Below are 56,722 nucleotides of genomic sequence, written 5' to 3' on the forward strand. Positions count from 1 at the left end.
GGCCAGTCATTGGACGCTCCGACGCGAGACATCGGCCGCCTGCAACGATTGGCGACCACGGCCGCGTGCCGACCTATCCGTTTGCACACACCCAAGACCCAATTCGGACATCGTGGCCCACTCACTCGATCACTTCGGGGTACCGAGGCTTGGCTTGCCGGTCGGGGGGCCGAGTTCTGAACCCAGCGCCCGTGGCGACGGATTGACCAAAAGATCACTCGGCTGCGCTTGTTGCGCGTTTCAGAGTCACCACAGCAGTACCCCCACCGGATGCCGGTGTAGGATTCTTATACGTGAGCTCATCGCCGTTGATCGCGATGAAGCGCTTCTGATTCGTATTGTCCCAGGCGGGAAAGCTGCCGCCGATAATATGTAAGGACAGTGAATGTTCAGATTCATTGACTTTGTAGTCACCAAACATCACGATTATCCCCTCCAGAGCAGCTTTGCTTTGCCCGGCAGTCGGAAAGTCGCGGCGGGCAAATTTTCCTCGTCTCGGACGCATGAGATTGATTGAGAAGTGATCTGCTGCATCAAACATGAAATATCCTTTCGGATCGGAACCAAATACTTCGGTTGTTTTCCCGGTCCTTTCATTCACGTTTACAAATGAAATGACGCTCCAAGTGCCTACAAGCTGCTGTTTGAGCGGCTCTGCGGCTTCCGCGGATAACGTGGTGCATGCAAGAGCTGCGGCTATCGGAATTGACAATAGTGTTTTCATGGTGCTCCTCCGGTTTTCAGGAACGTTCCATCTATGACGGGTTCTGGGCTGGCCGCCCAGCTTAGTCAGAGCCTCGAAATCATTGCATGGGGCACTCGTAGGTCAGTGGGGCAATTCATCCCACAATACCGCACCAACGGCCAGTACGGGATTGAGCAATCGGCCAAAACGCTACGGCCGACGATCATGTCGGCGATCCCCGCGGAAGCCGTCGAGCGAGTCGAAAACGCACCCGCGATGGTTATACGCGCAGATCCAAGGCACCCATCTGCGTGCAGCCGCCATCTCAATGCTGATTTTGTTTGAAGGCGGCCGAACAGTTGCAGCCAAGATCGTACGTGCCTCTTCGCCGCTGAATCCCTTATCTCGCTCATGCAGAGAGTCTTTGACACGGACTCGGATACCCGCTGCGGGGTTCTCCAAAAGCATCTCTTGGTCGACCGCGAACTGCAGTGTCGCCTTTGCTGCTGCAAGATAGACGTCTCGGACAGTGATGTTGGACATCCCCATTTCCAAGAGCTTCTTTTTCCAAGCCACAATATTTGAACGTGAAATGCGGTCGGCTTGATCGTGGCCAAGATGGTCGATCAGGCGCTCTATGACAGGCTCCCAGCGTTTCAACGTCGATGGCGCGAGTTGAGCTTCGTTGGCATACGACTTGAAAACCGATCGGAGCGTCAGTTGTGGTCGAGATGCGGCAAGCTCGGAGACGTCAGCCTGCTCAGGTTGGATTTCGACCGCCGGCTTCGCTGCGATTCCCAACGACCCGATCGGAGGTGTTTGGGTTGACCATGCACCGACAATCGGCGTGGCGTCCCGCTCCCAACTGAGCTCAATCTTCAGCGCAGCCTCCAGATACCGAATCCGAGCAATCCCAGGGTCTCGAGTTCTCAATGAGATCTTGATCTCGCGCTTTCCGACCAGCTTCTGAAGCCGATCTGGAACGCGTTTCCAGAGCCAGAAAATGCCGCTTTCGGGATGTCGTCGTGGTGTGCCTAGTGCGCCCATGTGTGTACCAGCGTTGTGTACCAACGGCGGACCGGAAAACCTATTGGAATCAAAAGGTCGGCTGATTTCTAGGCTGTTTTCGATGTGGTGGCGGAGAGGGAGGGATTCGCCCCCCGAAAGAAACGTTAGTGTTGGTAGCGTCGTTGGTAGTCGCGCCGAACAACCATAAAGAAATCACGTATTATCAATTAGTTGCCTTTTAAATTCGACGCCGGCCAGGGCACCAGCCTTCGCTGCTTCGCAGCTACGGCTGGGCGAGCCGGGCGGAGGTCTATCCATGCGAAGCAGGGAAGGCTGTCCCGCCGAAGCCTTGGCGAAGGCGGACTAGATCAACGAGTCCGGTATTTCCCTCCCCTTCCAATCGTCACATCCTACCTGTATAAACCGGTAGCTTCTTCTGTAACTCGAAGGAGCTCACATGAACGACCTGCATACGTGGCTTTCGCAGCAGCACCACGGCCTGCGCACCTTCCGGACATTTCAGCAAAAGCTCGAGACGCTCGGCCGGGACGATCCCGCCCAGCGCGGTCTTTGCCGCCTGTTGAGCGGCCTCGTCGGCAGCTATGTCGAGGCCTTTGACGAGGAGCCGCTGCCGGTCGAAATCGCCGATGGCGCATATCAGCGTCTGCTAACGCTGGTCGAGAGCATCGATATTCACGGCGACGCCGACCGCCGGCTCGCCGACATCAACCGCGTGGCGGAGAGTGAGCTCTGGCGGTGAGAGGCGGCACGGCCGTCGCCATCGCCCCGGCTTGATCACGCGAGACGCGTGTAGGTCGTGTTCATCGTGTAGTCCTTGCGTGGACCCGATACGACATGACGGACGACGAACGTTCCATCCGGCCGAAACATGTAGGCCGACTGATAGTCGTCGTGCTTGCAAAGATGGCGCGCACGTCCGCTCAGCTCTCCCCCGGAAGATGCGGACAATGAAATCTCGTGAAACAGCCGCGGCGGATCTTCCCTGAAGAAGACCTTGAATCCGCCCTCGCTGTTGCTGAAGACGTATTCGCGTTCGGCCTGCACAATGGCGCCGTTCGCGAGCTTCAGATGTCCCTGCTCGCGATAGGCCAACCGCCCCCCGTCCAGTGGCGTGAAGATCGCGATACCCTGCATCGTAGCCTGGCCTTCGATGACACGGTTGAAGGACCACGAGCCGATCAGCCTTTTCGTGACGTCCGAGGCGTCACCCCAGCCGTCGATCATCACTTCATTCATATCTTCAGACCTGCGCAATTAACCAGCCGGCCCAGCCTCTCAGGACCCGCAGCCGGGAGTTCGACTTCAGCGAGCCGATACCTATATCCTATCGCAACGAAATGGTGATGCAGTGAGCAGCTTCGATGGCCAGGAGACGCACGACGGAAGCGGACGCCGACGACCTCCCCCGCTATTTCGTCTGGGTCCGGGGCCTCGAAGGCCCCGAGCCGCAGAAATGGATGGCGATGGATTTCGGCATCGGTGACTGGAAGCGGCCGCAAGTGCTGGCCTTTCTCGAGCTGCCGGAAGGCGAACGGCACCTGCCGCTGTCAGCGCTGGCGCGCCGCTATCCGCCACCGAGGGTGGAGACCTAGCGCTCTCTCACTTCCCCCTCGCCGCGGTCGGCGTCAACCCAAACCGCCTGCGGAAGCAGCGGTTGAAATAAGAGAGATCGTTGAAGCCGCAGGCAAAGGCGATGTCGCTGATGCGGCCCTCGCGATGTGCCAGGAGGTCGGCGGCCTTGCGCAGACGCAGCTCAGTGAGGCGGGTGGTGAAGCTGGCGCCGGCCTCGAACAGCAGCTCGTTGACGTAGCGCTCGGAAAGGCCGCCGGCGGCGGCAAGCTTCTGGGCGGAAAAACCCGGCTCGTGGAAGCGCGCCTCAAGAATCGACAGCACGGCCTTGAGCCGCACGGCGCGCAGGCCCCCGCGTCGCGCGGCAGTGGCGATATCGCTGCGGGCACCGAGACCGATCGCGGCAAGGTCGAGCAGATGGCCGGCGATCGCCATGCCGGCCTCGTCGGCGGCCGTGGGATTGCGGAGGAGGAGATCGCTGTAATCCATCGCCAGCAACAGCGCGCCGCCGGGCTCGAGCTCGCAGCCGACGAGATCGTCGATGTCGGCGACCATCGCGCGCAGCGTATCGACCGGCAGATGCACGTTGGTGAAACGCTTTTGGCTCGCGCCGTCGGCCGCGAAGAACGGCTCGTCCAGCTTGAGCAGCACCATCGCTCCCGGCCGCATGGTGAATTCGCGGCCACGATGGATCACCTGAGACGGAAGATCTCCGGTGTTGCGCGCGAGGCAAAAGCGGTCGTCGCCGGTCTCGATCACCTGGCGCTTCTCGCGCCGGACCGTGACGAAGCTGCCGTCGCAACGGCCGAGCATGGTGGTGCCGATATGGATCGAGTTCATCGTGGCGCGAAACGGCACGTCGGACGCCGGATCGAGCTCGCCGGTGTTGGAGAAATGCTCGAACAGCTCCGCGAAGCGGATGAAGCGCTGCCGGTCGGACAAGTCCTGTGGCAGCATCTCGGTCGAGAGCGACTTCCTGATGACGGACATCGAGAACGACTTTTCGAGAATGGCTTTTCTAAGTTCTTAAAAAAAGGCTTGGCGCTCGCCGAACCTCGCACGCCAAACAGACGCCCGCAGAAGACCAGCATACCGCAAGCTATCAGCACGCCAACGTGAATCAAGCCGCGCCGGTCAGTCCAAGCTGCGACGGCGCTGGCGCCGGACAGTCCAAGACGCCCCACACAAGCGGGCCCTATTCAGGCAGCGGATGCGGCACGCCACACAAGGACTGCATCCGGGCAAACGGGCGGCCCCAGCCTGACGCCCGCTGGAGGAGACAACGACATGCGAACCTCTCTACCCCGCAGCCTCGTGCTCGGCGGCGCCATCGCGACCAGCCTCTGCATCGGTTACGCGCTTGGCGCGCAGCCGCACATGGACGAAGCCATCGCGATCCTGCAATCGGCCCGCGCCGAGCTCGGCAAGGCAGAGCCGAACAAGGGCGGTCATCGCGAGAAGGCGATCGGGATGATCGACCAGGCGATCGCCGAAGTACGCGCCGGCATCGCGTTCGCCGCCGGCCATTGAAGCAAGGGCATTCGGGAGGAAGACATGATACGCACCCTGTTTGCCACGGCTCTCACGCTCGGCGTGATCACGGGCGTTGCCCAGGCCATGCCGCTCACCCTGCTCAACGCAGGCGCGAACGGCGACGTCATCGCGGTCGCCGGCGGCTGCGGCCCCGGCTGGCACCGCGGCCCCTATGGCGGCTGCCTCAGGAACTACGCCAACCCCGCCGCGCATGCCTGCCCGCGCGGCTACCATATCGGCCCCGGCGGCGCTTGCCGCGGCAATGGCAGGTAGGAGCTGAACACTCCGCCTCTCCCCGCTCGCAGGGGAGAGGCGTCCGCCGACATCACGCCTCTCGCCACCGGCACCAGCAAGACCAAACGTTTTCGTAACCGTCATGCCGCGGCGTCCGACCGCGGCAGGGCGGCGGCGCGATCCCGCTTGCTACCTCAACGGGACTATGCACAGAATGCACCTGTTTTTCATAACACAACCATTGATTGAAATCGTGGAGTGCTGAACGGCTCCAGCCCGAAGTGCTTCACCGTCGATTGCCAGAGGGGCCCCATGACCCAGCATGATGGCGCGCAGAATGGTGATTCTGCCAGACCCAAGCACACGCATGACGATGCAAGCGCCGGCGGGACGACCGCCACCACCCTGTCGAAGCGCAAGCTGGTGCTGTTCGCCGACGGCACGGGCAACGCGTTCACCGCCCAGGAATCCAGCGTCTGGCGGCTCTATGAAGCGCTCGACCACACCCAGCCGGACCAGATCGCCCACTACATCAAGGGTGTCGGCACCGCCGGCTGGGCGCCGCTCGCAGCCATCGACGGCGCCACCGGCATCGGCGTTCCCTCCAACGTCCGCAAGCTCTACCGCTTCCTGTGCTGGAACTGGCGCGAGGGCGACGAGATCTACATCTTCGGCTTCAGCCGCGGCGCCTTCACTGCGCGCACGCTGGCGGCGCTGATCGCGAGTCAGGGGTTAGTGCCGGCGGAAATCAAGGGCGAGCCGGTCTCGCATGCCGAGATGGAGCGCAACGCCATGTCCGCATGGCGGGAATACCGCAAGGAATCGGTGGGCTATCGCAGCCTGCCGACGATCTGGATTACGCGCTGGATTCGCGACCTGCTGCTCATCATCTACCATTTCGTCTGCGGGCACCGCTCCTATTGCACGGTCCGCAAGGCCATGGCCGGCCGCAAGAACGTCAAGATCGAATTCCTCGGGCTGTTCGACACCGTCGAGGCTTTCGGCGTACCGATCGAGGAGCTGCGCGTCGCGATCGACTGGGCAATTTGGCCGATTTCGTTCCGCAATCACCGGCCCTCGCGCAAGGCGAAGCACATCTGTCACGCGCTCGCGCTCGACGACGAGCGCACCACCTTTCATCCGCTGCGGATCGACCAGAGCCGTCTAGCGAATGACCAGACTGTCAAGGAGGTGTGGTTCGCGGGCGTCCATTCCGACATTGGCGGCGGTTACCCGGAATCCACCCTCTCCTTCGTTCCGCTGGTCTGGATGACCGAGCAGCTCGGTGGCCAATTGCGCTTCCAGAACGGCACGATCGAGCGCTTCCGCGAGTATCAATCGGCGATCGGGCCAAAGCACGATTCACGCAGCGGCGCCGCCGTGCTTTACCGCTACGGTCCGCGGCCGATCCTCGAAGGCGATGTGAACGGCGGCAAACCGGTCGTTCACTTCGCCGTGGTCGAACGAATGCTGTTCGGATGCGACGATTATGCGCCGATCATGCTGCCGGCGAACGCGCGGGTGCTGATGCCCGACGGAAGCATCAGGGAGCTCACCAATGACGGCGCGCACCAAGCCATGCATGACGCCTACGCGAAGAAAGCGAGGCGCCCGATAAGCAAGGAGGAATCCGACGCCTTCACTGGAATGAAAGCGCCAGACGCGGACATGGCGAATCTGGCGCGCGGCGCCGTGTGGTGGCGACGCGTGGCCTATTTCTCGCTCCTGATCATGACGGGCATCATCGCCGCCTGGCCGTGGATCGCCCGCAAGATCATAGATACATCCGGCAAGAGCCTGCGCGATTTTGTCAGCAACATCGACTGGGGTTTCAGCGCCATACTCGGCTCCGTCGCGAACCTGCTCAAGAACGTGTTGCCCTCCTATGCGGGGCCATGGCTCAATATCGCACTCTATTATCCTGTCGCGACCGCACTCGTCGTGCTGGTCACGTGGTGGGTCTGGAGCATCAACGCCTCGCTGCGTGATGGCATCCAGGAGCGGGCGCGACTCGCCTGGTACCGGCCGGAACGGAAGGCGAGCGCAAAAAACCTCAGCCGGATGAGTTTGTTGTTCAGGTTTGGCGGTTTGATGCAGCGAAATGCGCGGTGGATGAGCTTTCCGTTCACCAAGATCATCTTTCCCATCGTCTCCATCGTCGTCATCTACGCCGCGGCCTTGCTGATCGCCTCGAGCAGCTTCTTCACCTGGCGCGTCGCGACCGGACAGGTTTGTGAAACCCCGGAAACAAAAGCCGCAGAGGCGAAGAGAAAGGGAGCGAACGTCGCGGTAGACATTCCGCCTGCCAAGCCGGTGGGCGACAACGCGCTTCCTGCGGTCGAGCTTTTCAACGTCAACCAGTTCTGTTGGGCAAGCAGGCTCGCCGTGGAGAAGGGCCGCAAATACCGGGTCTGGATCGATATCGACCAACGCTGGTTCGACCGCACGATCATGACCGGCGTCACCGGATTCCAGACCTACGAAAACCACCATTACCTCGCTCTCCCGACCCGGCGACTGTTCGGCGCGGACTGGTTCCAGCCGGTCGTACGCGTCGGCGAGAAGGGCCTGAACGATCAGCCGCTGCAGGCCATGAACGTGATGTCGGCAGATGAACTGCCGCGCCGCATTGACCCGACCCTTCCCGAGGAAAATGCTCAGGATGAGCCAAAAAACAGATATCCCGTCCGCATCGAAAACGCTGAGGAATCGAGCACGGACGATGCGGCGAAGCTGACGACACTCAAGGCTGACATCGCGAAGATGGGCACATTCGATGCGCTTCCGCCAGACGAGTCGGCACGCAAGGTCTGGGACACGCAGAAACTTGCAGACCGGATGGTGGCCGAATTCACCGCACCTGATTCCGGCGAGCTGTTCTTCTACGTCAACGACGCCGTGCAGATCGTCCCGGGCTTCCTGCGATGGCTGGCCCCGGCAAAATACGTCGACTATTTCGGGCCGGACGAACAATACTACAAGAACAACAGCGGCACGGCGCGGATCACGGTACAGCGTCTGCCCGCGCCGCCGACGCCATCGGCTGCGGCAAAGCAGTAGGCGCCGGCCACACCGGAGCGGAAGAGTGACAACGCCCCCATGATTATGGGTGTCGCGGCGTCCGCGCCGCGGCTAAACTTGGCCTCGCGCCGCGGGGGACACGCGGTGCGGGACGATGAACATGAGCGAACAGGGCGAGACGGGTGAGGCCATCACCATCCTCCTCGTCGAGGACGACGCGCCGACCTGCTGGCGGCTCCAGGATGCGCTGGTCAAGGCCGGCTACAAGGTGCGCAGCGCAGGAACGCTCGGCGAGGCGCGCCAGGCCCTGAACGGCGGCGCACCGCGCGTGCTGCTGACCGATCTGCGGCTGCCCGACGGCCATGGCATCGAGCTGATCCGCGAGACCCGGCAGCGCTTTCCCGACACCGAGATCATGGTGATCTCGGCGCTCGGCGACGAGGAGAGCGTGATCTCGGCGATCACCGTCGGCGCCACCGGCTATCTCCTGAAGGACGCCTTCCCGACCGACATCGCCACCACCGTGCGCGATCTGGTCGCCGGCCATTCGCCGATCTCGGCCTCGATCGCCCGTTTCATCGTGCGCAGAACGCAAGGCGCCGCGCCGAGTTCGGCCGAGCCGCCGCGCGGGCCCGTGCTCAACACCGCACGACTCACCCCGCGCGAGATCGATATCCTCTGGGGCATCGCAAAGGGTTTCAGCTACGCCGAGATCGCTAGCCATCTCGGCCTGTCCAGGCAGACCGTGCCCGGCCACATCAAGAACATCTATCGCAAGCTCGAAGTGCACACGCGCAGCGAAGCGGTGTTCGAGGCGGTGCAGCAGGGCCTGATCAAGCTGTGAGCGAGATTGCAGCGAAAGCACCTGCGCGACCGCGGCGCCGGCTGATCGCGGCGCGCCTCGTGCCCTATCTGCTGCTCCAGGCGCTGATCGTGATCGTCACCATCCAGGGGCTGCGGCTGCTCCAGCCCAGCGACCCCGACGATTTTGCCGTGAGCGAATTTTCGCTGCGGGAGGACGGCACGACCCGGGCGGTGACGTTGCCGCATTTCACGTCGTCGCGCTACGCGCTCCAGGACCCGCCGCTCTATTCGGGCACGTTCGTCTTCAAGCCCGATGCGGCAAACACGGCCTGGTCGGTCTTTCTGCCGCGCTTCAGCAATGGCGTGGAGGTCGCGGTCAACGGCGTCGCGATCCTGGACTCCCGGCGCGATCCCACCGCCAACCGGCCCGACCGCAACACGCCGGAGATCACAGTGATCCCGTCGTCGCTGCTGCGCGACGGCAGCAACGCCATCACCGTGCGGCTATTGGTGTGGGGTCCGCTGCGAGGCTTCCTCGACACCGTCTATGTCGGGCCGGACGAAAGCCTGCGGGGAGCCTACGAGACGCGCACGCTGCTGTTCGTGACGCTGCCCGTGGTGTTCTCGGCCTGGCAATCGTTGCTGGCGGTGATCCTCGCCATCATGTGGCTGATGCGACGCCGCGAGCCGGTCTATGGCGTGCTGGCGGCAGGAATGCTCGTCGGCGCGATGCAGGCCTTCGCGCCGGCGCCGCTGCCGCCCGCGCCTTATCCGCGGCTGGCCGCCATCCTGCTGGCGTCCGCGCCGATCGAGAGCGCGCTGGTCGTGACGTTCGCGGTGCTGTTCTTCGGCTGGCGCTGGCCGCGCTACGGGCTGCTGTTGTTCGCGCCGGGGCTCGTCATCCTGCTGGTCGGGCTCTTTGCGGGCCAGCCGATCCCGCGCATCACCTTCCTGTTCCTCGGCGTGCCGACCGTGGGCCTGTGCCTGATGCTGCTGGTCGTCATCCTGACGTGGGCGGTGATCAGGCGGCAGGACGCGGCGAGCTTTACCTTCGGCTGCGCCGTGACCATCGTGCTGACCTGCTGGTTTCACGACATGCTCTCGGCGTTCGAGTTCGTGCCGGACGATCGCACCTTCGTCACGCGGCTGTCCTATTCCGCGATGCTGGTGGCGATAGGCGCCGGACTGACCTGGCGCTTCGCCCGCGCGCTCAACGAGGTCGACAGCTTCGCCGGCCAGCTCATCGCACGCGTGCGCGAGGCGGAGGAGCGGCTGAAGGCAAGCTTCGCCCGCGAAGAAGAGCGCGCCCGTGCCGCCGCACTCGCCAACGAGCGCACGCGCTTGATGCGCGACCTGCATGACGGCCTCGGCGGTCAGCTCGTCAGCATCGTCGCGCTCTCCGAGCGTGGACACGAGGGCGCGACCATCACGGACGCTGCGCGCGCCGCGCTGAAGGATCTGCGCCTGGTCATCGATTCCATGGACGACATCGGCGGCGACCTGATGCTTGCGCTCGGCTCCTGGCGCGAGCGTGCGGCGGCACAATTGCGGCCACACGACGTCGCACTCGAATGGCACGTGGCGACGCCGCAGGGCCTGCCGCTCCATCCCGAACTGCGGCCATGGCACGTCATCCAGATCGTGCGCATCCTCGACGAGGCCGTGACCAACGCGGTCAAGCACGCGCAGGCGCGCCATATCGTTGTTACCATCGAGACGCTCGACGATGGCCAAGGAGATGGTGACCGGCCGTGTGGCATGATCAGCGTCGCGGACGACGGCAAGGGCTTTGCCCTGTCCGGCAACGGCGAAGCCGGCAGTGCGGGCCAGACCGCGCGGGGTCTGCGCAACATGCGAAGCCGCGCCGCGCGCTGCGGCGCGGTGCTGGATCTGGCCTCGGATTCCTCGGGGACGCGCGTGCGGCTGCAACTGCCGAAAATCTTTCCCGATAGCGACGCCGCCGCCGCGGGCTGAAAAGCCCCCTCCCCGAACGTGTGGGACGCACGGAGAGAGGGGACGGGCCGGATTATCGTCATGCGGAGGACGGGGGGGTCGTCCGCAGATCATCCTTTCGCCCGAAGCAATGCAATCAACTCAATCAAACGAGATCGTCAGCGCACGCCGACGCGATTGACCGGGCCTCCGCGATTCATCGGCGTTCCCGCACGAACGCCGACGCCGGGCGCGCCGACTCCGGGCGTCGCCACCGCGACCGCGGCGGCCGGCGCGACCACCACCGCCCCGGCCGGCCGCACCACGCAGCCCTTGGGCACGCCGACCGTCTTGCAATAGACCACCGCCTGCGCCGGGCTCGTGCCCAGCGACACCATCGCCGCGCCCGCGAGCATCATGACCGTCAGCCCGGCGCTCAGCGCTCCCACGTTTTTCGACATCTTGCTCTCCTGCTTCCCGTTCGGCGCCCCGATGCAATCACCGGGTTTCGCAGCCGACGTGCAGCCTGAATGGCAAAAGACGGCGCGCGGATACATGCCATGAAGATGGGGGTGCGCCGAGCGAGCCGATGCCATGAACATGGCATGGACCGGCAACGGCCCTCCGCGAGATGGTCCGGCTCACCCGATCCCAGCGGGACCCTTCACAATCCCAAAGAGGTGTTTCATGAAGACTTCAGTTCTTGCCGCGCTGCTGCTCGCTGCGGCCATCCTGCCCGCCGCTGCCCAATCCGGTCCGACGCCGCAGGAGCAGATGGCCTGCCGCGGCGACGCCGGCAAATTCTGCGCCGAACATATCGGCAAGCCGCCGCAGATGAATGCCTGCCTGCGCGAGAACAAGACAAAGCTCTCGGACGCCTGCCGCAAGGTGGTGGAGTCGCACGGCGGGTGATCTTCTTCCTTCCCTCCTGTGGGAGGTGCCTTGCCGATGGCAAGGCGGATGAGAGCTGCCTCGACGCACCAAGAGCAGAGACTCTCTGCCGCGAGCCACCCTCTCCCGCGAAGAAGGGAGAGGGACAGCAGCTAATTCGTCAGGCCATAGACGTCGATGCGGCCGTCATAAGTCGGGCGATAGATGCGGCCTTTCCAGACGATCGGACGGTTGAACTTGGGATGCATGAAGGCGTGCTCCGGGCCCCAGTCCTCGCTGTCCCAGATCACCTGGAGCCGTTTGGAACCATCCGGATTGGTGGCGAAATTCTGCGCATCGTAGACCAGGAAGCGGCCCGGACTGAGAATCATGTTGCTGTCCTGATAGGGCACCATCGCCACGATGATGCCATCAGTGCCGTTGTTGGCGGCAAGCGTGATGCTCCAGCCGGGCATGCCGCCCGGCGGACGCGGCGATTGCGGCGAGGCGATCTCGTTGCCCCCGGCGAGATAGGTCGTTCTCCCGTCGGCCGCAATCGACCATGCCCGCAAGGCGCTGTTCTCGCCGCCGACGAAATGCATGGTGCCGTGGGTGGCGGACTGGAACAGCAGCGGCGTGCCATGCAGATGCCGCGTCGCGCCGCCGGGAAACACGTTCAGCTCCATCGGTGACGCCGGCGCAGGCGGCACGGCGGGATCGAAATACGTGTACAGGATCGGTGGCATGAGAAGCCTGTTGTAGTTCGCCGCGAAATGGCCGGCCGCAAGTTCGCCCGGCTGCGTCTTGCCGAGCGCATTGGCATTGCCGGTGTAGAGGATGCCGTCCTTGCCCGCGGCCAGAATGGCATGGGCGGAGGCGACATAGACCGGACCGCCGGAACCGAAATCCTGGTCGCCCCACATCGACTCGTTCATCGCCTCCATGTGATGCGCCACGACCGGCGCGATCTGCGCATCGGTTGCACTGCGACCCGAGGTGACCGCGACATGCGGCATCTCGCGCGCATACCGAGGCTTCAGCGTCATTCCCATACGCCTTGCATGCGCGATCACGGAGGGCAGGGAAACGTTCGACGGCAGCGGCAGTTCGTCATTGTCGTCATCGTCGGCGGTTGCTGCGTCCGCAGCCGCGCCGACCCGGTTGGCGTCGGTCCATGGCGCCCACCACGACATGACTTCGAAATGCGCATGGCTTCCGGTGTGCAAGGCGAGCCGCACGATGCTCTCGCCGAAATCGCCATGCTGCGGCGAGAACGCTCCGTTGCCGGTGATGACGTAGATTGAACCGTCGGGAGCGAGGGCCGGGCCGGCCCCGCTCTGCCACAGCCCGCCGCCGGAGCCGGTGACGGTGGAGCACCACGACGCAGCGAGCCGCCAGGCATGGACGTCGACCGCGAGCAGCCAGCCGCGCGCCGTCTTCGAGGTCTCGGCGATCGTGCCGAAGGGGATCAGCACGTGGTTCCGCGTCAGCGTCAGGGCGCTGCGCTGCTTGCGCTGGGCCGAGACGAATTTCTGCACCGGCAGGCCGCTCGGCGGCGTGTAGACCGCGCCCTCCAGGTTCAGCAGCCCGTGCACCTTCGAGCCGTCGCGGATCCGCAGCGCCGCGAGGAAATGCTGCCCCTTGGCGACGCTGCCGTCGTCGCTGATCCAGGCGCAGGCATAGAGAATGCCCGCCCCCTCGTCGATCACCGGGGTCGAGAGAATGCCCCAATGGACGTTGGTCATGTGGCCGTCGATCGCCCTCGTTCCGACGATGGGACGCCCCAAGTTGGTCGCCCAGATCTTCTCGCCGGTCACAGCGTCGAATGCATAGACCCAATTGCCCATGCTGGCCTGGAAGATCAGGTCGCGGATCTTGCCGTCGGCTGTGTGCAGGCCGCCGACCGCCAGCGGCTGCGCCTCGAGCCTGGGATCGTCGGGAATCGGAAGGCTGAAGAGTTTGACGATGCCCCTGCTGCGGACGGCGGTCGCCGTCAGCACCGTCTCGGAATTGTTCGTACCGGTACGGGCACGGTCGTAGCTGCGGGTCGTGACGGAGGCGACCATGCTCAGGCTCCGTAGGCGAGGAGGCTTCCGGCCGCAATCAGGCAAGCCGCTGCAAGCGGTCGTACGTCGCGCAAGCCTGCGCGCCACCCGCGCGACACGACGGCTCCGCAGGCAAAGCCGAGCCCGGCCATCATCGCGCTCGACAGTGCGGCAACGGCCGGCGCATCAGGCGTGCGCGACACGAGATTGTCGATCGCCAGCAGCGGTGGCAGCACATAGAACCACCCCGGCGCATTCAAAAGACGTTGCGCGATGGGGTGGCGCACCACCAGCGATGCGCCGCACGCGATCAACAGGATCGCTGCGAGCCCGCCCGCGACCGGCATCGTGACGCCGAGCGCGGAACCCAGCGCATCGCAAGCGCCGAACATCAGAATGAGCGGCAGCACATGCGGTTGCGGAACGATGAGTGCGAGCGCAAAGGCCACGATGAGACTGTCCGCGGACGTCCACAACAGATGTATCGACATGGAAACCTCTAAAAGGTTTGCAATGCGAGATAAGTGAGGTCAGTCGAGAAGGCCGCCCCGTCGTCCGCCTTCGAGGGCAATTGCAGCGCGGTGAAACCGCGATTCCGCGCGTGTCGCGCGAGAAAGTGGAGCAGCCAGGCAATGCCGGCTCTATCAACCGGCGTCGGCACGGTGACGCCTTCGCGGTACGGCGCGAAGAAGCGACCCCGAGCTAACAGCGCTACGCCCATGACGAGGCCTTTGGCTAGCCACGCCAATCATGCATTGAACGGAGATCGTCTGGAAGTTGAAATTCGAGGCAAGCGCGTCCGCAGAACGAACCGTCGCTCACGATCGCGTGCACGACGGCGAGGATGGGCGCTAGTCGTCGTCGGGCCCGAACAGCCTGATCTGCGGCAAGCCGCTGCGCGGCCGGCTCGCGACATCGCGCGCATCGGAATCTTCGCGGATGTTGCGCGCGACGTCATCCCAATCGGTGCGGTCGCGCATGCCGCGCGGCTCGCGGGGATCGTAGTGCCGGCGCTCGGCCCAGCGCTCGCGGCGCTCCATGCGGCGCCGTTCGGACGCGGCGCGCTTCATGTCGGAATCTCTGGCCTTGGCATAGGCGTTGTCGGGTGAGGATGGCGGCTCTGTCGATGCCTGCTGCTCGGCAGGCTTTGCGACTTGCGGAGGCAATGCCGGTGCCGGCTTGGGCGGCTCGGCCGCGGCCGCCTGGGAAGGCTGCGGCGCTGGCGGCTCGGCGTTCGCTTGCCTTGCCTGCGTGTCGGGCTTTGCGGGTTCGGATTTGGCTTCGGCCTGCGCCGGCGCGGCGATCATGGCGCCGAAGGCTTGCGAGCCGGTGAGATATTGCAAGCGCTCGGAAGGCGCGTCCGTCATCGCGGGTTTGGCAGCTTCAGCGCGCTGCGCCATCTTGCTCGTGTCCGGCCCCTGCTTGGGCGCGACCGGATTCATGATATTGCCGGCGACGATGCCGCCACCGAGACCAATGGCGATGGCCGCGACGATCGTTCCGGCACCGACGAAATAAGCTGTCGAGGCGCGCATTGGTCCACTCCCTCTTTGGAGCGGGCAACGTTTGTCGATTGCCGGATGTTCCCGATGCGGGACGCAGTTCCCGGAGGAACTTGCGCGTCAGATCTGCTGCGCGACTTTTTCAAGCCCGATGATTCGGGCGAGCTTGCGAACTTCTTCCTTCTGATCCTCGCGCAGCTGGAACAGCAGCGGCATTGCGGCCGACTTCAACTGCTGGACCTCGTCGCAGTTCGGATCGATCGGCACGCCCGGCGCGTTCGGATTGGAGAGCTTGTTCGCGGAGATCTTGCGGACGACATTGCGCAGCGCGGTCTCGACCGAGGGCCAGTAATATTCCTGCGACGACGACAGTTTCAGGCGATCTCTGATGCCCGCGATCTGCACGTCGGACAGCAACGAATAGTTTTTCTGCGGCTGCGGCTTGGCGGCGGCTTTCGGCTTGGCCGGAGCTTCGACGGGAGCCTCTGCGGCAGCGGGCGCTTCATGCACACTCGCCTTGGGCATCGGGAAATCGGCGGGCGTTGCGGCGGCAAACGCCTGGCGCAGCGGCTCGGTCAGCACCGGCGCCTGCGAAAGCTTGTCGGCGGAGACCTGGACCGGATCGATCGCGGCCGAGGCCAGTGCCAGCGTCGGGACCAGGCGGTCGGCCTTGGCGGCGCGATTTGTCGAAAGCTGCTTGGGCGGCGGGGCCTGCGTGATCATCTCCGCGCTGACGCTGGGCACGCTGTCACGGCCGAGGATGGCGGTGGTGGCGGCGCCGAGGACGAGGAAACAGGTCAGCACGACGATGGTGATGGCTTTGGACAAACGTCTCTCCAGGCCCAGCTTCAAGTCCACGTGACGAGTGCCCGGAAACTGGGCGGTAAATAAGGCTTAACCGAGCCATCGCGACGGCAATCGCGCGGACTGTGGCGACATGCCCCGAAATCTCAAGGAAATCAGGCAGCTAGCGCCAGGTCGTAGGCATCCTGGATGTCGGCGACGATCTCGGAGGCCTCCCAGACCGCGCGCGGCTCGACCGATTGCAGCGTCACCGTCCAATTGCCGCCCCGGCGGGTGCGGGGGACGCTGAGGATGTCGAAGCGCACGTTGCGGCACAGCGGATGACGGGCCAGAGCATGGGCCACGCGGACCCGGATTTCGTCCAGCGTCGCGGCTGTCTTGCTATTGAGAAAATCGAAGTCCATCGCCTGTCCCTCTCGGTCCTGATTGGCGGCCGTGAGGGGGATTCTTGGCGGGCGTTGGTTAATCTGCCGTTAAGTACGGGGCCGCGGAGGAGCGCTCGATTAACTGTGATCGGGAGCGACGGCCCCTCCTCTCCCTCCCCCGCAAGCTGGGCGAGGGGAAGGACGCCGCCTACCGCCCGCCCGCATCGCGATATTCGGCGAGGGTCCGCGCCACGAGATCGTCGACCGCCATCACGTCGGTCACGCCCGATGTCGCGTGTCCCCCGCTCCAGATATCGCGCCAGCGTTTCGGGCGGTTTTCGCGCGCGTCGACGTCAATGTCCTTGCCTATATCGATCGCGCCACGTGCCGGCAGATCGTCGGGATCGAGGCCCGCAGCCAAGATCGACGGCTTCAGCATGCTGGTCTGCAACCCCGTGAACGCGGTGGTCAGCAGGATGTCGTCGGCGCTGCTGTCGACCAGCATCTCCTTGTGGCGCTCGTCCGCCATGCTCTCGCGCGTCGCGATGAATTTCGTGCCCATGTAGCCGAGATCGCAGCCGAGGACTTCAGCCGCACGCAGCGCGCGGCCGTCGCTGATGCCTCCGGCGAGCACGATGATGCCGTCAAAGAATGCGCGCACCGCGCGGACGAAAGCGAACGGATTGAGCCAGCCGGTCTGCCCGCCTGCGCCCGCGGTGAGCAGCACCAGCCCGTCGGCGCCGGCTTCCGCCGCACGCTGGGCGTGGCGGATCGAGGCCACGTCCGCCAGCACCAGCGCGCCGGCATCGTGCAGCGGCTTCAACACCGGCGCGGGCGATCCAACAGAGGTGATGACGATCTCCGGCTTGTGTCGCAGCAGCACCGCGAGATCCTGCTCCAGCCGCGCGTTGGAGCGATGCACGATCAGGTTCGGGCAAAGCGGCGCGGCCTTACGACCTGTGTGATCTTCGTGTTGCCGCAGTCGCGTTTCGATCTCGGTGAGCCACGCCTCGAGCTGTTCCGTGCCGCGGCAATTCACGGTGGGGAAGCTGCCGATCACGCCATTGCGACAGGCCGCGACCATGAGCTCGACGCCCGACACCAGAAACATCGGCGCCGCGATCAAGGGCAGAGCGAGACGATCACGGAAGTGTTGCAGTCGATCGGATGTCACTCACGCCTCCTTGCACGGGCTTTGTCGTTCCATCCCGCATTCTCTGTGCTAGCGTTGCGCACAAACATTGGCACGTCAAAAGCCGATGACAAAACAACGGGGAAACATATGTCCGATCCGCTCCACGCATCGTCCCCGACTTGCGCGCAGACGCTGCGGGCACTGTCGCGCTATCCCGGCCGCACCGCTTTCGCCTGGCCCGGTGGATCGCTGAGCTATCAGGGCACCATCGACCTGATCGGACGCATCCAGGCCGTGTTCATGCGGCTGGGCTTGCAGCCCGGCGCGCGCGTCGCGTTCCTCACCGCGAACCGTGCCGACACCTGGTGCGCCGGTGTCGCCGCGCAATTATCCAGGCTCTGCGTCACCTGGCTGCATCCGCTGGGATCGAGGGCAGACCAGCTCTTCCAGCTCGAGGATTCCGAGGCCGAGATGCTGGTGGTCGATGCCGCCACCTTCCGCGATCGCGGCGGCGAGCTTGCCGCGAGTGCGAGCCGGCTCAAGGCGGTCTTCACCACGGGACCGGCCGACTATGGCGTCGACCTGTTGCAGGCGATCGAGATCGAAGGCTACGCCGGCGCGCATTGCTTCGCCGGCCCCGACGATCTCTCAACGCTGAATTACACCGGTGGCACGACCGGAAAATCCAAGGGCGCACTGCGCTATCACCGCGAGAACGCCGGTGGTGCTGCCGCGATCCTCGCCGACTTCGAGATCCCTGACACCCCGCACTACCTCGCGGTTGCCCCGATCAGCCATGTCGCCGGCACGAAAGTAGTGCCGACCCTGATGCGCGGGGGCACCGTGCACATGCTGAAAGGCTTCGATCCCGAGGCGGTGCTGGCGACGATCGCGCGCGAGCGCATCAATTTCACGCTGTTCGTGCCGACCATGATCTATGTGCTGCTCGATCATCCCGCGCTGAGCAGGACCGATCTGTCCTCACTCGAGCTCGTGCTCTACGGCGCCTCCGCGATGTCGCCGAGCCGGCTGGTCGAGGGCATCGAACGCATTGGGCCGGTGTTCTCGCAGCTTTACGGGCAGACCGAATGCTATCCGATTTCGGTGCTGCGAAAGGCTGATCACGATCCCAGGACGCCGGAGCTGTTCCTGTCCTGCGGCTTCCCGATCTCGACCTGCGAGGTCAGGATTCTCGACGACAACGACCAGGAAGTAAAGACGGGCGAAGCCGGCGAGATCTGCGTGCGCGCGCCGCATGTCATGGCCGAATACTGGAAGCGGCCCGACATCACGGCCGAGACGCTGAAGCATGGTTGGGTCCACACCGGCGACGTCGCGCGCAAGGACGAGCGCGGCTACATGTTCATCCTCGACCGCAAGAAGGACATGATCGTCTCCGGCGGCTTCAACATTTTTCCGCGCGAGGTCGAGGACGTGCTGTCGCAGCATGCGGATGTCGCGATGGTCGCGGTCGTCGGCATTCCCGACGAGAAATGGGGCGAAGCCGTTACCGCCATCGTCGTGCCGCGTGAGGGGGCACAGCCCGATCCGGACGAGCTGATCAATCTGGTGAGGACGCGAAAAGGCTCGGCACATGCACCGAAGCAGATCCAGTTCGTCAAGCAGCTGCCGATGACCGGCGTCGGCAAGGTCGACAAGAAGGTGCTGCGCGCGGGCTTCTGGAGTGGACGGGACCGGATGGTGGGGTAGTCATCCCCGATCTGCAACTTGTGGCAGGTAGCACCGCACGTATTCCCGCGGCCGCACTCCGGGGTTCTACGGGTCGCTGTGACCCGCGAACAACAGCTCGGAAGGGACTTTTCAGGCACGCCGTCCGCGCAATTGCAGGCGAATCAACGAATCAATTAGACCGCTGACGGGGCTGGGAAGCGGAGTATCAAATGAGAGTCGCTTCCTTGGAAAGTGCGTTGGCCGCGATCACGTTGATCACGGCTATCATCGTCCTGCTGTGGGAGATCAAGATCGTCTACGGCAGCTGAACTGGCAGGACGCTGGCGTCGAACAGAGACCTCCGGACAAGAAGAGGTTCGCGACCAGGGCATCCCTTCCGCGGCGGCGGAAGTCTGCCGTTCCATCGGCGCAAGGAGCGATCACGGCGCTTGCCGACACGCTTACCGCTTTTCGATCACCAGACTCTGCACCGCCCGGCCGAAATAGCCGCGACGATCCGCGAGCCGCGACATCGCGAGGCCGGCGCCGTCGGGACCGATCCAGGATTCGCCGTCGAGCAAGATCCACTCGCCGCCCGGCTGGCGCGATAGGTTCACAGTAAGGTCGGCATTGATGTAGGTCCAGGCGCGGAAGTCGAGCGTCGAGGCGGTGCCGTTGGAGAAATCGGCAGCGACCACGGCGCGCATCGCCTGCGAGACCGCTTCGCCTTCGACCAGCGGATGGTCGAGGCGAAACCAGATCGCGCCGGCCCCGGCCTGGCCGAACCGGCCGCGCGCGGCGCGCATCGAGACCATGCCTGCGAACGGACTGGTCGCGCCATGGCCGTCCTCGACCAGCGAGTCCTCGGGCGACGGCAGCGTGACCGGCAACTCCTTGACGTCGTCCGGCAAAGGCTGTGATTGCCGCTTGATCTTGAGCACGGTGGCATCGACGACCTGAATACCGTCGGCGAACAACTTGATCTCGCAGAGCTGGATCTTGCGCCCCTCGCGCAAAACCTCGCTCTCGATCGTGAGCGGCGCCACCGGCACCGGGCGCATCAAGTCGATGGTGACGCGCGCAACATTCATCGGCACCGGCGTCGGAATGCGTTCCGCCGCCCACGTCACCAGCGCGGACGGCGCTGAGCCGTGCTGCATGCGCCGGTCCCACGGACCGGCAGCATTAGGGCTGGTGACGACGTTGTTGCCGTCGACGCGGTAGATGGCGGTCATGTTTGCACGGTATCTCGGCTGGCGTCCCCCGGACGCAGCGCAGCGCCGGGGTCATGTGCTGCAGCGATGGGTCCCGGCTCTGCGCAGCAGCGTTGCGCGCTGCAGCGCGTCCGGGACACGAGAGCGGTTAGAGCGGCGGATCGATCGCCTCGTCATATTCCTTCTTGAAGCGCGCGATCAGATCGGCGGCGGGGATGATGCCGTCGACGCTGCCGATGCCCTGGCCCGAACCCCAGATCTCCTTCCAGGCTTTCGGCTTGGCGCGCTCGCCGGAGGCATCCGTGCCGAAGTTCATCTTGGACGGATCGGACGTCGGCAGGTTTTCCGGATCCATGCCGGCCGCGAGGATCGACGGCTTCAGATAGTTGCCGTGCACGCCGGTGAAGAGGTTGGAGTAGACGATGTCGTCGGCCGTCGAGCCCGCGATCATCTCCTTGTATTTCTCGACCGCGTTGGCTTCCTTGGTCGCAATGAAGGCCGAGCCGATATAGGCGAAGTCGGCGCCGAGGATGCGCGCGGCGCGGATCGCCTTGCCGTTGCCGATCGCACCCGACAGCGCGATCGGGCCATCGAACCATTTTCGCGTTTCTGCAACGAAGGCCAGCGGCGAGATGGTGCCGGCATGGCCGCCGGCGCCGGCCGCAACCAGGATCAGGCCATCGGCGCCCTTCTCGATCGCCTTGTGGGCGAACTTCTGGTTGATCACGTCGTGGAAGACGATGCCGCCCCAGCCGTGCACCGCTTGATTGAGCTCCTCGCGCGCGCCGAGCGACGAGATGATCATCGGCACCTTGTACTTGGCGCAGAGCTGCATGTCGTGATCGAGCCGGTTGTTCGACTTGTGCACGATCTGGTTCACCGCGAACGGCGCCGACGGCTTGTCGGGATGGGCACGGTCATGGGCCGCGAGCTCTTCGGTGATCCGCGCCAGCCATTCGTCGAGCAGCTCCGGCGGCCGTGCGTTCAGCGACGGAAACGAGCCGACCACGCCGGCCTTGCACTGCGCGATCACGAGATCGGGCACCGAGATGATGAAGAGCGGCGAACCGATCACGGGGATCGACAAGCGCCCCTTGAACAAGGCAGGCATGGACATAGGCGAAACGATCCTTTGGTGGCGAGCAAATCGAAAGCTGGAGGCCATACCAACAAGGCAATCTTTCCACTGTCAAGTATTGCGTTTTGACGCCGTGGCGGATGCCGTTACCGCAATTCCAACATGCGGAATTCGCTACGCAAACGCGGGCGGCATCACCCGATCAAATCCGGATTGATCAGCCGCTCGAACGAGAACATCTCGTCCCATTTCTCCTGCGTCAGCAGCTTGCGTTCGACCACCACGATCTGGTGCAGCGACTTGCCGCTCTTGTAGCCCTCGCGCGCGATCTCGGCGCATTGCTTGTAGCCGAGCAGCGGCTTCAGCACCGTAACGATGCCGAGCGAGTTCAGCACCATGTTGCGGGTGTGCTCCTCGTTGGCGGTGATGCCGACAACACAGTTCTCGCGCAGGCTGTTGACCGCGCGCTCCATGGTGCGGATCGAGAAGAACAGCGCGAACGAGATCACCGGCTCCATCACGTTGAGCTGAAGCTGGCCGGCACTTGCGGCCAGCGTCACCGTGGTGTCGAGGCCGATGACGAGGAAGCTGGTCTGGTTGACGACCTCGGGGATGACAGGGTTGACCTTGCCCGGCATGATCGACGAGCCCGGCTGGAGCTGCGGCAGGTTGATCTCGTTGAAGCCGGCGCGCGGGCCCGAGGCCAGCAGGCGGATGTCGTTGCAGATCTTCGTCAGCTTGCTCGCCGTGCGCTTGAGCACGCCGGAGAGCTGCACATAGGCGCCGGTGTCCGAGGTCGCCTCGACGAGATCGCCGGCGAGGATGAAGTCGACGCCGGTCAGCGCGCTCAAATGCCGGACCGCGAGTTTTGGATAGCCGACAGCCGCAGTGACGGAGGTGCCGATCGCGGTGGCGCCGAGATTGATCTCGCGCAGCAGCGCGCGCGCCTCGGAGATGCGGTCGACCTCCTCGCCGATCGTGGTGCCCCAACCGCGGAATTCGGCGCCGAGCGACATCGGCACGGCGTCCTGAAGATGCGTGCGCCCCATCTTCAGCACGCGCTCGAACTCGCGGCCCTTGGTGAAGAAGGCCTCCTGGAGCTGGCGCAGCGCCGTCATGTAGCTCTCGAGCCGCAGGATCAGCGCCAGCCGGAACGCGGTCGGATAGGTGTCGTTGGTCGACTGGCCGTAATTGACATGGTCGTTCGGGCTGACATGCTGGTAGTCGCCCTTGCTGAAGCCGAGCGATTCCAGCGCGAGATTGGCGATCACCTCGTTGGCGTTCATGTTGGTGGAGGTGCCGGCGCCGCCCTGGATGAAGTCGGTGACGAACTGATCCATCATGTCGCCGGCGATGACGCGGTCGCAGCCCTGGATGATCGCGTCCGCAACTTTCGCATCGACCGCGCCGAGGTCGCGGTTGGCGCGGCAGCCTTCTTGACGTAACCGAGCGCCTTCACGAAGTAAGGCTCCTGGTTCATCGGAATGCCGGTGATGTGGAAGTTCTCCTTCCCGCGGATGGTCTGGACGCCGTAGTAGATGTCGTCGGCGATCTCGCGCTGTCCGAGGAAGTCCTGCTCCGTGCGGCTCATGGGCGCTCCTTTGCTGGCGCTACGTCCTCAGTTCTGGCACAGCGCGCTGGTGACGAAGGTATCGGTGCGGCAGTCATCCGGTTTGCGTTGCCGGCCCGGGATCAGAACCTTGGCCGAGCATTTTTCCGCGGAATCGGCGTTCAGGCTCTTGCCTTCCTTGTAGCCCTTGCTCTGGCAGAGCTGGTCGGCGGCCTGCTTGCAGTCGGGCGCGCCATTCGACGAGGCGGGGCAGGCCATGCGCCCCGACACCATGGCCGACGGCGTCGCCAGCCGCGACAGGTCGTTCATGGTCTCGCTCGGGCTTTTGATCGGTGGCAGGATCGAGGGCAGCTTGTCGAACAGCTTGCCCATTTCGTTGATCAGTCCGGGATTTTCCTCGCGCGCCGGCGGCGACGAAGGAGCTGATGTCGAGGGCGGCGGCGCGGTCTGCGGTCCCTGCTCCTGCAAGCCGAGCGCCGGCGGCGCGGATTGCGGCCAGCTGGTGCTGCCGGCACCGAGCAGGAGCGAAAGCACTGCGAATATCAGCGTCCCCGGTCGGAGGACCGGATTGCCGGATCGAACCATCATGACGGCAACCGTAGCCGAACCCGGCGCAGCGGCAAAGCGCGGGGTTATTGAGCGAACATGATCTTTGCGGAGAACGGCTTCACACGTTGCGCTGAGGCGGCCCTTCGGGTCCGGATCATTCCCTAGATCAGCTTGACCGCTACGACGAAGCCGAGCACCAGCACGGCGGCGCCGAGCGCCACCCAGAGACCGAGATGCTTCTCGATCCTGACGCGGATCCAGTCGCCATAGCGGTTGAGCAGGATCGCGACGATGAAGAAACGGCCGCCGCGCGCGACGATCGAGCACAGGATGAACAGGCCGATATTGTAACCGGCAAAGCCCGAGGTGATGGTGACGAGCTTGTAGGGGATCGGTGTCAGGCCCTTGAGCAGGATGATCACCGCGCCCCATTCCGCATAGGAGGCGCGGAAGGCATCGACCTTGTCGCCGAGACCATAGACCTGGATCAGCCAATGGCCGACCGAGTCAAACAGCAGCGCACCGATGGCGTAGCCCAGCAGACCGCCCACCACCGAGGTCGCGGTGCAGACCGCGGCGTAGAGCCAGGCGCGCTGCGGGCGCGCCAGCGACATCGGGATCAGCATCACATCCGGCGGGACCGGAAAGAAGGAGCTTTCTGCGAAAGCCACGGCTCCCATGATCCAGAGCGCGTAGGGCTTGTGGGCGGCGTCGATGCACCAGTCGTAGATACGTTTCAGCATGGCGCCGCGATGAAGCACCATGGGACGGATTTGTCCATCGCGAGTTTTGTGACGATTTGGCGTGATCCGGAACAGTGTGTCGCGGTTTTCCGAAAGATCGCGCGCAAACAACAACCTAAAGCGCGATGACGCTTTGCTCCGGTTTCACCGCGCTTTAGTGGCGCTTGCGCGAGACGCGCCCTTCCAGCGCGACAATTGGCCGCCTGGCGGCAACGCGCGGTGACGCGACTTTGGGCAGCTTCATCGGCGACTTCGGCAGCTTCTCGGCAATGCCGAGCATGTCTTCCCGCCGCGCCATCTCGCGCCAGACATCCTCCGGGCGCACGCCGGCCGAGGCCCAGAGCACCGTGAGATTGTAGAGCAGGTCGGCGCTTTCCCGGATCACGGCCTCGCTATCGCCATTGACCGCGTCGATGACGACCTCAATGGCTTCTTCGGCCAGTTTCTTCGCCATTTTGGATGGCCCACGCTGAAACAGCCGGGCGGTACGCGATGTTGCCGGATCAAGATCCTTGGCCGCGAGCACAGCCAGATATAGCCGCTCAAGCGAATCACTCATGGTACTCAAAACTACCCTAAACCAATGGCGAGCGCGTTAACGCGCAGGGTTAAAAGCGAAAAACAGGCCGCCGCGGCAAGCGCGACGGCCCGTTGTGGTCAAGACTTGGTAGCCAAGGACTTGGTAGCCAAGGACTTGGTAGCCAAGGCTAGTAGCAGTTCTGCATGTAGCCCTGGCCACAGAGCTCCGACGGAGCCGTGCCGCCATAGCGCTGATATTGGTAGTTCGGGCCCGGGCCGTAGTAAGGACCGTAGGCGGGGCCACTGTAATAGGCAGGGCCGCCGTAATAGCCATAACCCGGACCCGGACCGTAATCATAAGCGTAGGCGTCACGGGTCGCAGCGATCGCAAGGCCGGTGCCGATGATGCCGGCAAAGGCCGCGGCAGCCGCAGCACCGCCGCCACCGCCATGCCAGTGGCGGCCGCCTGCGTATGAGGCGGTCGGGGCGACCGCGGTCAGCGCCAGCACCGCGGCGGTGGCAAAGACGGCCTTGCGGCCGGCAAATCTCGAAAATCGGTCAAACATGTCCTGGACCCTCCTTGGGACCTCGAATGGTGCCTGACGACAGGCTCATGTCTTTCAAACACCCGCAGCCCATGTTGGGTTCCGGAACCCCAACAGAAGCTGAACGGGGTTGCGTCATGATCACGCAACCCCCGCTCATCCGCCGTTCATGTTGGCGCGCGCAGGCTCGTCGCTGGCCGGCGCTGCGAGCGTCACGAAACCACAACAATGCGGGACCGGCGCCACTGATGTTTGCATTCAAGACGATCGCCCTTCGCGGCCTGCTGGCCATTGCAATCTCGCTCGCCGCGCTGGCTGCGCGCGACGTCAGCGCGGCCGAGACTGCTGCGCCGTCCACCGCGATCCACTTCACATTCGATCGTCCTGTCGATGCGAGCATGGCGCCGTTCTTCCTTGCCGCGAAGGACGGCAATTTCGGCGCCGAGCGTCTCAACGTGTCCTTCAAGAGCGCCACCGGATCGCCGGAGGCGCTCGCGCGCGTCGCCAAGGGCGACAGCGAGCTCGCGCTCGTCGACATCAACGAGCTGATCCGCTTTCGCGACAAGGACGATGCGGCGCCGGTCAAAGCCGTGTTCGTGTTGTTCAATCGCGCGCCTTACGCGATCGTCGCGCGCAGGAGCCGCGGCATTCACTTGCTGCCCGACCTCGACGGCAAGACCGTCGGCGTCGCCGACGGCGATCTGTCGATGCGGCTGTGGCCGGCGCTGGCGCAGCAGAACGGCATCAACGCGTCGCAAGTGAAATTCCACAAGATCAGCGCCGCGGTCCGCGAGCCGCTCCTCTCCGCGGGCCAGGTCGATGCCGTCGCCGGCTTCAGCTATCTCTCGGCGGTGAACCTGCGCGACCGCGGCGTGCCCGGTGGCGATCTCGTGGTACTCCGCTATGCCGACTATGGCTGCGAGGCCTACGGCTTCGCCGTTGTGGCCAACCCCGCTTTCGCCGCCGCGAAGCCCGACGCCGTGAAGGGCTTCGTCCGCGCATTGATCGCCGGCGTCAACGCGACCATCAAAGAGCCGGCCCGTGCGGCGGACGAAGCCACGAGCCGGATCGACGACGGCGACCGCGACCTCGAGCGGGAACGCCTGCGCAGCGTGCTCATCGACAACATCCTGACGGACGAGGTCAAGCGCAACGGCCTCGGCGGCATCGACCCGGCGCGCCTGGACCGCTCGATCGACCAGATCGCGCAGGATTTCAAATTTCGCAAACGGCCGGCGGCCGGCGATATCTTCGACGACCGGTTCCTGCCGCCGGTCGCGGGACGACTGATCAACTGAGCAAAACCCGCAGCTTCCGCTGTATCTCGCGGGCGATCCCTGATTAGAATGTGGACTCACCTCGTTCGATCCGCCTGAGTTCCTCGCCCGCATGTCCATTTTCAGCCTCTACACCCGCGTTCTCGAGCTGCTCGGCAAGGAGGCGCGGCTGGGCTGGCTGCTGGCGTTCGCCAATCTGCTGCTCGCCGCCTCGCAGTTCGCGGAACCCGTGCTGTTCGGCCGGATCGTCGACGTGCTCTCCGGCAAGTCGGTCGCCGGGTCGAATTCGGCCTGGCCGTTCCTGCTGGCCTGGGTGGCGTTCGGGCTGTTCACCATCGGCTGCAGCGCGATCGTGGCTTTGCAAGCCGACCGGCTCTCCCACCGCCAGCGCCAAGCGGTGCTGACCGACTATTTCGAGCATATTCTGCAACTGCCGCTGACCTTCCACTCAGGCACCCATTCGGGCCGGCTCATGAAGGTGATGCTCAACGGCACCGATGCGCTGTGGCGGTTGTGGCTCGGCTTCTTCCGCGAGCACTTTGCCGCGATCCTGTCGGTCGTGGTGCTGCTGCCATTGTCGCTCTACCTGAACTGGCGGCTCGCGGTCCTGCTGTTCGTGCTCTGCGTCGTCTTCACCGCGCTGACGACCTTCGTCGTGCGCCGAACCTTCGGCATGCAGATGCAGGTCGAGGAGCACTACAGCGAGCTCTCCGCGCGCGCCTCCGACGCGCTCGGCAACGTCGCGCTGGTGCAGAGTTTTGTGCGCGTCGAATCCGAGGTGAAGGGCTTGCGCTCCGTCGCTGATGACCTGCTCGCGGCGCAGATGCCGGTGCTGTCGTGGTGGGCGCTCGTCACCGTCATCACGCGCGCCTCCACCACCATCACGGTGCTCGCGATCTTCACGCTCGGCATCGCGCTGCACGACCAGGGGCTGACCTCCGTCGGCGAGATCGTGATGTTCGTGAGCTTCGCGACGATGCTGATCCAGAAGCTCGAGCAGGTCGTGAGCTTCATCAACAACGTGTTCATGGAAGCCCCGCGGCTGCGCGAGTTCTTCAACGTGCTCGACGCCGTGCCCACAGTCCACGACCGCCCCGACGCGATCGATGCGGGGCGGCTCTCCGGCCTCGTCGAATTCAACGACGTCACCTTCTCCTATGACGGCAAGCGGCCGGCGGTCGAGGACCTCTCCTTCACCGCGCTGCCCGGCCAGACCATCGCGCTGGTCGGTGCGACCGGCGCCGGCAAGTCGACCGCGATCGCGCTTCTGCATCGCGCCTTCGATCCGCAGTCCGGCTTCATCAGGATCGACGGCATGGACGTCCGCGGCGTGACGCTGACGTCGCTGCGCCGGAACATCGGCGTGGTGTTCCAGGAGGCGCTGCTGTTCAACCGCTCGATCGCGGAGAATTTGCACGTCGGCAAGCCGGATGCGACCGAAGCGGAGATGCGCAAGGCCGCGGAGCGCGCGCAGGCGCTCGAATTCATCGAGCGCAGCGGCGGCTTCGAGACCAACGCCGGCGAGCGCGGCCGCATGCTCTCCGGCGGCGAGCGCCAGCGGCTGTCGATCGCCCGCGCGCTGCTGAAGGATCCGCCGATCCTGATCCTGGACGAGGCCACCAGCGCGCTCGACGCCGTCACCGAGGCCAAGGTGAACGCCGCTCTCGACGAAGTGATGAAGGGACGTACCACGTTCGTGATCGCCCACCGTCTCTCCACCATCCGCAACGCCACGCGGATCCTGGTGTTCGAGAACGGCCGCGTGATCGAAAGCGGAACTTTCGATGAACTCGTGGCCAAAGGCGGCCATTTTGCCGAGCTCGCCAGGGCCCAGTTCATGGTTCAGGAAAATGCACGGGCCAGCGTGACGGCCGCTGAGGCTGCGGCGACTGCGGTCAAGTCCCCATAGCATCGTCGAAATTCGGCCTATTTCATCACGGAATACCCGGCCGAAGCCCCTATTCTCGACGCACAAGCCGGTATAGGTTTGCGACGCCGCAAGCGGCGGCGCCGGATTTCAGAACCGAACATCAGATCACGAGAGCCGACCGGAACCGGCGGGTCTCCAAGGACCGGAATCGGATAGTGCACGCCCTTCGCCCGCTGCTTCGCAAGTCCCTGTTCAACCTGTTCGCCGCGGCCCTCGCATCCGCGGTGCTGCTTGCGCCGCGCACGGCCAGCGCCGAAGCACTGCTGCTGATCGAAGCCGACAGCGGCAAGGTGCTGCAGGCCGAGAACGCGACCATCCCGTGGTATCCGGCCTCCGTCACCAAAATCATGACGGCCTACGTGACGCTGAAGGCGGTGAAGGACGGCAGGCTCACGCTCGACACGCTGATCACGGTGTCGCCGACGGCGGCTTCGCAATCGCCGTCGAAGATGGGGTTCCGTCCGGGAACGCAGCTCACCGTCGACAACGCGCTGAAGATGATGATGGTGAAGTCGGCGAACGACATGGCCGTGGTGCTCGCCGAAGGCGTCGGCGGCTCGATCGACGGCTTCTCGGCGATGATGAACGACACCGCGCAGAAGCTCGGCATGACGCAGACGAGCTACGTCAATCCGAACGGCCTGCCCGCTGACGGCCAGATCACGTCCGCGCGCGACCTCGGCATTCTCGCGCGCTCGTTCCTGCGCGACCTGCCGGAATACGAATATTTCGTACACATCCCGGCAATCCGCTTCGGCAAGCGCGTCACCGGCAATTTCAACAAGCTGATCGGCCGCTACCCCGGGGCCGACGGTTTCAAGACCGGCTTCATCTGCGCCTCCGGCTACAATCTCGTGGCGTCGGCCACGCGCAACGGCCGCCGGCTGATCGCCGTCGTGCTCGGCGCCAACTCCGGCACTGCGCGTGCGGTGAAGGCGGCGCAGCTGCTCGAGCGCGGCTTCAGCCAGGACAATCTTACCTGGCTCCGCCCCTCGCTCGGCACCGTCGACAGGCTGGTGCCGGTCGACGCCTCGCCGCCGAACCTGCGCGAGGACATGTGCGGCGGTCATCGCAAGCGGCCGGCCAGCGACGATGACGACGCGCTGATCGCCACCAATGGCGGCACGTCCGGATCGGCCTCCGCCACCGGCGGCGAAGCCCAGGTGACCTTCTTCACCGCGGGCCTTCAGCCGCCCCTGATGAAGGCCTCCGAGCTGATGGCCACGGCGCCCGCGGCGGCCGAGCCCGTGCTGGTCTATACCGGCCCGACCCGCACCGGCACTGCCCTGATCGCGGCGGTCGCGGCCGATGCCGACCAGCAGGCCACGCCAAAGCCGCGTGGCAAGAAGTCGCGCGTCGCCAGGAAGCCCGACGCGACCGACAAGCCAGCCGACAAGCCGAAGGATGCCAAGACGGCGGCGGCAAAGCCGGCTGCCGCCAAGCCTGACGCCAAGAGCGATACCAAGTCCGCTGCGAAGCCGGCCGGGACCAAGCATGCCGCGGCCAAGCACGATGCGGCGGCGAAACCCGCCGAGAAGCCTGCGGCAGGCGGCGATCAGGCGGCCAAGCCCGCCAAGCCCAAGGCCGCGACCAAGCCCGCCGCCAAGCCGGCCAACAACAGTTAACGGCACCCATCGCAAGCCGCGCCCGCGCTTCGCACCTGCGGCAGAGCGGCTTGCGACAATTCCAGTAGCCACTCCCTGACCTTTGTCCTAAGCCTCGACCGGCTTGCCACCCGTTCCGGCAGGCTCGATACTGGCCGCAATGAGGCAAGCCCGAGACACAACGGGCTCTGGTAAATTGAGGGGAGTTTTCCATGGAGCGCATCTGGCTCAAGCAATATCCGCCCGGCGTCCCTGCTGATATCGAGCCGACCCAATACGCATCGCTGGTCGACCTTCTGGAGGAGAGCTTCGCCAAGTTCGCCGACCGCAAGGCATTCATCTGCATGGACAAGGCGATCAGCTATCGCGACCTCGACCAGATGTCGCTGGCGCTCGCCTCCTATTTACAGGGCCGTGGCCTGCAACGTGGCGCCCGCGTCGCGATCATGATGCCGAACGTGCTGCAATATCCGGTCGCGACCGCTGCCGTGCTGCGCGCCGGTTTCGCGGTGGTCAACGTCAACCCGCTCTACACGCCGCGCGAGCTCGAGCATCAGCTCAAGGATTCCGGCGCCGAAGCCATCATCGTGCTGGAGAATTTCGCCCACACGGTCGAGCAGGTGATCGCGAAGACGCAAGTCAAGCATGTCATCGTCGGCAGCATGGGCGACCTGCTCGGCTTCAAGGGCATGATCGTCAACGTCGTCGTCCGCCGCGTCAAGAAGATGGTGCCGGCCTGGTCGCTGCCAGGCGCGGTGTCCTTCAACGACGCGGTATCGGCCGGCCGCAGCCTGACGTTCAACAAGCCGAAGCTGTCGCCGGGCGACGTCGCCTTCCTGCAATATACCGGCGGCACCACCGGCGTCTCCAAGGGCGCCACCCTGCTCCACCGCAACATCGTCGCCAACGTGCTGCAGAACGACGCCTGGCTCCAGCCGGCACTCGCCGCGCCGCCGCATGTCGATCAGCTGATGATCGTCTGCGCGCTGCCGCTCTATCACATCTTCGCGCTGACGGCCTGCTACCTGCTCGCGGTGCGCGCCGGCGGCTGCAATCTGCTGATCCCCAATCCGCGCGACATCGCGGGCTTCGTCAAGGAGCTGGCGAAGTACCAGGTCAACAGCTTCCCGGCCGTGAACACGCTCTACAACGGGTTGATGCACCATCCCGACTTCAAGAAGCTCGACTTCTCCAAGCTGAAGATCTCGAACGGCGGCGGCATGGCGGTGCAGCGCCCCGTCGCCGAGCAGTGGAAGGCCGTGACCGGCTGCTTCATCGCCGAAGGCTACGGCCTCTCGGAGACCTCGCCGACACTGACCTGCAATCCCGCGACCACGACCGAGTTCTCGGGATCGATCGGCATCCCCGTGCCTTCGACCTGGATCTCGATCCGCGACGACGACGGCAACGAAGTCCCGCTCGGCCAGCCCGGCGAGATCTGCGCCAAGGGCCCGCAGGTGATGTCGGGCTACTGGAACAGGCCGGAAGAGACCGACAAGGTGATGACCGCCGACGGCTATTTCCGCACCGGCGACATCGGCGTGATGGACGAGAAGGGCTACACCAAGATCGTCGACCGCAAGAAGGACATGATCCTGGTCTCGGGCTTCAACGTCTATCCGAACGAGATCGAGGAAGTGATCGCGAGCAATCCGGGCGTGCTCGAATGCGCCGTGATCGGCATCCCCGATTCCAAGTCGGGCGAGGCGGTGAAGGCGTTCGTGGTGAAGAAGGATCCCAACCTCACCGCGGAAGCCGTGATCAAGTTCTGTCAGGAGCAGCTCACCGGCTACAAGGTGCCCAAGCACATCGAATTCCGCACCGACCTGCCGAAGACCAATGTCGGCAAGATCCTGCGCCGGCAGCTCCGCGACGAGAAGAAGGCGGAGGCGGCGTAAGCCGCGCCTTGGGTTCATGACTGACGTCGGCGACATCACGCCATCAGGCATTCTCGCCTTCTGGCGCGAGGCCGGCCGCGAGCGCTGGTACAAGCGCAGCGACGCTTTCGACGCGGAGGTCGGGCGTCGCTTTCTTCCGCTATGGAAGCGGGCGACCGCCGGCGAGCTGGCCTCCTGGGAAGAAAGCGACGAGGGCGCGCTCGCGCTCATCATCGCGCTCGACCAGTTTCCCCGCAACATGTTTCGCGGCACGCCGGAAGCCTTTGCCAGCGACGCGCCGGCGCGCGACGTCGCCCGCCGCGCAATCGATCGGGGCGTCGATCGCAGGATCGATCCCATCCTGCTCGAATTCCTCTATCTGCCCTTCATGCATTCCGAGCACCTGCCCGACCAGTTACATTGCGTCGCGCTGTTTCAGAACACAGACAATGCCGAGAACCTGAAATACGCGCGGGAGCACGCCGACATCATCCAGCGGTTCGGCCGCTTTCCCCACCGCAACCGCCTGCTCGACCGCGCCACCACCGAGGAAGAACAGGCCTTCCTCGACGCCGGCGGTTTTGCCGGCTGATGACATAACGGTGAAGGACCACGACCCTCGCCGCCAATGTTGTGCAGCGCCGCCGCACGGTCTAAAAAGCGGGACCGATTTTCAGGGAGACTGACGATGGCGATCCAGACTGGCGACAAGCTGCCCGAGGCGAAATTCCGCGTGATGACGGCCGAGGGTCCGCAGGTGAAGACCACCGACGACATCTTCAAGGGCAAGAAAGTGGCGCTGTTCGCAGTGCCCGGCGCCTACACCGGCACCTGCCACAAGATGCATCTGCCGAGCATCTTCCTCAACGCCTATGCCATGAAGGACAAGGGCGTCGACACCATCGCCATCGTCTCCGTCAACGACGCTTTCGTCATGAACGCCTGGAAGCGCGATACTGACCAGCGCGACGAGGCCATCTTCCTCGCCGACGGCAATGCCGACTTCGCCAAGGCGATCGGCATGGAGCTGGACGCCTCCGGCAACGGCCTCGGCATCCGCTCCAAGCGCTATTCGATGCTGGTCGAGGACGGCGTGGTGAAGAAGCTGAACCTCGAAGCGATGCCCGGCAAGGTCGAGGTCTCCGGTGGCGATACGCTGCTGGGGCAGCTGTAAGCTTTAGGCCCCGGCTCCTTCCAAGCAGGAAGTCCCGTAGGGTGGGCAAAGGCGCGTCAGCGCCGTGCCCACCATCTTTCCTCGATTGAGAAAAAGCCGTGGGCACGCTTCGCTTTGCCCACCCTACGAAACCGGGCGACGCCGCCGACAGCGCGTCGCCTACTCCGCCACCCGCTGCTGCAACCGCGCCTTCACGATCCCGTCGCGCGCCAGTTGATCCGCGCGCTCGTTCTCCGGGTGCCCGGCGTGGCCCTTGACCCAGTGCCAGCGGACCTCGTGCTGCTTCAGCGCCGCATCGAGGCGCTGCCATAGCTCGACATTCTTCACCGGCTTCTTGTCGGCGGTGCGCCAGCCGTTGCGCTTCCAGCCGTGGATCCAGCCGGTGATGCCCTGCCGCACATACTGGCTGTCGGTGTAGAGATCGACGGTGCACGGCTTCTTCAGCGCTTCGAGCGCGGAGATCGCCGCCATCAATTCCATCTGGTTGTTGGTGGTGTGGCGTTCGCCGCCGTTCAGCTCTTTTTCCTTGTCGCCGAACTTCAGGATCGCGCCCCAGCCGCCGGGCCCGGGATTTCCCGAGCAGGCGCCGTCGGTATAGATCGTGACGAGGGGAAGCTCGCTCACGCGACCAGTCCTGACGGCATCAGCCCGTAGTCGCGCACGCTGGAAACGCTCTGGTGGAAGCGCAGCTTGCGAAAATATTCCAGCGGATCCTTGGGCTTGACCAGCGCCCCCGGAGGCACGTTGAGCCAGTCGACCAGCCGCGTCAGCAGGAAGCGGATCGCGGCGCCGCGCGCGAGCAGCGGCAGCGCGGCTTCTTCCGCCTCGGAGAGTTTTCGCACCCGGCGATAGGCATTGAGGAAGGCGCGCGCCTTGGTGACGTTGAACGAATGGTCCGGCTCGAAACACCAGGCATTCAGGCAGATCGCGACGTCATAGGCCAGCATGTCGTTGCAGGCGAAGGTGAAGTCGATGATGCCGGAGAGCTTGTCGCCGAGGAAGAAGACGTTGTCGTTGAAGAGATCGGCGTGGATCACGCCCTCCGGCAGATTGCTCGGCCAGACCCCGCTCGAGAGATAGTCGAGCTCGGCGGCGAGAAACGCATGCAGGCCCGGCTGGACCTCGTCGGCGCGGCTTGCCGCCGCGTCGAACAGCGGCCGCCAGCCGGAGACCGACAGCGCATTGCCACGCTTGATCGCAAAATTGGCGCCGGCCAGATGCATCCTGGCCAGCCCCTCGCCGACGCCGGCGCAATGGGCCACGTTCGGCTTGCGCGGCCAGACGCCTTCGAGAAAGGTGATGATCGCGGCCGGCCGGCCCGACAGCTCGCGCAACGCCTCGCCGTCCCCGGCCTTCACCGGCAGCGGGCAGGTGACGCCGTGCTCAGCGAGATGCGTCATCAGCGCGAGAAAGAACGGCAGGTCGGTCTTCGCCACGCGCTTCTCATAGAGCGTGAGGATGAACGAGCCCTTGCTGGTGTGCAGCAGGAAGTTGGTGTTTTCGACGCCCTCGGCGATGCCCTTGTAGGAGAGCAATTCGCCGAGATCGTATTGCTTCAGGAAATCCGCAAGCTCGTCGGCGGCAACGTCGGTGTAGACCGCCATAAAAGTCTACTCGGCGGCGGCTTCGGGGCGCACCTGGCGCGGCAGCGGGAAGAACTCGTTCTCTTCCGCGGCCGAGACCGTCTCCACATGCAGCGTGTAGCGCTCGGCGAACGCATCCATGATCTCCTCGACGATCACTTCCGGCGCGGACGCGCCCGCGGTGATGCCGAGGCTCTTGATGTTGCCAAACCTGGTCCAGTCGATGTCGGTGGCGCGCTGCGCCAGTACCGCGATCCCGCAGCCTTCGCGCTCAGCGACCTCACGCAGGCGCTGCGAATTCGACGAGTTCGGCGCACCGACCACGATCAGGGCGTCGACCACCGGCGCCACCTTCTTCACCGCGAGCTGGCGGTTGGTGGTGGCGTAGCAGATGTCTTCCTTGTGCGGGCCGTTGATGTTCGGGAAACGCTCCTTGAGCAGCGCCACGATCTCCGCGGTGTCGTCGATCGACAGCGTGGTCTGCGTCACGAAGGCGATGTTGTCGGGGTTCTTCGGGACGATGGTCTTGGCGTCCTCGGCGGTCTCGATCAGGGTTACGGCGCCGACCGGAAGCTGGCCGAGCGTGCCGACCACTTCGGGGTGGTGGGAGTGGCCGATCAGGAAGATCTCGCGGCCACGCTTGAAGTGGATCGCGGCCTCGCGGTGCACCTTGGTCACCAGCGGGCAGGTCGCATCCAGCGAGAACAAATTGCGGGAGGTGGCGTCGGCCGGCACCGATTTCGGCACGCCATGGGCCGAGAACACCACCGGCGCGGTGGTGTTTTCCGGGATTTCGGCGAGCTCTTCGACGAAGATCGCGCCCTTCTTCTTCAACCCGTCGACGACGTATTTGTTGTGCACAATCTCATGGCGAACATAGACGGGGGCGCCGTATTTATCGAGCGCCCGTTCCACGGTGTCGATCGCCCGGACCACCCCGGCGCAGAAGCCGCGGGGAGAACAAAGCACGATCTTGAGGTCTGGTTTGGCTGACATTGAGCGATCTCGGGACCGAATCACCCGTTTCGCCTTCTGGCGGGGGCGGTCAATGGATGGAATTGGGCTTTAATGGGTCTGCTAGGACTTTACAGGCGCTTCCAAGGGAATTGGGCCCCCTTTCGGGCTCTGTCAAGGCACTATCTATAGCAGAACCATTGCGTGGCTAGCCCCTCCGGGCTTATATAGCGCGAATTCCCTGTCATCGCTGATGACCACCGGTTTCGCCTCCAGAGGGGTGGGCGAAGCACAAAGGAGATTTGCCATGAGCAACGCACCTCTGATGCCCAAGGCGACCGCCGTCTGGCTGCTCGACAACACCGCGCTGACCTTCGACCAGGTCGCCGATTTCACCAAGATGCATCCCCTCGAGGTGCGCGCGATCGCCGACGGCGACGCTGCCCAGGGCATCAAGGGCATGGACCCCCTCTCCAACGGCCAGCTGACCCGCGAGGAGATCGAAAAGGGCGAGAAGAACCCGGATTACCGGCTCCGCCTTCAGGAGAGCAAGGTCGTGCTGCCGCCCCAGCCCAAGCGCAAGGGCCCGCGCTACACCCCGGTCTCCCGCCGCCACGAGCGCCCGAGCGCCATCCTCTGGCTGCTGCGCAGCCATCCAGAGCTCAAGGACGCCCAGATCATGCGCCTGGTCGGCACCACCAAGAGCACCATCGCCAGCGTTCGCGACCGCACCCACTGGAACACCTCCCAGCTGACCCCGATCGACCCGGTGACCCTTGGCCTTTGCTCGCAGATCGAGCTCGATTTCGAAGTGGCGCGCGCGGCGAAGGAAAAGCCGATCGACACAGCCTATGGCGGCGCCACCCTGCTGCCGGCCTCCGAGACCACCAAGAAGGACGAGTTCGAGCCGGCGGAGCGATCGAACGACGATCTCAACGTCGACGCCGTGTTCGCCAAGCTGAAGACGCTCGGCGGCAAGAAGCAGGACGAGGAGGAGGAGTAAGGCTCCGCTCCCGGTTACGATCGAACGCAATTCGAACGCGGCAGGGAAACCTGCCGCGTTTTTGTTTTGCGGAGACCCTCGCGATCGGCACAGATGCAGCCACACGCAAGCTGCAGTCCCCTCCCCCCTTGCGGGGGAGGGTTAGGGAGAGGGGTTGCCCCACGGGGACTTCCTCCATCAATTCAAAGCGTCTGGCGAAGCTCTCTCGCGCCTTTTGCTGGGCTGCCCCTCTCCCCCGCCCTCCCCCGCAAGGGGGGAGGGAGCGCAGGGTCAACCGCGGCCACAGCTCGTCTTCAAACAACGCGTCAAAACTTGTACGTCACACCACCACCGACCAGCCACGGATCGATATGCGCGGTGCCTGTGACCGGCAGGCCGCTGACGGTCGCTGAGTAATCCGGCCGCAGCCAGAGCTTCTTGACGTCGACGTTGAGACCCCAGTGCCGGTCGAGCATGTAGTCAAAGCCGAACTGCACGGCGCCGCCCCAGGCGTTGCTGACGTGCACGCTGGTGGTGGTGGCAACGATCGCGGGCGGACCGACGATGGCGGCTGGCGCATTGGCAGCCGAATTGTTGAAGAACACGGTGTAGTTCACGCCGGCGCCGATATACGGCTTGAACGCGCCGAAATTGTCGAAGTGATATTGCAAGGTCAGCGTCGGCGGCAGCAGCGTGGTCTTGCCGATCGGCAGGTTCGCGAGCGAGCCGTTGCCGCTGATCGAGTGCCTGGTCACGCCGAGGATCAGCTCGGCCGCGATGTTCTTGGTGAAGAAATAGCTGATGTCGAGCTCGGGCACGACCTGGTCGCTGATCGAGAGCCCGGAATTCGGCGACGACAGCGACGGCACGCCTGCGACATTGACGGTTGAGCCACCGGCATCCGGCAACACGCCGAGCACGCGCAGACGCACCATCCACGGATTGAACGCTTCTACCGGCGGCGGTGCCTTCTTATAGACAGGCAGATCGGCCGCCTGCACCGAGCCAAAAGTCCCCACGAGCATCGCGCCAACCGTCGCAAGCCGCGCCAGGTTTTTTGTCGTTCCGTTCATTGCATTCCCCTTCAGCCATCTCTCGCGCGTCGTTGCGCGACATCAGCGTCAGAGCAGAAAGGGGATGGTGATGGATTTGACGCCGATCAAATCAGGACTGACGCGACACGATTTGGTTGTGGCGTTGCCGATGTGTCACGAGAAACGCGAATGAATGCGCAGGATAATTCCGTAGCCGATGTCACGGCCGCTCGGGATGGTTCAGCATGTACTCGCCGAGATCGCGCTGACGGCGGTCGGACCGGGCGGTGGCAGCGTTGCGCTGGACGTCGCGGTCCTTGCGGCATGCCACGTATTCGGGCGAGCCCTGCGCATAGCCGCGACTCTGACAGACCGCGTCGTCATCGTCACCGCCCACCGCCACCGGCGTCTGGTAGCGCGCGGAGCAGGCGGAGACAGCGATGGCGAGCAGCACGGCGACAAGCAGGCGCGGCGCGGTGGCGAGTGGCATACGAGGTCCCCTGTTGGCCGGCCCTGTTTAGCCCGGAATGAGGAGATTGTAAGTCCCTGGGCGTCGTTCTCCACGCGCTGTCATTCCCCGCGACCCGGCTACGCCAAGGCTTCGCCGGGGTTGAGGTCCAGGGGCGCCGAAGCTTTAGCGTAGGCGGCAGGCGGGGAATCCAGTACTCCGCGGCGGTCATTGGGTCACACAACTCCGGCCGCGGCGTACTGGATCACCCGCTTTCGCGGGTGATGACAGCGGAGATCGCCTCACACCCTGCCCTTCAGCGCCTCGCCGATCTCGTCCAGCACCTTGGGATCCTCGATCGTGGCCGGCATGGTCCAGGCTTCGCCATCGGCGATCTTCTTGATGGTGCCGCGCAGGATCTTCCCCGAGCGCGTCTTCGGCAGGCGGCCGACGGTGATGGCGAGCTTGAAGGCGGCGACGGGGCCGAGCCTGTCGCGCACCAGCGCGACGATCTCCTTTTCGATCTCCGCAGGCGCGCGCTTCACGCCGGCCTTGAGCACCAGGAAGCCGCAGGGCACCTCGCCCTTGATCGCGTCCTTGACGCCGAGCACGGCGCATTCGGCGACGTCCGGATGCGAGGCCAAAATCTCCTCCATGCCGCCGGTGGAGAGCCTGTGGCCGGCGACGTTGATGATGTCGTCGGTGCGGCCCATCACGAAGACATAGCCGTCCTCATCCTTGTAGCCGGCGTCCGAGGTTTTGTAGTAGCCGGGGAATTCAGTGAGGTAGGCGTCCTTGAAGCGCGCGTCCTGATTCCACAACGTCGGCAGGCAACCCGGCGGCATCGGCAGCTTGATGACGATCGAGCCCATGGTGTTGGGGCCGACGGGCTTTGCGGCTTCGTCGACGACGTCGACCTGGTAGCCCGGCATCGGCACCGTCGGCGAGCCATGCTTCACCGGCAGCATGCCGAGACCGACCGGATTGCCGGCGATGCACCAGCCCGTCTCGGTCTGCCACCAATGGTCGATCACCGGCACCTTCAACTGCTGCTCCGCCCATTCCACCGTCGGCGGATCGGCGCGCTCGCCGGCGAGGAACAGCGTGCGGAATTGCGACAGGTCGTATTGCCGGATGAACTTGCCTTCCGGATCCTCCTTGCGGATCGCGCGGAACGCCGTCGGTGCGGTGAAGAAGGCGACCGCCTTGTGCTCGCTGATGACGCGCCAGAACGCGCCGGCATCGGGCGTGCCGATTGGCTTGCCCTCGTACATGATCGACGTCGCACCATGCAGCAGCGGGCCATAGATGATGTAGCTGTGGCCGACCACCCAGCCGATGTCGGAGCCACACCACCAGACCTCGCCCGGCTTGACGCCATAGAGATTGAACATCGACCATTTGACCGCGACGAGATGGCCGCCATTGTCGCGCACCACGCCCTTGGGGATGCCGGTCGTGCCTGAGGTGTAGAGGATGTAGAGCGGATCGGTGGCGGCGACAGGCACGCAAGGGGCCTTCTTGCCGTCGTTCATCGCCTTGCGGCGAAGGCTCTCCCAATCGTAGTCGCGGCCCGGTGTGAGGTCGCAGATATGCTGGGAACGTTGCAGTACGATGCAGGCCTTCGGCTTCGTGCTCGCAAGCTTGATCGCCTCGTCGAGCAGCGGCTTGTACTGCACGATCCGGCCGGGCTCGATGCCGCAGCTTGCGGAGAGAATGAGCTTCGGCTGAGCGTCGTCGATGCGGGTGGCGAGTTCCTTGGCGGCAAAGCCGCCGAACACCACCGAGTGCACCGCGCCGATGCGCGCGCAGGCGAGCATCGCGACGACGGCCTCCGGCACCATCGGCATATAGAGGATGACGCGATCGCCCTTGGCGACGCCAAAATCCTGCATGATGGCGGCGAGCGCCTGCACCTCCCCCAATAGCTCGGCATAGGTGAACCTGGTGACCGAGCCCGTCAGCGGCGAATCATGGATCAGCGCGACCTGGTCGGCGCGGCCGCGTTCGACATGGCGGTCGAGCGCGTTGTAGCAGGTGTTGACGACGCCTCCCATGAACCAGCGGCCGTAGACGCCCTGCGAGGCATCGAAGATCGTCTTCGGCGGCTCGATCCAGTCGATCTCCGTGGCCGCCTCGGCCCAGAAGCCCTGGGGATCAGCCAGCGAGCGCGCATGGACCTCGTGATAGAGGCTCGTTCCCTTGACGTTCATTCCCGCGCTCCCATCCCTTTCGCCTAGCCTTGACTTGACCGACAGGACGAGCGTCCCGCCATGACAGGGATCAAGTGCCGGCGTTGTTTGAGAGGTATTTTCCCGGGAACGGGCCGCGGTTCAAGCTGAAAAGGATGGGTCTTTGGGAGGGAGGGAAGAAAGGCCATCGCAGCAAGCTGGAGCCACGACAAAGGTGAGCCCTCTCCCCCCTTGCGGGGGAGAGCGGGAGAGAGGGGTGGCCACGAACTCTGTCTGGAGTTTGTGGCCACCCCTCTCCCTAACCCTCCCCCGCAAGGGGGGAGGGAACGCAGTGTGCGCGTAGAGGCGCCTCAACTCTCCATCGCATTCAGCCGCTGCAACCGTTCCTGCATGACCTTCCTCAGATCATAGCCGGGCCGGCCGAAGCTCGTATTCCGCGTGGCGAGGAAATCGCGCTGGGTCTTGCGCAGGTCGCCGGCCGAACGGCCTTTCGTGGCCTTCAGCACGCGCTCATAGGTCTCGGCGATCTGGCGATCGAGCACGCCGAGTTGCGGATCGGCGCAGATCACCTTCTCGACCTCGCGCTTCGCCGTGGCGCAATCGAACGACGGGCCGTTGCCGGAATTCGCCGCGAGCGGACGCAGCGGCTCGGCGCCGAACTTCGCGATCTCCGCCATCATGGTGCGGCGGCCGTTGGCCGCGTTCTCGTTGCCGGGATCGAGCTTCAGCGCCGTCTCGTAATCGGCCAGCGCCTTCTTGCGCTCGCCCATCTTCTTGTAAAGCACCGCGCGGTTGTTGAAGGTCTGCGCGAAATTCGGATCGATCTTGAGCGCAGCCTCGTAGTCGCTGAGCGCCGCGCCAAGCTCGCCCTTGAGCTGGTAAGAGTCGCCGCGGTTGGTGAAGAAGTTCGGCCGCGGCGCCAGCCGCAGCGCCTGGTCGTAGTCGGCGATCGCCTTGTCGTACTCACCCATCGCGGCCAGCACCAGGCCACGATTGTCGTAATATTCGGGGACCTTCGGATCGAGCTTGATCGCCTCGCCGTCGTCGGCGACCGCCTTGTCGAGCTGACCGAGCTTCTTGTAGGCCGCGCCGCGATTGGTGTAGGCGCGCGGCCGGTTCGGATCGAGCCGCAGCGCCTCGCTGAGATCGCGGATCGCCTTCTCGTTGTCGCCACCGAGATAATAGTTCACGCCGCGGTCGGACCAGGCCTGCGCATCATCCGGCTTCAGCTTGATCGCCTGATCGTAATCGGCGAGCGCGCGGTCGAGCCGGCGCTGATTGGTGTAGACGACGCCGCGCAGCTCGTAGGCTTCCGCGTCCTGCGGATCGAGTTCGATGGCCTTGCTGAGATCAGCCGCGGCACGGTTGAGATCGCCGCCGGCCTCGCGCAGCAGGTCGCCGCGCAGGCGCCAGGCCTTTGCGTTCTTGCCGTCCAACGCGATGGCGCGGTCGATATCCCGCAGCGCCTGCGTGAGGCCGCCTGAGGTTCGCGCATTGGCGTCGGCGCGCACCAGCAGCGCGGCGGCGCGGTCGGAGCTCGAATTGGTGGTTTGGTCGATGATGGCGCCGCACGCCGTGATCAGTTCGGCGGGCGCAGTCTTGCTGCCCATCACGCAATCGACGGTAGCAGAGGCCGGGGCGGCGAGGATAAGGCTCATCGCGGCGCTGAGCAGGAAGGCGCGAAGCGGGATTTTGGCAAACGGGAACATTTGCGCGGAAGAACGCGTGCCGCACATCGGGAAGACTCCGTGACATCAGGTGTTCACCATTGTCGCGGCGGGCGAGGAATGGGTTCAATTCGGGCCTGTTAGGGACGCACGGGCGCCTGCACTCCCTCGCCCGGTTTGCGGGGAGAGGCGAAGGAAGCCCTCAATACCCGTCCACCCCGTTGATCCGCTGCAGCCGCTCCTGCATCGCCTTCTTCAGATCGTACCCGGCCCGCCCATAACCAGCATTGCGGCGGGCAATGAATTCGTCCTGCTCGCGCTGAAGTGCCTTGGCTTCCGCAGGATTGCGCGCCTCCCGGACCACGCGGGCATTCGATGCAAAAATCTCCCGATCGAGATCGGCGAGCTCGCGGTTGGCGCAGATCGCCTTCTCGACCGCCCGGGCCGCACTCTTGCAATTGAAGCTTGGCTTGCCGGCCACAGCCATCTGCGCGCCGATCCGCTCGAGCTCGCGCGCCATCGCCTTGTGATTGGCCTTGGCCTTCTCGTGGTTCGGATCAATCTTCAGTGCGGCGCCGAAATCCTGCACCGCCTTCGGCTTGTCGCCCTTCTTCAGCCAGAGCTCGCCGCGGGCGTTGAAGAGGTCGGCCAGGGTCGGATCGAGTTGAAGAGCGCGGCTGTCGTCGGCGATCGCACGGTCGACCTGGTCATGCCGCGCATAAAGCGCGCCGCGCGCGACCAGCGCCTTGACCAGGTCCGCCTTGGCCGTCTTCTCGTTGTCGATGACGGAGGCGCAGGCGGAGCCGGCCTTGTCCATGTCGTCGGCGGCAGCAGCAGCGAGGCACGGCGCGACATCGACCTGCACGACGGCGGCGGGCTCGCCGCCGGTCGCGGCACGGGCCGCCCCGAGCGAAAGCGCAAAGAGCGCCACCGCACCGGACAATCGAATGAGATTTTGAGAACGCATGCTAGCTGCAGTCGGAAAGTCTTGGCTTGAATCTTGGCCTGGGTCTTGGCTTGGGTCTTGGCTTGAGCCTTGCCTTGAGGGTGCACTATCCATCATACGGCCGGATTGGTGCTAGCTTGTGGCACAGCCAAAATCGGTTTCGGGGATCAACGTGTCGACATTCGAATGGATCATCGTGCTTCTGCTCGGCGCCGTTGCATTATCGGCGCTGGCGCGGCGGATCAAGGTCCCCTACCCGACCTTTCTCGCCATCGGCGGCGCGCTGATCGCGTTCGTGCCGAACAGCCCGTCCTGGACGCTCGAACCCGACCTGGCATTGGCGCTTTTTGTCGCACCGGTGCTGATGGATGCCGCCTTCGACACCTCGCTGCGCGATCTCCGCAACAACTGGGTTCCGGTCTCGACCCTGGTGGTCGCCGCGGTCGGCCTGACCACGGTCGGCGTGGCCTTCGTCGCGCACCGGCTGATGCCTGACATGCCCTGGGCCGCCGCCATTGCGCTCGGCGCCATCGTGGCCCCGCCGGATGCGGCGGCCGCGGTCGCGATCCTGAGCCAGGTCAAGCTGCCCTATCGCATGGTGAAGGTGCTGGAAGGCGAGAGCCTGCTCAACGACGCCAGCGCGCTTCTGATCTATCGCATCGCGGTCGGCGCTGTCGTCATGGAGCATCTGAAATGGAGCGAGGTCGCGCCGACGATTGCACTCGGGCTGGTCGGCAGCGTCCTCGCCGGTCTTTTGGCCGGGCGCATCATCCCGCTGTTCCTGGAACGCGTGAAGGAAGCGCCGAGCGCGATCATCGTGCAGTTCGCCACCACCTTCATGGTCTGGATCGCAGCCGAGCATCTCGGCCTCTCCGGCATCCTCACCATCGTCGTCTACGCCATCACCGTCGCGCGCACCGCGGGGGCGCGCATGCCGGCGCGGTTGCGGGTGCCGTCCTATGCGGTCTGGGAGACGATGGTGTTCGTGCTCAACGTGCTCGCCTTCATGCTGATCGGCATGCAGATGCGGCCGATCTGGACGCGGCTCGACGCGGAGGTCCGCTGGGAATATTGCGTGGCGGCCGCCTGGATCCTGCTCACAGTGGTCCTGGTGCGGCTTGCCTGGATCACGTTCTACCGCGCGACGCTGCGCGTCCTGATCGCGCACGGGCTCTATCATCCGAAGGATCCCAAGCAGGTTGCCTCGCCGAAGGGTGGCCTCATCATCTCCTGGTGCGGCATGCGCGGTCTCGTCACGCTCGCCACCGCCTTCGCCCTGCCGGAAAGCTTCCCCTATCGCGACTTCATCGTCTTCATCGCCTTTGCGGTGGTGCTGGGCTCGCTGGTCATCCAGGGCCTGACGCTGCGGCCGCTGATTCTCGCCTTCGGCCTCAAGGACGACGATCCCGTCGGTATCGAGGTCGCGCGCGCCCGCGCAGTCGCCTATCGCGCCGCGCTCGATGCGATCGAGGACGATCCGTCGGAGGAGGCGGAAATCCTGCGGCTCGAATACCGCGCCATCCTGATGCAGGCCGACGACGATCCGCACGGCGGCATCGCCAGCGGCGAATTGCCCGCCGATCCGCTGCGCCGCCGCGCCATCGAGGCCGCGCGCAAATCGATCCTCGGCCTTCGCGATACCGAAGTGATCGGCGACGACGCGTTTCACCGGATCGAGGAAGAGCTCGATCGCGCAGAGTTGAGCGCGGGCGGTTAAACTCCGCTCGAGCGTTGAGCGGCGTCCCGGCCTATCCAGGTGGTCAGGAGCTTGAACCAAACACCGCCTCTCCAGACTCATTCCAGATGACGACCTTGATCGACGACCGTCGTGTACGCGCGCGTGATGCGTCGCCTGCACGATTTTTTTATCTCAATATGGCACTGGCCTGCGCGGCCACCGCGTTTCTCGGCTTCGCGCCGACCTATTTCGTACCGCTCGCGCAGCGGACGTTTTCCGCGAGCCCGGTGATTCATTTTCACGGACTCCTGTTCTTCACCTGGTCTCTCTATTTCGTGATCCAGACCTGGCTCGCGGCGTCGGGCCGCGTGGTCAATCACCGCGCGCTCGGGATTGCCGGCGTGTCGCTTGCGACCGCGATGACGATCTTCGGCTTCCTCGCCTCGGTGCACGTGATGCAGCACGCCGCCGCACTTGGGCAGAAGGATGCCGGCATCGGCTTCTCGATCGTGCCGATGAGCGGCATCGCGTTCTTCGCGGTGGTGTTCGTGCTCGCGATCATCAACACGCGAAAGCCCGAGATTCACAAGCGCCTTATGCTGCTTGCCGCGGTCTCGATCCTCGACGCCGCGATCGCGCGCTGGTTCATTACCTTCCTCGCGCCTCCCGGACCGCCCGGCCCGCCGCCGGTGCCCGTCACGATCGCCCCGGCCGTGGTCGCTTCGCTCCTGCTCGTCGTCGCTATGGTGCGCGACTGGCGCACCGATGGCCGCGTGCACCCGGTCTACATCTACGGTACGCTCGCGCTGCTGGCGGTGAAGGTGCTGAACTGGCCGATCAGCGAGAGTGCGGCGTGGCATTCGTTTGCCGGAGGCATCCTGGCGCTGGCGCAGTAGTCACCGCTGTCGTCCCGGACAAGCGCAGCGCAGATCCGGGATCCATAGCCACAGGACGTGGTTTGGCGAAGACTCGGAGTTGCTAGCTCGCGCGGCAACTTCGTCCTGTGGCTATGGGTCCCGGGTTCGCGCTTTGCGCGTCCCGGGACGACGAAGGAAATTGGAGCTACGCCCCCGCCTTGCACGTGATCCCGCCGTCGACCACCAGCTCGATCCCCGTCACATATTTCGACTCGTCCGACGCCAGGAACAGCGCGGCATTGGCGACGTCCCAGGCCTCGCCCATGTGCCCCATCGGCACCTGCGCATCGCGCGCGCGCCACATCGCTTCGACGTCGCCCTTGGCGTAGCTGTTCGCGAGACCCGCGGAATGCTCCACCATCGGCGTCTTCATCAGGCCGGGCAGGATTGCATTCACCCGCACATGGTTCTTCGCGAACTCGATCGCGGTGGAGCGCGTCAGCTGGTTCATTGCCGCCTTGCTGGCGTTGTAGCTGACATAGGAAATCCCGACATGCCGGATCGAGGCGATCGAGGAGATGTTGATGATCGAGCCGCCGCCCTGCTTCACCATCACGGGGACGATGTGCTTCATGGCGAGATAGGCGCTCTTGAGGTTGACAGTGAAGACGCGGTCCCAGCTCTCCTCGGCGACCTCGACCACGCTGCCCATCTCGGCGATGCCGACATTGTTGTCGAGCACATCGATGCGGCCATAGGCTTTCAGGCACGCCGCCACCATCGCCTCGATCTCGCTCGCGCGCGAGACGTCCGCGGTGAAGGCAGTCGCATTGCCGCCCTCACCCGTGATGATCTTCGCGGTCTCCTCGGCTGCGGCACCGTTGCGATCGACGCAAAACACCTGCGCGCCCTCGCGCGCAAAGGTCACCGCGGTCGCCTTGCCGTTGCCCCAGCCGGGCCCGATCGAGCCGGCGCCCACCACCATCGCAACCTTGCCCTTGAGCCGATCCATCGCGTGTCTCCCGTGTTGTTGTTAATTGTAGCCCGGGCGTGGCGAGCTACGGATCGTTACAGACCTTCATCGTGGTGACGTTAGCACCGATGGGATGCCCGACAATCTCCGAAAGAGTCCGGCAGCTTCCATCATGGCATAACCGCCATTCCCCGGCCGCGCCGGAATTGCCAAGCACGACCTCCTGCATCGGTGCACGCTGCGGCTGCCATTGAAACCAGCCGTCGACGAGGCGCGCCTCGGGCGGCGGCTCCATGCCGGGCCCGGTGCCTTTGACCCGCGCCTGCACCAGGTCGAGGCCGGCAGGCGTGACGCGCCAGTCCTCCTGCCAGTCGACCTTCGCGATCGAATGCGTCCACACCAGCGTGAAGGCGGAAAGCGCCAGCGCTTTCACGCCACCCGCTGTTGCGAAGCAGAGGCTCACGCGGCTTCGACGACGGCGGGCGGACGCTGCCGCCACTGCCACAGCAAGAGCGCGGCGGAGAGCACGAAGCCGGCGGTGTCGCTGAAGGCGAAGTCACCGAGCAGGCAGAGCGCGGCTCCGAGCGCGAGCACGCGTTCGAGCAGCGTCATGCGCGTGAACAGAAAACCGATCGCGACCATGCCGAACAGGCCGATCGCCACCAGCGCCTTGAAGGTCGCGAGCGCCACCGCACCATAGAAGCCGAGCTTGGCCGCCATGGGATCGCCGGCCTGCAGCATCAGCGCCGGCGAATAGACGAAGATGAACGGAATGACGTAGCCGGCTAGCGCGATACGCATCGCCTCCCAGCCGATCTTGTCCGGATTCTCCTTCGCGATCGGCGCCGCCGCCAATGCGGCGAGTGCCACCGGCGGCGAGAGGTCGGCCATGATGCCGTAATAGAACGCGAACATGTGGCTCGCGATCAGGGGCACGCCGAGCTTCGCCAGCGCCGGCGCGGCGAGCGCGGCGGTGATGATGTAGGTCGGGATGGTCGGAATGCCGGTGCCGAGCAGGATCGACAGCAGCATGGTCATGATCAACGCCAGGAACAGGCTCTTCTCGCCGAGACCGATCACCCAGCTGCCAAAAATGGTGCCGACGCCGGTCTGCGACATCATGCCGATGATGACGCCGACGATGGCGCAGGCCATACCCACCGTGATCGCCGACTTCGCACTCTCGGCCAGCGCATTGCGGCATTCGCGCAAGGCCGCGAACCCGCCGCGCACGAACGCCGTGATCACGATCAGCCCGACGACGACGCTCGCGACCGGCACGATCTGGAGACCGTCGCGCGACAGCGCGCCGACGACGAGCGCAAGTCCGATCCAGAAGATGGAGCGGACGACCATCGAGGAGGCGCCGGCCGTGATGCTGGCGCCGAGGATCAGTGTCACCGTGAGCGCAAGGCCCATGCTGCCAGCATAGAGCGGCGTAAAGCCCTCGAACAGCATGTAGACGAGCGCCGCGAGCGGCAGCACGAGATACCAACGCGTCACCAGCGCCTTCCAGGCGCTCGGAATCTCCGAGCGCTTCATGCCGACGAGGCCGTGCTTGCCGGCTTCCAGATGCACCATCCAGAAGGCGGACGCGAAATAGAGGATGGCGGGGATCGCCGCCGCCTTGACGATTTCCGAGTACTGGACGCCGAGCGTCTCCGCCATGATGAAGGCGACCGCGCCCATCACCGGCGGCATGATCTGCCCGCCCATCGAGGCCGTCGCCTCGACACCGGCGGCAAAGGCGCGGCGATAGCCGAACCTGATCATCAGCGGAATCGTGAACTGGCCGACGGTGACGACGTTGGCGACGCCGGAGCCGGAGATGGTGCCCATCATGCCCGAGGCGAACACCGCAACCTTCGCAGGTCCGCCGCGCGTCCTGCCGAACAGGCCGAGCGAGACATCGGTGAAGAGCTGGATCATGCCGGCGCGTTCCAGGAACGAGCCGAACAGGATGAACAGGAAGATGTAGGTCGCCGAGACGTAGATCGGCACACCGTAAAAACCTTCGGTGCCGAACGACAGATGCGTGACGATCTGGTCGAAGTCGTAGCCGCGATGGTTGAGCGGCGACGGCAGATATTGCCCGAAGAACCAGTAGACGAGACACGCGCCGCACATCAGCGGTAGCGCCGCGCCCATCAGGCGCCGCGTGCCCTCGAAGATCAGCACCGCGAGCAGCGTGCCGACCGCGAGATCGAGCCGCGTCGGATCGCCGTCGCGCGCAATCAGGTCGGCATAGAAGATCCATTGATAGAGGCCGCAGAAGAAGCCGGCGCCGCCGATCACCCAGCCAAGCGCGCGACCGACATCGCTCTTCGCGGTGAAGTTGGCGATCAGGCCGAAAGTGAGGAGAACGAGGAAACCGACATGTACCCCGCGCACCACCTGGCTCGGCAGATAGTTGAAGGCGGCGACATAGAGCTGGAAGGTGGCGAAGGCAATGCCGATCCAGTAGGCGAGAGTGCCCCACCAGCCCGGACCAAAACCTTCCGGAAAACCGTGCTCGAAATTGTCGAATTCAACCTTGATAGGCCCTGCGGAGCCCTCTGCCTGCAACATCGATATGTCCCCGAGCCCTTATGGTGCGTCATTATAACATTGGCAGTGCCACCGCACGCGTCATGGCCGGGCTTGTCCCGGCCATCCACGGCCTACGGTGTCGCCAAGAACGTGGATGCCCGGGACATCTGCGCGAAGACGCGCTTCGCGCTTTTGCCCGGGCATGACGACACGAATGGAGCTGATCTTACTTGATCAGCCCTTTTTCCTTGTAATAGCGGATCGCGCCGGGATGCAGCGGAACCGGGCTGCCGGTGGCGGCCGCCTCGAGCTTGATCTCCTTGCCCGCGGCATGGGCGTTCTGCAATTCGGGCAGCGACTCGAAGATCAGCTTGGTCATCTGGTAGGCGAGGTCGTCCGACACCGCGGAGCTCGTCACGAGATAGTTGACCACGGCCGCGGTCGGCACGTCCTTGTCCTGGCCGGTATAGGTATTGGCCGGAATGATTGCCGAGATGAAGGGCGGGCCGATCTTGTCGATGGTCTCCTTCGGCACCGACACCACGGTGATCGAGGCCGAACTCGAGAGATCCTTCAGCGAGGCGACGCCAAGGCCGGCCGATTGAAGCGTCGCGCCCAACTGGCGGTTCTTCATGAGGTCGACGGATTCGGCGAACGGCAGATATTCGACCTTGCCGAGGTCCTTATAGGTCATACCTGCGGCCGCGAGGATCGCACGGGAATTGAGCTCGGTGCCCGACTTCGGCGCGCCGACCGAGAGGCTCTTGCCCTTGAGGTCTGCGAGCGTCTTGATGCCCGATTCGGCGGTCGCGACAATCTGGATGTAGTTCGGATAGATCGCGCCGATGGTGCGCAGCTTGTCCAGCTTGGACTTGAAGCCGGCTTCCTCGTCGCCCTCCCAGGCGGCTTTGAGCGAGTCACCCAGCGTGAACGCAATTTCACCGCGGCCCTGCTGGAGCAGGATCAGGTTCTCGACCGACGCCTTGGTGGCCTGCACCTGCGTCTTCACATTCGGAATCTTGTCGCCGTAGATCTTTCCGATCGCGACCCCGAGCGGATAGTAGACGCCGGAGGTGCCGCCGGTCAGCACGTTGATGAAGGATTGCGCATGCGCGCAAGGTGCCGACGCCGCCAGGGCAAGAGCCGCGGCCGCGCCGAAAATCGTCCGTTTCATGGTTGTTGTACTCCCCAAACCGGCCGGGAAATTGGCCGGATGGGGGAAGCGGGTCAACCCATCCAAAAGTCACAACAGGACTGCGGTAAACGGCTGACCCGGCTCGATTTTTGGGGAACCCGCGGGTGCGGCGAGGTGGCGCAATCAGGGTCTGGCGCGTGTCTCGCCCTCGCCGGCAAGCCTTACTGGCAAGCTCTTGCTGGCAAGCCCTTATTGGAAGGTCATGTCCAGGCACTTGGAGATGTCGGAGCCGAGGCCGGAGGAGATGATGATGCAGCCGCGCACCTTCTGCGCGGTGACGTCGGCGGCCCAGACCGAATAGCCGCCGGGGCCGAAGAACGAGTTGGTGTTCGGCGGTTCGGTCTCGGTCGCGTCGAAATCGTATTTGCCGTCGGTCTCGAAGATGCGCGGCTTCTTGGTGCAGCCGCCGTCGGTCTGGACGTTGATGACTTCCTTGTTGTCGCGGGTCAGCGCCAGCGAGACCTGGCAGCGGAAATATTCCGAGGTCTTGGTGTTGAACAGGTAGGTGTAAGACTTGCAGGTCGCGGTGTTCAGCTTGCCCGGGGCGAGGCCACGGCTGCACGAAATCCGCTGGTTGTGGCTGAGTTGGTAGTCATCCGCCCGGGCGACGGGCGCCAGCGCCGTCACCAACAGCGCGGCGGCTGAGCAGGCTTTCACGACTTGGTTCATCCGAATCATCCCCCTACCAATATTTTTGTCGAATTGCGTTCTAGACTGAAAGCGGAACATAGTCGCGCGGGGACGAAGGGAAAATCACAAACTGCTGGGCAGGACGTGATGCGCTGCGGCGCTTTCGCAAATTGACCTGTAAACGCCGTTCGTGATTTGTTCAAGATGGCAACCCCAACGATGGGGAGGATGGGATGATGGCATTTTCAACGAAGACATTTGCACTTGCACTCACAGCAACGCTCGGCGCATTCAGCGCACCCGCATTGGCGCAGACCGCGGCAACGCCCTGGGAGCTCAAGCCCGACACCGGCTATGCCTATGACAAGGACGGCAAGACCTTCTCCTACAAGATGGGCACCAACAATGCCGGTGAACTCCTGAAGGGCGCCAAGAAGGTGCCGAAAGGCACGCTGTTCTTCATCGGCCACAACGGCCAGCTCTACATGCGCAGCGGCCCGTATCTCGAAGGCGACGGCAAGTTCAAGTTCGGGTCGGATCAGTAAGGGGCGACGGCCAACCCAAGCACTCGGTGTCATCACCCGCCTTGTGCGCGCTTGCGCACTGGGGCGGGTGATCCAGTATTCCAGAGGCCGTTGTGCTTCAATCGAGAGGCTGCGGCGTACTGGATGCCCCGGTCAAGCCGGGGCATGACAGCGGAGGATGTGGCAGCGAGGACTAGAACGCCCCCGCCAGCTCCCGTGCGCCGGCATTGTTGCTGTTCGAGTCCATCCGCGTATCCGTCACCGCCAGCAGCTTGGCCACCGTGTTGTGGCGGATCGCGACCGGGTTGCGCTCGTAGCCGCCGCGCTGGAAGAAGTTCGAGGTCGGCACCTGCTCGCGCATCGCCTGCGGCATCGTCACCATGTCGAGGCCGGTGCCGTCGCCGGTGAGGTTCATCATCTCGAGCTCGGCGGCGGTGAGCGGCCGGGTGTAGCCCTTGGTGCGCGCGAACAGCACCGAAGTCAAAAGCTTATGGGTTTGCAGCATCGGGCCGATATCGATGTCCAGCACCATGGCATGCATGGCCCAGCCCTGCGCGGTGTTGCCGATCTTCTCGTGCTCCGACCAGGTGTCCGGCACCGATTTCGCCTGCGCCACCATCTTCTTCAGCACGGCAAGCTTGTGCTCGAGCGGCTGGCGCGCCGGCCCGGACGTCCGCGCCACCTTGTCGGAAAGCGCGCGGATGAGTTCATGGCCCTGCTCGGCCAGCAGCTCGACGCTGTTGGTGGTCAGGAGCTGGTTGTAGCCCATCGCGGTCGAGATCGCGCGCTTGCCGCCATGCTCAATACCCGCCTGCACGTCGTAATTGCCGGTGCCGCCGGTCTCGAACGAATAGACCCGCACCGCCTGCTCGCGCGTCAGCCCCGAGGCGAGCGCGTAGCGCGCATAGGCGCGCTTGAACTCGACCTCGCTGGACGGCCGCTGCGGCGTGAACTGATAGAGCTCGCGTGCCGCCTGCAGGAGATCGGCGACCACCGGTATCGGCTTTCTGGTCGGACGATCCGGCGTTTCTTCCGGCTCCGGATTCACCGGCCGCTTCGGCCCGTTATAGAGCGGCGGATGCTGCAGCACATAATCGTCAAGCGTCACCTGCTGTCCGCTGCGCCGCTTGGCGTTGCGGCCTTTCCGCTTCTCGGAGATCTGGCTCCAATAGGCACCCGCCTCTTCGTCGAAGGCCCCGCGCGCCGCCTGATATTCCTGCAGCTTGCGGCGATATTCGAGCACGGCCGGCGACGCGCCACCCTGCGCAAAGAACTGCGACAGCAACTGGGCCTTGGCATCGCGGACGGCCGGCGGCAGCGCGTCGGCCTCGCCGCCTCGCGCAGTGGGCGCGAGCAGGACGAGCGCGAATGGAACTAGCGCGAGATGTTTTCGAATCGAATGATGCATGCTGCCCTCTTAGCAGGCATCCGGTAACCGTCACGTTAACGCGCCGTTTACCATCGTCACTTCCAGGCGAACACCGGCTGTTCCAGCTCGGTGACGCGGGTGTGACGTCCCGCCAGCACCTCACGGAACTGGTAGATCAGCGCCGCGGTCGGCGCGTGGATCAGGCTCTTCTCGTGATGGAAGCGGATCACGCGGCGGGAGCTTTCGGGAATCGCGATGAAGTCGAACGCGTCTTCGCGCTCGATCGTCGCGAGCGCGATGCGGTGGACCGAGGCGACCTCATCCGGGTTCGGCCGGATCGCGGCACTGTCGGCCGTCCAGACCACCACCGGCGTGATCAGATAGCCGGAGCGAGTCGGATAATCGTCGAGCGTGCCGAGCACCTCCGCATGCGAAAGGCGGAGGCCAAGCTCCTCATCAAGCTCGCGCAGCGCCGCTTCGACCGGCGTCTCGCCGGCATCGCAGCGGCCGCCCGGCAAGGCCCATTGGCCGCGATGGGCGCGCAGGTGTGACGCGCGCAGCGTGAGCAGGAATGCGGTGTCATCGCCGTCACTCGCCGCGGTCAGCGCGACCGCCACCGCGGCGTGCTTCAATGCGGCGGGCGCATCATCCTCCGGCAGGCGCGTGAAGGCCGCGCAGGCAGCCGCGATATTCCGCCGTGTGGCATCGTCGAACGGTCTCATGATGCTTGACTACACCACGTCAGGCCCCGATGAAATGAGCTCGCAAGGCCCGCGCAGCAATGGACGACGACATGACCAACAAGGCCGCCGCAAGGCTCAAATCGGACGGCTGGAGCATCCTGGAGACCACGGGCTTCCTGCACCTGATCGGCCCCTTGTGGGAGCGCAAGGTCGACGGCCATTACGAATTCGCGCTCGCCACCGAGGACAAGCACCACAATCGCCGCGGCATGGTCCAGGGCGGCGTGATGATGACGTTCGCGGACCGCACCTGCGGCATGACCGCCCGCTACGTTTCCGGCAAGGAATTCATGGCGACGGTGCAGCTCGACACCCATTTCGTCGAGGCCGGGCAGATCGGCGACATCCTGATCTCCCGCCCCCGCGTGGTGCGCTCGACGCGCAGCCTCATCTTCATGAGCACCGAAGTCACCGTCGACGGCCGCTGCATCGTGATGGCGAATGGCGTGTTCAAGATCTTGAAGGGGCCGGGGTAGCGGCGCGCGGTCGGGCTGCCGCTCCAACCACACCCACCGCCGTCATTCCCGGCGAAAGCGGGGAATCCAGTACGCCGCGGCCTATCGGTTCAATCTTTGCCTCCTCGGAATACTGGATCGCCCGATCAAGTCGGGCGATGACAGCTGAGAGTTTGGCAAGCGGCCTCCCCAATCTCGTCATTGCGAGCGCAGCGAAGCAATCCAGTATCTCTCCGCGGATGCATCTCTGGATTGCTTCGCTGCGCTCGCAATGACGGAATTAGCTGGCTATGCTGCCAGCTTCGATAGCGTTGAGGAAACAGCCCATGCAATACCGCCAGCTCGGCCGCACCGGCCTGAAAGTCTCGCCGATCTGTCTGGGCACCATGATGTTCGGCGGGCCGACCGATGAAGCCGCATCAAACCGGATCATCGCGAAAGCGCATGAGGCCGGGATCAATTTCATCGACACGGCGGATGCCTATTCGAAGGGCGCATCCGAGGAGGTCGTCGGCCGCGCCATCGGCAACAACCGGCACGCCTGGGTGCTCGCCACAAAACTCGCCAACCCCATGGGTGACGATCCCAACCGTGTCGGCCTGTCGCGGCGCTGGGTGTTGCAGGCCGCCGATGAGAGCCTGAAGCGGCTCGGCACCGACCACATCGACATCTACTATCTGCACAAGGAAGACCATGCGACACCGCTGGAGGAGACGGTGCGCGCGATGGGCGATCTGATCCGCGCCGGCAAGGTGCGCTATTTCGGCGTCTCGAACTACCGCGCCTGGCGCGTCGCCGAGATCTGCAACATCTGCGACCGGCTCGGCATCGACCGGCCCGCGGTGAGCCAGCCCTATTACAACGCGATGAATCGCATGCCGGAGGTCGAGCACTTCCCGGCCTGTTCCTACTACGGCCTCGGCATCGTGCCCTACAGCCCGCTGGCGCGCGGCGTGCTCACCGGCAAGTACAAGCCCGACGCCGCGCCGGACAAGGAGACACGCGCCGGCCGCAACGACACCCGCATGATGCAGACGGAATGGCGACCGGAATCGCTCCAGCTCGCGCAGGAGATCAAGACCCACGCCGAGAAGAAAGGCATCACCGCCGGCCAGTTCGCGGTCGCCTGGGTGCTGAACTCCGCCTTTGTCAGCTCGATCGTCGCCGGCCCACGCACCGAGGAGCAGTGGGACGGCTACATCCGCGCGCTCGACTACCGCTTCACGGCGAATGACGAGGCGCTGATCGACCGGCTGGTCGTGCCGGGCCATCCCTCGACGCCGGGCTACAACGACCCCGCCTATCCGATCGAGGGACGCCGCGCGCGGACGGCTTGAGAGCTGAAGACGATGACGGCGCACGAAGACCGCTACGGCCTTTCACTCTCGACGTCTTCGCACGAGGCGGCAAGCGCCTATCGCGAAGGCGTCGATCTCATGCTGGCCGGTTGGACCGGTACGGCGGAGGCGCTGGAACGCGCGATTGCGGCCGATCCGGATTTCGCGCTTCCCCATATCGCCCGCGCCCGCGTGCATGCCTTCTATCAGCAGGGCGACCTCGCGCGGCAGAAGGCGGCACGCGCGCGCGAGCTCACAGCGAAACGCGGCACGGAGCGCGAGCGCTCGCATGTCGAGACGCTGGCGCTTGCGATCGAGGGCCGGCTGCCCGAGGCCATCGCATCGACGCTGAAGCATGTCGAGAGCTGGCCGCGCGACGCTGTGGTGCTGTCGCTGCCGCTCGGCGCGTTCGGCCTGTTCGCGTTTTCCGGCATGCCCGATCACGACCGCGCCCGGCACGAGCTGTGCGAGCGCGTCGCGCAGCATTATGGCGAGGACTGGTGGTTTCTCACCATGTCCGGCTGGGCGATGACGGAGAATGGCGACGTCGCGCGCGGCCGCGGCGTCACCGAGCGCGGTTTTGACCTGCGCCGCCAGAATGCCCACGCCGCGCACGCCGTGCTGCATGCGATGTTCGAGGACGGCTCGATCGACGCGGCTGACCGTCTCGTCGACGCATGGATCCCCTCTTACGACCGTACCGGCATCCTGCACGGCCATATTCGCTGGCACCAGGCGCTCGGCGCGCTCGAGCATGGCGATGCGGCGCGCGCGCTTGCGATCTATGCCGACGTACTTCGGCCCTCCGCCACGAAGGCGCCGCCGCTCAACGTCGTCACCGACGGCGCCTCGCTGCTCTGGCGCCTGTCGGCTTACGGCCACACCGTGCCGGAAGCGCTCTGGCTCGAGGCCGATGCCACCGCGCAAAAACTGTTTCCAAAATCGAGCCTGCCCTTTGCCGACGTCCACATGGCACTGTTCGCTGCGGCGACGCAGAACCAGGAGGCGCTCGCCGCGCGCCTCGCGGCGATCGAGCAGCGGCTCGGCGACGGCAGGCTGCCGGCCGGTCCCGTGGTGCCGGCAATCTGCCGTGCGCTCGTGGCCTTTGCCCGCGAGGATTACACCTCATGCGTGCGAACGCTCGGGCCCGTCCTCGGCGAGGTCGTGCGCATCGGCGGCAGCCATGCCCAGCGCGAACTGATCGAGGATACCTACATCGTCGCGCTCATGCGCAGCGGCGAGCTGCCCCGCGCCCGCGCGCTGCTCGACGCCCGCCTGCACCGCCGGCCCTCGCTTCGCGATACGCGCTGGCAGGCGGCGACCGTTTAGCTCTGCCACGAAAAAAAC

General features: G+C 64.7%; 54 protein-coding genes and 1 pseudogene. 22 read left to right on the top strand and 33 right to left on the bottom strand.

All coding sequences use genetic code 11. The features are described 5' to 3' along the window. Positions 1–214: 214 nt before the first annotated feature. Positions 215–724 (bottom strand): lipocalin-like domain-containing protein, encoded by a 510-nt coding sequence (locus CT676_RS27165; RefSeq protein WP_085399472.1) that lies wholly within the window; start codon positions 722–724, stop codon positions 215–217. 171 nt (positions 725–895) lie between these two features. Beyond that, on the bottom strand, positions 896–1,732 hold the full coding sequence (locus tag CT676_RS27170; protein ID WP_085399473.1) for a DUF6538 domain-containing protein: 837 nt from the start codon (positions 1,730–1,732) through the stop codon (positions 896–898). A 418-nt stretch (positions 1,733–2,150) separates the two neighbouring features. Between CT676_RS27170 and CT676_RS27175 the strand changes: the two genes are divergently transcribed. Next, complete coding sequence (locus CT676_RS27175; RefSeq protein WP_085399474.1) at positions 2,151–2,453, top strand: hypothetical protein; 303 nt, start codon at positions 2,151–2,153, stop codon at positions 2,451–2,453. A gap of 35 nt (positions 2,454–2,488) precedes the next feature. Here CT676_RS27175 and CT676_RS27180 read toward each other — a convergent pair whose 3' ends face one another. After that, the gene (locus CT676_RS27180; RefSeq protein WP_085399475.1) at positions 2,489–2,950 is read right to left on the bottom strand and encodes a DUF6314 family protein; all 462 of its coding nucleotides are present in this window, start codon (positions 2,948–2,950) and stop codon (positions 2,489–2,491) included. 125 nt (positions 2,951–3,075) lie between these two features. Here CT676_RS27180 and CT676_RS27185 point away from each other — a divergent pair, with 125 nt between their 5' ends. Further along, entirely contained in the window at positions 3,076–3,306 is a 231-nt protein-coding gene (locus tag CT676_RS27185) for a hypothetical protein (protein WP_063985827.1), read from the top strand. Positions 3,307–3,313: 7 nt separating this feature from the next. On the opposite strand, the gene CT676_RS27190 is transcribed toward CT676_RS27185, so the two are convergent. Continuing rightward, positions 3,314–4,273 (bottom strand): AraC family transcriptional regulator, encoded by a 960-nt coding sequence (locus CT676_RS27190; RefSeq protein ID WP_135215746.1) that lies wholly within the window; start codon positions 4,271–4,273, stop codon positions 3,314–3,316. 297 nt (positions 4,274–4,570) lie between these two features. Here CT676_RS27190 and CT676_RS27195 point away from each other — a divergent pair, with 297 nt between their 5' ends. The 5 genes from CT676_RS27195 (at position 4,571) to CT676_RS27215 (ending at position 10,849) form a co-directional block, all read left to right on the top strand. Next, positions 4,571–4,813, top strand: coding sequence for a hypothetical protein (locus tag CT676_RS27195; RefSeq protein ID WP_063985829.1), 243 nt, complete (start codon positions 4,571–4,573; stop codon positions 4,811–4,813). 24 nt (positions 4,814–4,837) lie between these two features. Continuing rightward, positions 4,838–5,089, top strand: a complete 252-nt coding sequence (locus CT676_RS27200; protein ID WP_085399477.1) for a hypothetical protein — start codon at positions 4,838–4,840, stop codon at positions 5,087–5,089. Positions 5,090–5,362: 273 nt separating this feature from the next. Continuing rightward, a complete protein-coding gene (locus CT676_RS27205) occupies positions 5,363–8,110 on the top strand; it encodes a DUF2235 domain-containing protein (protein WP_135215747.1) in 2,748 nt (915 codons plus the stop codon). 121 nt (positions 8,111–8,231) lie between these two features. After that, positions 8,232–8,915, top strand: coding sequence for a response regulator transcription factor (locus CT676_RS27210; protein WP_038933185.1), 684 nt, complete (start codon positions 8,232–8,234; stop codon positions 8,913–8,915). Next, positions 8,912–10,849, top strand: coding sequence for an ATP-binding protein (locus CT676_RS27215; RefSeq protein WP_085399479.1), 1,938 nt, complete (start codon positions 8,912–8,914; stop codon positions 10,847–10,849). Before CT676_RS27210 ends, CT676_RS27215 begins: the two co-directional genes overlap by 4 nt. Positions 10,850–10,986: 137 nt before the next feature. Here CT676_RS27215 and CT676_RS27220 read toward each other — a convergent pair whose 3' ends face one another. Continuing rightward, positions 10,987–11,268, bottom strand: coding sequence for a hypothetical protein (locus CT676_RS27220; RefSeq protein WP_085399488.1), 282 nt, complete (start codon positions 11,266–11,268; stop codon positions 10,987–10,989). 226 nt (positions 11,269–11,494) lie between these two features. On the opposite strand from CT676_RS27220, the gene CT676_RS27225 reads away from it, so the two are divergent. Then, positions 11,495–11,719 carry a hypothetical protein gene (locus CT676_RS27225; protein WP_014491555.1) on the top strand — a complete coding sequence of 75 codons (225 nt, stop codon included), beginning with the start codon at positions 11,495–11,497 and terminating at the stop codon, positions 11,717–11,719. A gap of 131 nt (positions 11,720–11,850) precedes the next feature. On the opposite strand, the gene CT676_RS27230 is transcribed toward CT676_RS27225, so the two are convergent. From CT676_RS27230 to CT676_RS27255, 6 genes are all read right to left on the bottom strand, one after another. Next, the gene (locus tag CT676_RS27230; RefSeq protein WP_085399480.1) at positions 11,851–13,743 is read right to left on the bottom strand and encodes a PQQ-binding-like beta-propeller repeat protein; all 1,893 of its coding nucleotides are present in this window, start codon (positions 13,741–13,743) and stop codon (positions 11,851–11,853) included. Positions 13,744–13,745: 2 nt separating this feature from the next. After that, complete coding sequence (locus CT676_RS27235) at positions 13,746–14,213, bottom strand: hypothetical protein (RefSeq protein WP_085399481.1); 468 nt, start codon at positions 14,211–14,213, stop codon at positions 13,746–13,748. Between the two features lie 360 nt (positions 14,214–14,573). After that, the gene (locus CT676_RS27240; protein ID WP_085399483.1) at positions 14,574–15,257 is read right to left on the bottom strand and encodes a hypothetical protein; all 684 of its coding nucleotides are present in this window, start codon (positions 15,255–15,257) and stop codon (positions 14,574–14,576) included. An 87-nt stretch (positions 15,258–15,344) separates the two neighbouring features. Continuing rightward, the gene (locus CT676_RS27245; RefSeq protein ID WP_085399489.1) at positions 15,345–16,052 is read right to left on the bottom strand and encodes a hypothetical protein; all 708 of its coding nucleotides are present in this window, start codon (positions 16,050–16,052) and stop codon (positions 15,345–15,347) included. Between the two features lie 131 nt (positions 16,053–16,183). Further along, positions 16,184–16,432, bottom strand: coding sequence for a hypothetical protein (locus CT676_RS27250; RefSeq protein WP_028147356.1), 249 nt, complete (start codon positions 16,430–16,432; stop codon positions 16,184–16,186). A gap of 169 nt (positions 16,433–16,601) precedes the next feature. Then, positions 16,602–17,567: a nitronate monooxygenase gene (locus CT676_RS27255; RefSeq protein WP_085400971.1), complete on the bottom strand. Its 966-nt coding sequence runs from the start codon at positions 17,565–17,567 to the stop codon at positions 16,602–16,604. Positions 17,568–17,675: 108 nt separating this feature from the next. Between CT676_RS27255 and CT676_RS27260 the strand changes: the two genes are divergently transcribed. Next, positions 17,676–19,238 carry an AMP-binding protein gene (locus tag CT676_RS27260; protein ID WP_085400969.1) on the top strand — a complete coding sequence of 521 codons (1,563 nt, stop codon included), beginning with the start codon at positions 17,676–17,678 and terminating at the stop codon, positions 19,236–19,238. Positions 19,239–19,660: 422 nt separating this feature from the next. On the opposite strand, the gene CT676_RS27265 is transcribed toward CT676_RS27260, so the two are convergent. From CT676_RS27265 to CT676_RS27295, 7 genes and pseudogenes are all read right to left on the bottom strand, one after another. Further along, complete coding sequence (locus CT676_RS27265) at positions 19,661–20,434, bottom strand: thioesterase family protein (protein ID WP_135215748.1); 774 nt, start codon at positions 20,432–20,434, stop codon at positions 19,661–19,663. 127 nt (positions 20,435–20,561) lie between these two features. Then, positions 20,562–21,530: a nitronate monooxygenase family protein gene (locus CT676_RS27270; protein WP_085400966.1), complete on the bottom strand. Its 969-nt coding sequence runs from the start codon at positions 21,528–21,530 to the stop codon at positions 20,562–20,564. A gap of 155 nt (positions 21,531–21,685) precedes the next feature. Next, positions 21,686–23,082 (bottom strand): annotated as a pseudogene (locus CT676_RS27275) (aspartate ammonia-lyase). Positions 23,083–23,109: 27 nt separating this feature from the next. Then, on the bottom strand, positions 23,110–23,649 hold the full coding sequence (locus tag CT676_RS27280) for a hypothetical protein (protein ID WP_085400964.1): 540 nt from the start codon (positions 23,647–23,649) through the stop codon (positions 23,110–23,112). A 122-nt stretch (positions 23,650–23,771) separates the two neighbouring features. Then, complete coding sequence (locus CT676_RS27285; protein WP_081369120.1) at positions 23,772–24,374, bottom strand: YqaA family protein; 603 nt, start codon at positions 24,372–24,374, stop codon at positions 23,772–23,774. 133 nt (positions 24,375–24,507) lie between these two features. Next, positions 24,508–24,912, bottom strand: coding sequence for a phosphoribosyl-ATP diphosphatase (hisE, locus tag CT676_RS27290; protein WP_028147364.1), 405 nt, complete (start codon positions 24,910–24,912; stop codon positions 24,508–24,510). Positions 24,913–25,060: 148 nt separating this feature from the next. Next, entirely contained in the window at positions 25,061–25,438 is a 378-nt protein-coding gene (locus tag CT676_RS27295) for a hypothetical protein (protein WP_071909294.1), read from the bottom strand. 227 nt (positions 25,439–25,665) lie between these two features. Between CT676_RS27295 and CT676_RS27300 the strand changes: the two genes are divergently transcribed. From CT676_RS27300 to CT676_RS27325, 6 genes are all read left to right on the top strand, one after another. Then, positions 25,666–26,715, top strand: a complete 1,050-nt coding sequence (locus CT676_RS27300) for an ABC transporter substrate-binding protein (protein WP_085400962.1) — start codon at positions 25,666–25,668, stop codon at positions 26,713–26,715. A 91-nt stretch (positions 26,716–26,806) separates the two neighbouring features. Continuing rightward, positions 26,807–28,603 carry a glucan ABC transporter ATP-binding protein/ permease gene (locus CT676_RS27305; RefSeq protein ID WP_085400960.1) on the top strand — a complete coding sequence of 599 codons (1,797 nt, stop codon included), beginning with the start codon at positions 26,807–26,809 and terminating at the stop codon, positions 28,601–28,603. A 176-nt stretch (positions 28,604–28,779) separates the two neighbouring features. Then, positions 28,780–30,249 carry a D-alanyl-D-alanine carboxypeptidase family protein gene (locus tag CT676_RS27310; RefSeq protein ID WP_135215749.1) on the top strand — a complete coding sequence of 490 codons (1,470 nt, stop codon included), beginning with the start codon at positions 28,780–28,782 and terminating at the stop codon, positions 30,247–30,249. A 191-nt stretch (positions 30,250–30,440) separates the two neighbouring features. Then, on the top strand, positions 30,441–32,126 hold the full coding sequence (locus tag CT676_RS27315) for a long-chain fatty acid--CoA ligase (RefSeq protein ID WP_085400957.1): 1,686 nt from the start codon (positions 30,441–30,443) through the stop codon (positions 32,124–32,126). 16 nt (positions 32,127–32,142) lie between these two features. Beyond that, positions 32,143–32,697, top strand: a complete 555-nt coding sequence (locus CT676_RS27320) for a DUF924 family protein (protein ID WP_085400955.1) — start codon at positions 32,143–32,145, stop codon at positions 32,695–32,697. A gap of 96 nt (positions 32,698–32,793) precedes the next feature. Continuing rightward, positions 32,794–33,279, top strand: coding sequence for a peroxiredoxin (locus tag CT676_RS27325; protein ID WP_007597501.1), 486 nt, complete (start codon positions 32,794–32,796; stop codon positions 33,277–33,279). A gap of 159 nt (positions 33,280–33,438) precedes the next feature. Here the strand turns inward: CT676_RS27325 and rnhA are convergent, their stop codons facing one another. The 3 genes from rnhA to ispH are packed head-to-tail and all read right to left on the bottom strand — an operon-like array spanning position 33,439 to position 35,858. Beyond that, positions 33,439–33,903, bottom strand: a complete 465-nt coding sequence (gene rnhA, locus CT676_RS27330; protein ID WP_135215750.1) for a ribonuclease HI — start codon at positions 33,901–33,903, stop codon at positions 33,439–33,441. After that, complete coding sequence (locus CT676_RS27335) at positions 33,900–34,883, bottom strand: homoserine kinase (protein ID WP_085400952.1); 984 nt, start codon at positions 34,881–34,883, stop codon at positions 33,900–33,902. The genes rnhA and CT676_RS27335 overlap by 4 nt, the downstream gene beginning before the upstream one ends. A 6-nt stretch (positions 34,884–34,889) precedes the next feature. Next, the gene (gene ispH / locus CT676_RS27340; protein WP_063985850.1) at positions 34,890–35,858 is read right to left on the bottom strand and encodes a 4-hydroxy-3-methylbut-2-enyl diphosphate reductase; all 969 of its coding nucleotides are present in this window, start codon (positions 35,856–35,858) and stop codon (positions 34,890–34,892) included. A gap of 265 nt (positions 35,859–36,123) precedes the next feature. Here ispH and CT676_RS27345 point away from each other — a divergent pair, with 265 nt between their 5' ends. Further along, positions 36,124–36,819, top strand: a complete 696-nt coding sequence (locus tag CT676_RS27345; protein WP_085400950.1) for a cell cycle transcriptional regulator TrcR — start codon at positions 36,124–36,126, stop codon at positions 36,817–36,819. Positions 36,820–37,124: 305 nt separating this feature from the next. Here CT676_RS27345 and CT676_RS27350 read toward each other — a convergent pair whose 3' ends face one another. The 5 genes from CT676_RS27350 to CT676_RS27370 all read right to left on the bottom strand — a co-directional run bounded on the left by CT676_RS27350 (position 37,125) and on the right by CT676_RS27370 (position 43,106). Beyond that, a complete protein-coding gene (locus CT676_RS27350) occupies positions 37,125–37,871 on the bottom strand; it encodes an OmpW family outer membrane protein (RefSeq protein WP_135215751.1) in 747 nt (248 codons plus the stop codon). A 181-nt stretch (positions 37,872–38,052) separates the two neighbouring features. Beyond that, positions 38,053–38,322, bottom strand: a complete 270-nt coding sequence (locus CT676_RS27355) for a hypothetical protein (RefSeq protein ID WP_085400946.1) — start codon at positions 38,320–38,322, stop codon at positions 38,053–38,055. A gap of 260 nt (positions 38,323–38,582) precedes the next feature. Continuing rightward, a complete protein-coding gene (locus CT676_RS27360) occupies positions 38,583–40,493 on the bottom strand; it encodes a propionyl-CoA synthetase (protein WP_085400945.1) in 1,911 nt (636 codons plus the stop codon). A 329-nt stretch (positions 40,494–40,822) separates the two neighbouring features. Then, on the bottom strand, positions 40,823–42,208 hold the full coding sequence (locus tag CT676_RS27365) for a tetratricopeptide repeat protein (RefSeq protein WP_135215752.1): 1,386 nt from the start codon (positions 42,206–42,208) through the stop codon (positions 40,823–40,825). A gap of 133 nt (positions 42,209–42,341) precedes the next feature. Then, entirely contained in the window at positions 42,342–43,106 is a 765-nt protein-coding gene (locus tag CT676_RS27370) for a tetratricopeptide repeat protein (protein ID WP_085400943.1), read from the bottom strand. 118 nt (positions 43,107–43,224) lie between these two features. Here CT676_RS27370 and CT676_RS27375 point away from each other — a divergent pair, with 118 nt between their 5' ends. Both CT676_RS27375 and CT676_RS27380 read left to right on the top strand, forming a co-directional pair. After that, the gene (locus CT676_RS27375) at positions 43,225–44,802 is read left to right on the top strand and encodes a sodium:proton antiporter (protein WP_085400941.1); all 1,578 of its coding nucleotides are present in this window, start codon (positions 43,225–43,227) and stop codon (positions 44,800–44,802) included. 86 nt (positions 44,803–44,888) lie between these two features. Continuing rightward, positions 44,889–45,659, top strand: coding sequence for a hypothetical protein (locus CT676_RS27380; RefSeq protein WP_135215753.1), 771 nt, complete (start codon positions 44,889–44,891; stop codon positions 45,657–45,659). 166 nt (positions 45,660–45,825) lie between these two features. Here CT676_RS27380 and CT676_RS27385 read toward each other — a convergent pair whose 3' ends face one another. The 5 genes from CT676_RS27385 to CT676_RS27405 form a co-directional block, all read right to left on the bottom strand. After that, on the bottom strand, positions 45,826–46,632 hold the full coding sequence (locus CT676_RS27385; protein ID WP_085400938.1) for a glucose 1-dehydrogenase: 807 nt from the start codon (positions 46,630–46,632) through the stop codon (positions 45,826–45,828). Positions 46,633–46,678: 46 nt separating this feature from the next. Beyond that, complete coding sequence (locus CT676_RS27390) at positions 46,679–47,056, bottom strand: DUF1850 domain-containing protein (protein ID WP_167768178.1); 378 nt, start codon at positions 47,054–47,056, stop codon at positions 46,679–46,681. Then, positions 47,053–49,161: a TRAP transporter permease gene (locus CT676_RS27395; protein ID WP_085400935.1), complete on the bottom strand. Its 2,109-nt coding sequence runs from the start codon at positions 49,159–49,161 to the stop codon at positions 47,053–47,055. The genes CT676_RS27390 and CT676_RS27395 overlap by 4 nt, the downstream gene beginning before the upstream one ends. A gap of 187 nt (positions 49,162–49,348) precedes the next feature. Continuing rightward, entirely contained in the window at positions 49,349–50,296 is a 948-nt protein-coding gene (locus CT676_RS27400; protein WP_063985861.1) for a TAXI family TRAP transporter solute-binding subunit, read from the bottom strand. Positions 50,297–50,506: 210 nt separating this feature from the next. Continuing rightward, positions 50,507–50,986, bottom strand: a complete 480-nt coding sequence (locus tag CT676_RS27405) for a hypothetical protein (protein WP_085400933.1) — start codon at positions 50,984–50,986, stop codon at positions 50,507–50,509. A 197-nt stretch (positions 50,987–51,183) separates the two neighbouring features. Here CT676_RS27405 and CT676_RS27410 point away from each other — a divergent pair, with 197 nt between their 5' ends. Further along, positions 51,184–51,492: a hypothetical protein gene (locus CT676_RS27410; RefSeq protein ID WP_085400981.1), complete on the top strand. Its 309-nt coding sequence runs from the start codon at positions 51,184–51,186 to the stop codon at positions 51,490–51,492. A 172-nt stretch (positions 51,493–51,664) separates the two neighbouring features. Here CT676_RS27410 and CT676_RS27415 read toward each other — a convergent pair whose 3' ends face one another. Both CT676_RS27415 and CT676_RS27420 read right to left on the bottom strand, forming a co-directional pair. Continuing rightward, positions 51,665–52,879: a hypothetical protein gene (locus CT676_RS27415; protein ID WP_085400931.1), complete on the bottom strand. Its 1,215-nt coding sequence runs from the start codon at positions 52,877–52,879 to the stop codon at positions 51,665–51,667. A 56-nt stretch (positions 52,880–52,935) separates the two neighbouring features. Further along, positions 52,936–53,562 (bottom strand): CoA pyrophosphatase, encoded by a 627-nt coding sequence (locus tag CT676_RS27420; protein WP_085400930.1) that lies wholly within the window; start codon positions 53,560–53,562, stop codon positions 52,936–52,938. A gap of 71 nt (positions 53,563–53,633) precedes the next feature. Between CT676_RS27420 and CT676_RS27425 the strand changes: the two genes are divergently transcribed. The 3 genes from CT676_RS27425 to CT676_RS27435 all read left to right on the top strand — a co-directional run bounded on the left by CT676_RS27425 (position 53,634) and on the right by CT676_RS27435 (position 56,704). Beyond that, complete coding sequence (locus CT676_RS27425; RefSeq protein ID WP_063986737.1) at positions 53,634–54,059, top strand: PaaI family thioesterase; 426 nt, start codon at positions 53,634–53,636, stop codon at positions 54,057–54,059. Positions 54,060–54,364: 305 nt separating this feature from the next. Next, on the top strand, positions 54,365–55,375 hold the full coding sequence (locus CT676_RS27430) for an aldo/keto reductase (RefSeq protein ID WP_085400928.1): 1,011 nt from the start codon (positions 54,365–54,367) through the stop codon (positions 55,373–55,375). A gap of 12 nt (positions 55,376–55,387) precedes the next feature. Further along, entirely contained in the window at positions 55,388–56,704 is a 1,317-nt protein-coding gene (locus CT676_RS27435) for a tetratricopeptide repeat protein (RefSeq protein WP_085400926.1), read from the top strand. Positions 56,705–56,722: the final 18 nt, after the last annotated feature.

The sequence above is a fragment of the Bradyrhizobium sp. MOS001 genome (genome assembly GCF_004634465.1).
In the GTDB taxonomy this organism is placed as follows: domain Bacteria; phylum Pseudomonadota; class Alphaproteobacteria; order Rhizobiales; family Xanthobacteraceae; genus Bradyrhizobium; species Bradyrhizobium barranii.

Bases quoted from the DNA above. Each gene is read 5' to 3' on its own strand.
- CT676_RS27315 (WP_085400957.1), top strand. From the start codon at position 30,441: ATGGAGCGCATCTGGCTCAAGCAATATCCGCCCGGCGTCCCTGCTGAT.
- CT676_RS27365 (WP_135215752.1), bottom strand. From the start codon at position 42,208: ATGTGCGGCACGCGTTCTTCCGCGCAAATGTTCCCGTTTGCCAAAATC.
- CT676_RS27355 (WP_085400946.1), bottom strand. From the start codon at position 38,322: ATGCCACTCGCCACCGCGCCGCGCCTGCTTGTCGCCGTGCTGCTCGCC.
- CT676_RS27350 (WP_135215751.1), bottom strand. From the start codon at position 37,871: ATGAACGGAACGACAAAAAACCTGGCGCGGCTTGCGACGGTTGGCGCG.
- CT676_RS27400 (WP_063985861.1), bottom strand. From the start codon at position 50,296: ATGAAACGGACGATTTTCGGCGCGGCCGCGGCTCTTGCCCTGGCGGCG.
- CT676_RS27360 (WP_085400945.1), bottom strand. From the start codon at position 40,493: ATGAACGTCAAGGGAACGAGCCTCTATCACGAGGTCCATGCGCGCTCG.
- CT676_RS27180 (WP_085399475.1), bottom strand. From the start codon at position 2,950: ATGAATGAAGTGATGATCGACGGCTGGGGTGACGCCTCGGACGTCACG.
- CT676_RS27380 (WP_135215753.1), top strand. From the start codon at position 44,889: ATGACGACCTTGATCGACGACCGTCGTGTACGCGCGCGTGATGCGTCG.
- CT676_RS27370 (WP_085400943.1), bottom strand. From the start codon at position 43,106: ATGCGTTCTCAAAATCTCATTCGATTGTCCGGTGCGGTGGCGCTCTTT.
- CT676_RS27200 (WP_085399477.1), top strand. From the start codon at position 4,838: ATGATACGCACCCTGTTTGCCACGGCTCTCACGCTCGGCGTGATCACG.
- CT676_RS27265 (WP_135215748.1), bottom strand. From the start codon at position 20,434: ATGACCGCCATCTACCGCGTCGACGGCAACAACGTCGTCACCAGCCCT.
- CT676_RS27270 (WP_085400966.1), bottom strand. From the start codon at position 21,530: ATGTCCATGCCTGCCTTGTTCAAGGGGCGCTTGTCGATCCCCGTGATC.
- CT676_RS27190 (WP_135215746.1), bottom strand. From the start codon at position 4,273: ATGTCCGTCATCAGGAAGTCGCTCTCGACCGAGATGCTGCCACAGGAC.
- CT676_RS27185 (WP_063985827.1), top strand. From the start codon at position 3,076: ATGGCCAGGAGACGCACGACGGAAGCGGACGCCGACGACCTCCCCCGC.
- CT676_RS27335 (WP_085400952.1), bottom strand. From the start codon at position 34,883: ATGGCGGTCTACACCGACGTTGCCGCCGACGAGCTTGCGGATTTCCTG.
- CT676_RS27405 (WP_085400933.1), bottom strand. From the start codon at position 50,986: ATGAACCAAGTCGTGAAAGCCTGCTCAGCCGCCGCGCTGTTGGTGACG.
- CT676_RS27420 (WP_085400930.1), bottom strand. From the start codon at position 53,562: ATGAGACCGTTCGACGATGCCACACGGCGGAATATCGCGGCTGCCTGC.
- CT676_RS27235 (WP_085399481.1), bottom strand. From the start codon at position 14,213: ATGTCGATACATCTGTTGTGGACGTCCGCGGACAGTCTCATCGTGGCC.
- CT676_RS27305 (WP_085400960.1), top strand. From the start codon at position 26,807: ATGTCCATTTTCAGCCTCTACACCCGCGTTCTCGAGCTGCTCGGCAAG.
- CT676_RS27175 (WP_085399474.1), top strand. From the start codon at position 2,151: ATGAACGACCTGCATACGTGGCTTTCGCAGCAGCACCACGGCCTGCGC.
- hisE (WP_028147364.1), bottom strand. From the start codon at position 24,912: ATGAGTGATTCGCTTGAGCGGCTATATCTGGCTGTGCTCGCGGCCAAG.
- CT676_RS27210 (WP_038933185.1), top strand. From the start codon at position 8,232: ATGAGCGAACAGGGCGAGACGGGTGAGGCCATCACCATCCTCCTCGTC.
- CT676_RS27230 (WP_085399480.1), bottom strand. From the start codon at position 13,743: ATGGTCGCCTCCGTCACGACCCGCAGCTACGACCGTGCCCGTACCGGT.
- CT676_RS27285 (WP_081369120.1), bottom strand. From the start codon at position 24,374: ATGGTGCTTCATCGCGGCGCCATGCTGAAACGTATCTACGACTGGTGC.
- CT676_RS27425 (WP_063986737.1), top strand. From the start codon at position 53,634: ATGACCAACAAGGCCGCCGCAAGGCTCAAATCGGACGGCTGGAGCATC.
- CT676_RS27320 (WP_085400955.1), top strand. From the start codon at position 32,143: ATGACTGACGTCGGCGACATCACGCCATCAGGCATTCTCGCCTTCTGG.
- CT676_RS27295 (WP_071909294.1), bottom strand. From the start codon at position 25,438: ATGTTTGACCGATTTTCGAGATTTGCCGGCCGCAAGGCCGTCTTTGCC.
- CT676_RS27250 (WP_028147356.1), bottom strand. From the start codon at position 16,432: ATGGACTTCGATTTTCTCAATAGCAAGACAGCCGCGACGCTGGACGAA.
- CT676_RS27260 (WP_085400969.1), top strand. From the start codon at position 17,676: ATGTCCGATCCGCTCCACGCATCGTCCCCGACTTGCGCGCAGACGCTG.
- CT676_RS27430 (WP_085400928.1), top strand. From the start codon at position 54,365: ATGCAATACCGCCAGCTCGGCCGCACCGGCCTGAAAGTCTCGCCGATC.
- CT676_RS27165 (WP_085399472.1), bottom strand. From the start codon at position 724: ATGAAAACACTATTGTCAATTCCGATAGCCGCAGCTCTTGCATGCACC.
- CT676_RS27195 (WP_063985829.1), top strand. From the start codon at position 4,571: ATGCGAACCTCTCTACCCCGCAGCCTCGTGCTCGGCGGCGCCATCGCG.
- CT676_RS27220 (WP_085399488.1), bottom strand. From the start codon at position 11,268: ATGTCGAAAAACGTGGGAGCGCTGAGCGCCGGGCTGACGGTCATGATG.
- CT676_RS27225 (WP_014491555.1), top strand. From the start codon at position 11,495: ATGAAGACTTCAGTTCTTGCCGCGCTGCTGCTCGCTGCGGCCATCCTG.
- CT676_RS27300 (WP_085400962.1), top strand. From the start codon at position 25,666: ATGTTTGCATTCAAGACGATCGCCCTTCGCGGCCTGCTGGCCATTGCA.
- ispH (WP_063985850.1), bottom strand. From the start codon at position 35,858: ATGTCAGCCAAACCAGACCTCAAGATCGTGCTTTGTTCTCCCCGCGGC.
- CT676_RS27205 (WP_135215747.1), top strand. From the start codon at position 5,363: ATGACCCAGCATGATGGCGCGCAGAATGGTGATTCTGCCAGACCCAAG.
- CT676_RS27240 (WP_085399483.1), bottom strand. From the start codon at position 15,257: ATGCGCGCCTCGACAGCTTATTTCGTCGGTGCCGGAACGATCGTCGCG.
- CT676_RS27435 (WP_085400926.1), top strand. From the start codon at position 55,388: ATGACGGCGCACGAAGACCGCTACGGCCTTTCACTCTCGACGTCTTCG.
- CT676_RS27415 (WP_085400931.1), bottom strand. From the start codon at position 52,879: ATGCATCATTCGATTCGAAAACATCTCGCGCTAGTTCCATTCGCGCTC.
- CT676_RS27280 (WP_085400964.1), bottom strand. From the start codon at position 23,649: ATGATGGTTCGATCCGGCAATCCGGTCCTCCGACCGGGGACGCTGATA.
- CT676_RS27410 (WP_085400981.1), top strand. From the start codon at position 51,184: ATGGCATTTTCAACGAAGACATTTGCACTTGCACTCACAGCAACGCTC.
- CT676_RS27385 (WP_085400938.1), bottom strand. From the start codon at position 46,632: ATGGATCGGCTCAAGGGCAAGGTTGCGATGGTGGTGGGCGCCGGCTCG.
- CT676_RS27345 (WP_085400950.1), top strand. From the start codon at position 36,124: ATGAGCAACGCACCTCTGATGCCCAAGGCGACCGCCGTCTGGCTGCTC.
- CT676_RS27395 (WP_085400935.1), bottom strand. From the start codon at position 49,161: ATGTTGCAGGCAGAGGGCTCCGCAGGGCCTATCAAGGTTGAATTCGAC.
- CT676_RS27170 (WP_085399473.1), bottom strand. From the start codon at position 1,732: ATGGGCGCACTAGGCACACCACGACGACATCCCGAAAGCGGCATTTTC.
- CT676_RS27325 (WP_007597501.1), top strand. From the start codon at position 32,794: ATGGCGATCCAGACTGGCGACAAGCTGCCCGAGGCGAAATTCCGCGTG.